This is a genomic window from Microbacterium sp. GXF6406, from assembly GCF_054798215.1.
On the sequence record NZ_JBSJZH010000015.1, the window covers coordinates 1 to 55,176 of the forward strand.

Below are 55,176 nucleotides of genomic sequence, written 5' to 3' on the forward strand. Positions count from 1 at the left end.
AGCTTCGGCAGTGGTCACCCCAGCGACGTGACCGCCGTCAATATCTGCTTGCTTGACCCACATCCGCACGGACTCGATCCCGTATCCGAGCTGCAACGCCACACGCTGCACCGTCCCGTGATCGGTCCCGAGCTCTGCACGCAACGTCCGCACCATCCGGACCGCAGCAGCTTTCTCCTCTGTCGAATACCGACGCGTCGTCGGCTTCCCTGATGTCTGCTCTTTCGGCATAACCCCATCCTCGTTTCCAAGGTCAGGAGTCTCCAACAAAACCAGAGCGCTTCACGTCGACCTGCTGCTCATCGATGAGCTCGGTTACATGGAACTCGACCGCCGCGGAGCAGAACTCCTCTTCCAAGTCCTCACCGAACGCGAGGAGAAGAACTCGGTTGCAATCGCGTCCAACGAGTCCTTCAGTGGTTGGACGAAGACGTTCACCGACCCCCGGCTCTGCGCCGCGATCGTTGACCGGCTCACCTTCAACGGCCACATCATCGAGACCGGCACCGACTCCTACCGCCTCGCCCACACCCGCACCACGACATCCACATGACCGGCTGCTTGCATCTGAGTCCAGCCAAATAACCGCTGCCGGATACCATCCGGTCACGAACACAGGAAACGGAGGGAGAGTCGCATTCGCCTCTCCCTCCGTTTAGTGCTTGCCGATCACTCAGCGGAGCGAGTGTACCGGGTCATCAGCGGCGACCCAGCAGGCGAAGGTCCAGCCCGCGATTGCGACCGTGCCCCGCAGAGTACCGCCAGCCTTCGCCCCACTAGGAATAGATGCCCTTGTGAGTGAGTTTGAATAGCTGGCGTTGCCGACAGCGCCGAAATCGAAGTTCGAACCTGTGTCAAAGGGGCCCCATGTCACATCAACCGATCGAGTGACAATCGCGCCGACAGTGGAATGCATGCCGTACGAAATTCGAAGCCTTCCCCCCGAGTTTCGGTCGACATAGATCGACGAGACACCGCAGTCGCTGACAGTCTGCCCCAACGTCGCCATACCCGCTGGGTCGCCGAGGGCACCGCAGAGATTCAAGTTCTCCTTGATCGCGCGCTCCCGGTCAGCTTCACTGAACGTGCTGCAATCGATCGTCATCGGCTGCGTGATCACTTGAGTCGATGACGCGCCAACGACAAGATTCTCACCGTCCGCTGTGCTGGCGTACGCAGAGGTCGGGAGACAAACCGCCAAGGTAAGGACGGCTGCCGCGGCGAGTCCCAAGGTCTTCTTGTGGATCTTCATTTGTTTCTCCTATCGGTGGAACGGCATGCCTCGCGGCGAGGCCAACCGTTACGCAAACACTTTGGGCATGGTTGGAGCGCTTACAGTGCCTTCCAGCTCTCGACCAAGGGCGAGATGTCATCGACATTTCGGATGGCGATCTGTTCTGGCAGGTGATCGATCGATCGTGCCGCAAGGATGACGCTTGTATCGCCGTCCTCGAACTCTGCAAAGACATGCTGCGTGTCCACCATCACTAGTCCACGTTCTTGGACGCCCGATCGGCCTTCGAAGTTGACCTTCAAGTCCGTGGTCTGAAGCGTTGGTCGATCGAGGCGAAGTCGCGAGCGAAGGCTGCCTACCTCTCGCAACGACGAGGCTGCGATCGTGACCTTCGGGATCTCAGCCTGTCCCATCCCGCCAGAGGGGTCCCAATGCCCGGTCCAGACATACGAGATCTCACCGGCTGGCAATGGAAAGTCGAGAATGCCCGGCACCAAGGACGTGTTCGACAGCGTGTAGACCCGTGCATCGGCCGCGTACATCATCGCCTCGAACTCATCGCGTTGAGCGAGGAGCTCCGCTTGAGACAGCGTCTGAATCTTCTTCATTTCGCACCAATTCTTCTTGGAACTCGTCAGGCCACCGATGCCTGCTGAAACTCAGAGTATTAGTACCTATCCATCTTGTATGTCCCCATTTTGGTGGACATTGACCGCCGCCGCACACCGAATCAGCAGCCCCTGGGCCAGATCAGAGCGACACCCCTGGGCCACTTCGACTTGACATAGTCAATCACGACCGTCGGCTACGGAGACTACTCACCGGTGACCGCACTGGGTCGCGTCCTCGCCGTGGGACTCATGGTCGGCGGCATGGTCATCATCGGAGTCGTGACGGCGACGCTCATCTCGGACCTGAATGAACGCATCCGCGCGGCCGCGCACGTGCCTGAGATCCTGGATGATGAGAGGCGTCCGTCCGGCGACTGATCAGGCGAAGGAGCCGTAGACGCGCAGCGTGTTCTGCGCCACCTGCGCGGCCAGCTCATCCACGTCGATTCCGAGCTCCGCAGCCATGAACCGCAGGGTGATCGGGATCAGATAGGGCGCATTCGGACGACCCCGCAGCGGCATCGGGGTGAGGAACGGGGCATCCGTCTCCACGAGGAGGCGATCCCTCGGCGTCACCCGCAGGGCGTCGCGCAGATTCTGCGCATTCTTGAACGTCACGTTGCCCGCGAACGAGAGGTAGTAGCCGGCGTCCGCGCACACGCGGGCCATCGCGTCGTCACCCGAGAAGCAGTGGAAGACGGTCTTCTCCGGGGCCCCGACGCGCGCCAGGGTCTCGAGCACCGCATCATGCGCATCGCGGTCGTGGATCTGCATCGCGATGCCGTGCTTCTTCGCCAGAGCGATGTGCGCCTCGAAGGAGGTGAACTGGGGGTCCCGGCGGTGTTCCTCGGTGCGGAAGAAGTCCAGCCCGGTCTCGCCGATCGCGCGGGTGCGCGGGTGCGCGGCGAGCTCATCGATCACGGAGATCGCCTCGTCGAGCATTCCCTCCTCGGCATACACCGGCGCATCGTTCGGGTGGATCGCGACAGCGGCGAGCACACGATCATCGCTCTCGGCCGCGGCGACAGCCCAGCGCGAGGACTCGATGTCACCGGATGCCTGCACCACACCGGCGACGCCGACCTCAGCCGCACGATCGAGATGATCCGAAAGGCTCAGCGCCTCGTCGCCGTCACCGATCTCCAGATGCGCGTGATTGTCGTACACCGGCACCGCGAGCGGCTCCGGGGCTGCCGGATAGCTGAGGTCCTTGCGCCCCTTCGTCTCGCGCGACGTCACGTACGTCTCAGCCATGCCGAGCGTCCGATCAGGCCTGCTCGACGCGCGGGAACAGCGGCGCCAGAGCCCGCACACGCGTGCCGGTCTGGAGCGCGCCCCACGAACCGGCCTCGCGCAGCGGCTGCGCCTGCAGCTCGCCGAGAGAGTCCTCGGCGCCGAGCGCCGACCAGAGCTTCTCGGTCGAGATCGGCATCACCGGCGACAGCAGCACGGCCAGCGCACGCAGGCCCTCGGCGCACGTGTAGAGCACCGTGCCCAGGCGTGCGCGCTTGTCCTCGTCGCGGGCCAGCGCCCACGGCTCGTTCTCGGTGATGTAGCCGTTCAGAGCGTCGACGATCGTCCAGATCGAGTGGATCGCCTGATCGATGTGGAACTCCTCGATCGCAGCATCCGCCTGCGATGCGGCATCCGCGACGACCTTCTGTATCGCGAGATCCGCCTCGGTGTATTCACCGGCTTCGGGGATCACTCCGTCGAAGTACTTCTCGATCATCGCGATCGTGCGCGAGGCGAGGTTTCCGAAGCCGTTCGCGAGCTCGGCCTGGTAGCGCGCAGACAGGTCTTCCCAGCTGAACGAGCCGTCCTGCCCGAACGCGATCGCGGAGAGGAAGTAGAACCGGTAGGCGTCCGAGCCGAACACATCGGTGATCTCGGTCGGGGCTATGCCGGTGAGCTTCGACTTCGACATCTTCTCGCCGCCGACGAGCAGCCAGCCGTGCGCGAAGACGCCCTTCGGGACATCGAGTCCCGCGGCCATGAGCAGCGCGGGCCAGATGACGGCGTGGAAGCGCAGGATGTCCTTGCCGACCACGTGGTAGGCGGGCCAGCGGCGAGCGAAGTTCTCGTCATCGCTGCCGTAACCGATGCCCGTGGCGTAGTTCAGCAGTGCATCGACCCACACGTAGATGACGTGCGACTCGTCCCAGGGCAGCGGAATGCCCCAGTCGAAGGTCGAGCGCGAGATCGAGAGATCCTTCAAACCCTGGCTGACGAACGAGACGACCTCGTTGCGCGCCGAGTCGGGGCGGACGAAATCGGGCTCGGTCTTGTACAGCTCGAGCAGGCGGTCCTGGAACTCGCTCAGCTTGAAGAAGTAGTTCTTCTCCTGCAGCAGCTCCAGCGGCTTCGAGTGGATGGCGCAGACCTTCAGGCCCTCGAACGGCCCGGTGCCCTCGACGATCTCGCTATCGGGCTTGAACTCCTCACAACCTACGCAGTACAGCGCCTCATACTCGCCGGCGTAGATGTACCCCGAGTCGTACAGTCGCTGGAAGAACACCTGAACGTTCTTCTCGTGGCGCTCCTGCGTCGTGCGGATGAAGTCGTCGTTCGCGACGTCGAGCGTCTCGAGAAGCGGGAACCAGCTCTCGGAGACGAGCTTGTCGACCCACTCCTGCGGGGTGACGCCGTTCGCAGCCGCGGCGCGCAGCATCTTCTGGCCGTGCTCATCGGTGCCCGTCAGCATCCAGGTGTCGTCACCGGACTGACGGTGCCAGCGGGCGAGCGTGTCGACCGCCACCGACGTGTACCCGTGACCGATGTGCGGAACATCGGAGGGGTAGTAGATGGGCGTGGTGATGTAGAAGGAGTCGCCTGCGGGCATAGGACGATTCTAGGCCGGAAAGCCGGGACGGTTACGCTGTGCGACCGCCGAGCCTGCCCAGCTGCACACGGGTCGTGGCTCCCGTCTTGCCGTAGAGCGCTCCGACATGCGTCTTCACCGTGGTGATGCCGACGTGCAGCCGATCGGCGATCTGCTGGTTCGTCAGTCCCTCGGCGAGCAGCGCCAGCACTTCTCTCTCGCGCGGAGTGAGGTCGAGGCCCTCTCCCGGGGCCTTCCCCAGCCGTTCGGGGAGACGATTCACCTGTGCGATCAGCGCCCCCGCTATCGCCGGATCGATGACGTGCCGCTCCGCGGCCACATGACGAACGGATTGGATCAGCTCGACGCCGCGGGTCGTCTTGAGCAGATAGCCGTGAGCACCGGCGGCGAGCGCCGCGGCGATCAGGTCGTCGGAGTCGAAGGTGGTCAGCACGAGCACGCGCGTGCGGGTCTGGCCCGTGATGCGCTCCGTCGCCCAGATGCCATCCGTCCCCGGCATCCGCAGGTCGACGAGGGCGACATCGGGTTCCTCGCTCACGCAGAGGGCGACCCCCTCGAAGCCGTTCTCCGCCTCACCGATGATCTCGATGCCCTCATCCGTTCCGAGGATCGCCGCGACCCCACGACGAACCGCCTCGTGGTCGTCGATGAGGACGACGCGGATCGGATCAGACATGCGCTGCCTCCCGAATCAGCGTCATGCGTGCACGCCAACGGCTCTCATCGATGGGTTCGGAAGCCAGCGTCGCCTGGATGCTGTCGAGCAGCAGCGCCGCCCCGGGGATGCCGATTCCCGAGCCGAGCACCGAATCTCGTGCCGCGATCGAGTTCTCGATCTCCACGATCACCTCATCCATCTCCGTCGTCGTACGCAGCACGATATCTCCCCGGCCGTGTTTGACGGCGTTCGTGAGCAGCTCCTGGACGGCGCGCATCGCAATGCCCGCCGATCGGGGCAGGGCTTCCAGAGCCGCATCGAGATCCGCGCCCTCCGGGATGAGCGCGCGTCCCGTCGGCACCCGAGCGGCGAGATCGCCCAGGGCGGGCGGTGCGGTCTCCTCCGCCAGGTCATCGACCGTCGTGAGCACGGCGATGAGGCGACGCAGCTGCCGATGCGCCTCGTCCGTCCCCGCGGCGGCGCGAGCAAGACCCGCTTCCACGTCGTCGCCGATGTCGAGCAACCGGGTCGCCTCGATGTTGAGGCCGGCCACCGCGATCTGATTGGCGACGAGGTCGTGCAGATCGTGCGCGATCCTCTGCCGCAGCAGACGCGTGGCCCGCCGGTGCTCGGAGTCCATCTCCGCGCGCGTGCGCTGCCGTTCGCTGCGCACGTTCCACCCCCAGAGGGCGCCGATCAGGACGATCAGCGCCCACTGCAGAGAAATCGTGACGACCCGCACGGAGACTCCGGGCAGGACGATGAGTACGACGGCCGTGATCGCGATGACGGCGGCGATCACGGCGAGCAGCAGCCGCACGCTCCGGTCGCTGCTGTACCGGAACGCGCAGTACACGAAGTCGGCGAACAGGAGCACGACTCCGATGCTGCTTCCCAGCAGAAGATCCGCAGCGGCCAGCGGCGCGGCGAGCGCCACCACCAGAACCGGGCGCGACGATCGCAGCAGCGCCAGCGCCGACATCAGCAACAGCAGCACGAGGAAGCCGCTCTCCGCGCTCCACAGCCCGGTGGCCGGAATCGCCAGTCCCGTCGCCCACATCCCGTACCCGCCGAATTGCAGCAGCACGAAGCCAATCACCAGGTAGACGGCCGCGAGGATCGCATCCCGTGTGCGGGGGCGCGCGTTCACCTGGGCGATGAGCGAGGTGAGGTGCGACCGCAGCATGTGCTCATCCTGCCCGAGGACGGAGCATCCGTCCTCCTCCGAACGGAGGAGACGACTCCGACCGGCGGGAGGATCCGCGTGCGGCGCCCACGCGCGAGCGTGGGATGCATGAACATCGTCGTCGCCATCCTCATCTGCGAGATCGGCTTCTGGGTCGTCCTCTTCGGCGGGCTCGCCGCCCGATACCTGCTGCGGCTCAAGCGCCTGTCGACGGTCCTGCTCGTGTGCGTACCGCTGCTCGACATCGCCCTGCTGGCTCTGATCACGTGGGATCTCACGATCGCCGGTTCGACGGCCGACTTCACGCACGGGCTCGGCGCGGTCTATCTCGGCTTCACCGTGGCGTTCGGCCATCGCATCATCCACCGCGTCGACGGATGGTTCGCGCACCGCTTCGCCGACGGTCCCGCGCCGGAGGTTCTTCCTGCGCGCGGACGCGCGCGCATCGTTCACGAGTGGAGGGACTGGGGACGCATGGTGCTGTGCGCCGTGATCGCGACCATCGTTCTCGGCGGCATCACGTGGATCGTGGGCGATTCCGCGCGAACGGAAGAGCTGCTCAGCTGGATCGCACGCGTGTGGCTGGTGACGGTGATCTGGCTCGTCGGCTGGCCGATCTGGGTCACCGTGGCATCGGCGCTGCAGCCTTCACGGCGATCACCGAGCCATGGGCGCGGGAGCTGAGCTCGCCCGCGACGCGCTCGCGCCGTTCGCTGCGGACGACCTCGGCACCGGCATCCGCCAGCAGTTGCGAAAGCGATTCGGCGCTCCAGAAGTATGCGGGGGCGACGGCGTGCGCGAAGGACTCGTGAGGCGGACCGTCGAAATAGCCGATCAGGATGCTGCCGCCGGGGCGCAGAACGCGGATCAGCTCGTCGAGCATCTCCGTTAATTCCTCCGGCCGCGCATGGATCAGGGAGTACCAGGCCAGAACGCCGCCGAACTCGTCGTCCGCATACGGCATCTCACGGATCGTTCCCACTTCGAAACGGATGCTCGGATGCCGCTCCTGCGCGGAGGCGACGAACTCGGCGGACAGATCGATGCCGCAAGCCTCGTGATGACCATCGTTCAGAAACGCCGTCCAGTGCCCCGGGCCGGATCCGGCATCCAACAGCCGCCCCTCGGTCGCGTCGCGCCATTCGCCGATCAGGGCGCGATCCGCGGCGTCCACCTGCGCGATGTCGCCGAGGACCTCGATGTATTCCGCGGCGCGGGTGTCGTATGCGGAGGCAACAGCGAAATCGGTCATTTCTGACGCGCGGCGAGGGCCTGCTGGTAGAGGTCGCGCGAGCTGAGTCCGGTCGCGGCCGCCACCTCGGCGCACGCCTCCTTCAGCCGCATGCCGCCTGAGACGAGCGCCTGCACCTGGGCACCGGCGTCCTCTGCCGACACGGCGCGGGCCGGGGCACCCGAGACAACCACGACAATCTCGCCCTTGACGCCGTTCTCGGCCCAGGCGACGAGTTCGGAGGCCGTGCCGCGGCGCACCTCCTCATAGAGCTTCGTGAGCTCACGGCAGACGGCGATGCGGCGGTCATCGCCGAAAGCCGCTCCCATATCGGCGAGGGCGGATGCTATGCGGGCGGGCGACTCGAAGAACACCATCGTGCGGGGTTCTGCGGCGAGCGCGTTCAGCGTCGAGCGGCGTTCGGAGGGTTTGCGCGGCAGGAACCCTTCGAAGGTGAAGCGGTCGGTGGGCATCCCCGAGATGGCGAGAGCCATGAGCACGGCGCTCGGCCCGGGGATCGCGGTGACCGTGACGCCGGCCTCGACCGCTGCGGCGACCACGCCGTATCCGGGATCGCTGACCGCCGGCATCCCTGCGTCGCTGACGACGATGACGTCCTGCTCTGCGGCGAGCGCGACGAGCTCTGCGGCCTTGTGCTTCTCGTTGTGGTCGTGCAGCGCGACCAGGCGCGGACGGTTCTCGATCTGAAGCGCCTTCAGCAGGTGCGCGGTGGTGCGGGTGTCTTCCGCAGCGACGACCTCGGCGTTCTCGAGCACCTCGATGAGGCGGCGAGACGCATCGCCGAGGTTTCCGATCGGGGTGGCGGCGAGGATGATCACCTGTTCAGCTTAGGCGGCTCGAACGGCGATCGATCTAGGCTGGAGCCGTGACCGCGCCCCTGCTGCCGCCGCCTGCGGAATCGTTGACCCGCTGGGAGCGGCTGCGCGATCGCGTGCTCGGCGACGTCGAGTGGAACCGCACGCTCCGCTGGCTCGCGCCTCTCGTCATCACGGCACTCGCCGCCGTGCTGCGGTTGGCGAACCTCGCCCATCCGCGGGTACTCGCCTTCGATGAGACCTATTACGCGAAGGACGCCTGGGCGCTCTGGGCGCTCGGATACGAGGGAGCTTGGGCCGACGGCGCCGATCTCGCCTTCATCACCGGCGACATGAGCGCTCTCAGCGACACCGGCAGCTATGTCGTGCATCCGCCGCTGGGCAAATGGATCATCGCGCTCGGCATGGGACTCTTCGGTGCGGGAGACAGCGCCGCCTGGCGTCTGCCGGTCGCTCTCCTCGGCACCGCGACCGTGCTGCTCGTCTACCTCGTCACCCGTGTCATGACCCGTTCGATCACCGCTGCATCGATCGCCGGGCTCCTGCTCGCCATCGATGGGCTGAGCATCGTCATGAGCCGGATCGGGCTGCTCGACGGCATCCTCACCTTCTTCGTGCTGCTCGGATTCCTGTTCGTCCTGCTGGATCAACGGCGCAGCATCCCGCTCGTCGAGAGCATGCTCCGCGACACGCAGGAGCCGCTGTGGGGTCCGGTGATCGTCCGGCGCCCCTGGCTGATCGCCGCAGGCGTCGCCCTCGGCGCGGCCAGCGCCGTGAAATGGTCGGGCCTGTATGTGCTCGCAGGCTTCGGCCTGTACGTCGTCATAACAGATGCTCTCGCCCGGCGCCGTGCCGGCGTCGCCTACTGGCCCATGGATGCTGTCGCCCGACAGGGCGTGGTCTCCTTCCTGCTGATGGTCCCCGCCGCGGCGCTCACCTATCTCGTGACGTGGAGCGGCTGGCTCGTCACGGCAGGCGGCTACGACCGCCAGTCCGATGCGAACCCGCTGGTCGCCCTGTGGATGTATCACCGGTCGATGTACGGCTTCCACGTCGGGCTGAGCACAGGGCACCCCTATGCGAGCGCGGCCTGGCAGTGGCCCCTGCTGCTGCGTCCGACCGCCGTGTGGACCGGGGATGACGGCTCCTGCGGCACCGACCACTGCATCTCGGTGATCTCCACGATCCCGAACCCGCTGATCTGGTACGCCGGTGTCGCGGCCGCCCTCTACCTGCTCTACCGGATCGTGCGCTCTCTCATCGAGCGTCGGCCGGTGCCGCCGCTCTTCGTCCTCCCGCTGCTGGGGCTCGCGGTGACCTATGTGCCGTGGCTGTTCTACCCGACGCGCACGATCTTCCAGTTCTACACGGTCGTGATGATGCCGTTCCTCGTGCTCGCCCTGGTCCTCGCCCTGCGGGAGATGGCCGGCAGACGCTCGGCCCCGTTGCATCGCCGGCAGGTCGGGCAGCGCGCCGTGGCGATCTTCCTCATCGCCGCCGTGCTCATCTCGGCGTTCTTCTACCCGGTGTGGACGGGCATGAACGTGCCGTACCAGTTCTGGCTCGCCCACAACTGGTTGCCGGGGTGGATCTGACCCGCTCCCGTGTTGCGCGTAGCGGAGCTTGTTGCAGGTGGCGGAGCTTTTCGCAGCATACGTCCGCTGTGCGCAACATCGTCCGCGAGGCGCAACGCAGTGCCTCTACCCCGAGGGGATGACCATCGAGATCCGCCCCGTGCCACGCGGCCACGATTGCCCGCTCAGCGCTCGGCGATGACCTCAGCGGGATCGCCCACCGGCAGGCGGCACACGAAACCGCGGCAGTCGAACACCGCGTCGCCCGACGACGACCGCCCCGCGAACAGCTCGAATCCGGCTTCCGCGAACGCCTGCGCCTGCGCAGGTGTGACGATCGCGATGATGTCGGCGTCGACAGTGCGTGCGGCACGGGCGAGCGCCCCGCGCGGATCGGTCACGACGGCGACCAGCTGGCGCGGCGCCTGGGCGAGGCCCGCCGCGACGGCGAGGAGCGATCCGTGGCCGAACGGATGCCGCAGTGCGGATGCCCCGTGCCGTCGCACGTGTTCCTCCGCGACCTCCCGATACCGCTCCCCCGCACCGAGCCACCAGGCTGTCAGCGATACCCGGGCGATGGCCGCGGCATTCGAGGGCAGGTCGCCGTCGGTTTGATCCGGCGCTGCGACGACTCCATGCGCGGCGAGCACCGGATCCTCGGCAGCCCCCTCCTCGACCAGATCGTCGAGCAGGCCCCGCGCGGTCGCCGCCCATGAGGACTCCCCCGTCGCGAGGGCCACCGCAAACAGCCCATCGGCGAACAGCGCGATATCAGCCGCGGTCGCGACGGCATCGGATGCCGCACCATCCAGCGACGAGCGCACCAACACTCCATCGCGGCGATTCACGCGCAGCACGTAATCGGCGGCAGACGCCGCGGCATCCGTCCACTCGTGACTGTCGAGAGCGACCCCGGCGCGAGCGAGCGCGCCGATCGCGAGCCCGTTCCACCCCGTGATCACCTTGCCGTCGACGGCGGGCGGTTCGAGACCGTCGCGCGAGTCGGCCAGGTAGTAGCCGCCCTCGACGCGCTGCCCCTCGACGACCGATTCCGAATCCTGTGCGGCGTGGAACCCGCCGCCGTCACGACGCAACGTCGTCAACAGGAAGCCGGCGACACCCCGCGCCACCACGGGCGACCCCGCCCGCAGCGCCACATTGAGGAGTTGCGCGTTGTCGGTTAGCATGCGCTCATAGTGCGGCACGGTCCAGTCGCGCATCGTCGCATAACGGAAGAATCCGCCATCGCGATCGCGCAACGCGGATGCCGCCATCGCCGTCAGCGCACGCTCGGCGGCACCCGCCGCCTCCGGCGCCCGGGCACGGATCACCGGATGCTGGAGGAAATCGAGCGTCGTCGCCACGGGGAACTTCGGCGCACCGCCGAACCCGCCGTACAGGGCATCCTCGCGCTCGACGATCTTCTCCGCCGCTGCGACGAGATCCGCCTCCGACGGCAGGTCAGAGGTCGAGACGGCCCCCGCCTGCACGAGGGCCGTGGCGACGGCATCCGCCTGCTCCACCGCCATCTCGCGTCGCTGGGCCCACGCATCCTGCACCGCCGCGAGCACGTCACCGAACCCGGGCATCCCTCCTCGCGCCACCGGCGGCCAGTACGTCCCGGCGTGGAAGGTGCGCCCGGTCGGCGTCGCGAAGACCGTCAGCGGCCAGCCGAGATTCTGCGTGAACGCGGATGCCGCGGCCATGTACGCGCCGTCAACGGACGGATGCTCCTCACGGTCGACCTTCACCGCCACGAAGTTCTCATTGATGAGCGCGGCGGTCTCGGGCGAGGCGAACGATTCCCGGGCCATGACGTGGCACCAGTGGCAGGTGGAGTATCCGATCGAGATGAGCAGCGGCACATCACGGCGCTGCGCCTCGGCGAAGGCCTCCGGTCCCCACGGATACCAGTCGACCGGGTTATCGGCATGCGCGCGCAGATAGGGGCTGAGGGTCTCGGCGAGGCGGTTGCTCATGCCCTCACGCTACGCGGGCGCTGGTGTACGTGCCCGGATCAGATGAGGACGTTGTTCGTCGCGGCATAGCTCATGAGCGGCAAGGCGCGGTCCGCGGCGAGCGCGATCCGGGCCTCGAGCACCTCGGAGGTGATCGTGTACCCGTCGAAGTCGGTGTTGCTCGCGTAGACGCCCAGCGGCAGCGTCAGCGCCTGGAAGAAGGAGAACAGAGGACGCAGCTGGTGCTCGATCATCAGCGCGTGGCGCTCACCCCCGCCGGTCGCCGCCAGCAGGACGGGTTTTCCGACGAGTTCGTACTGCCCGACGAAGTCGAACAGGTGTTTGAAGAGCCCGGTGAAGGACGCCCGGTAGACGGGACTTCCGACGATCAGCAGATCGGCCTGCTCGATCGCCACGAGCTGCTCCTCGACGTGCACCGGCAGAGCGTCGCGGGTCAGCGCACCGGCGAGCGACGGCCCGACCTCGGTGAGCTCGATGAGCTGCACCTCCGCGTCGACACGATCGGCGATGGCCGTGGCGATAGCACGCAGCAGAGCGGTCGTCTTGCTGGGTTCGTGCAGCGAACCGGAGACGGCGACGATGCGGAAGGGAGCGGTCATGCCATAGACGCTAGCGACGAGAACGCCCCGTGTCGCCTATTGCGACACGGGGCGTCATCGAATGAAACGCCGCGTCTCAGTTGAGGTCGTTCGGGTGCGTGCCGACACGGCCCGACCCGTCGAGCGGGTCGAGGGCGTCGATCGCGGCGACCTCGGCGTCGGTGAGCGAGACGCCGAACACGTCGAAGTTCTCGATCATGCGCTCCTTGCGCACCGACTTCGGGAAGACGATGTTGCCCTTGTGCAGGTGCCAGGCGATGACGATCTGCGCGGGCGTCTTGCCGTGCGCGGCGGCCGCTTCGGCGACGGCGGGCGTGCCGAACAGGTCGTACTTGCCCTGGCCGAGCGGGCCCCAGGACTCGATGCGGACCCCGTGATCCGCAGCCCACGCGACGACGTCGCGCTGCTGATAGGCGGGGTGCAGCTCGATCTGGTTCACGGACGGCGTGACGCCGGTCTCGGCGACGACGCGCTCCAGGTGCGGCACGAGGAAGTTCGAGACGCCGATGCTGCGGGTCAGTCCCTGCTCGCGCAGCTCGATGAGCTTCGAGAACGCGTGCACGTAGTTGTCCTTGGCGGGGGTCGGCCAGTGCACGAGGTAGAGGTCTACCTGTTCGATGGCCAGCTTCTCGAGGCTCTCGGCGATCGCCGCGTTCGGCTCGTCGCCGTCGTGGCGGTCGTTCCACAGCTTCGTGGTGATGAACAGTTCGTCGCGCGGGATGCCGCTCTTGGCGATCGCGGCGCCGACGCCGGCCTCGTTGCCGTAGATCGCGGCGGTGTCGATGTGGCGGTGCCCGATCTCGAGCGCTTCGGTCACGGCGCGTTCGGCGTCTTCGGAGGGAACGAGGAATACCCCGTACCCGAGCTGGGGAATGGAGACACCGTCATTGAGAGTCACTGTGGGAATGGTCATGCATTCACCCTAGATCCTGTGATGACAGCTTCGTGATCGAGAGTCATCCAACACGACCCGCCATCGTGTCGGCGCACCACCCGACGAGACGCTCCAGCGGCCCGCGGCGCAGGAAGATCGCCCACAGCGTGGCGAGCACGAGCAGGGCGAGTGCCGAGATGCCCCAGACCGCGTTGCTGTGGAGACTGCCCGAGGGACCGGCGAAGACGAAGAACGACATCACATGCAGGCTGTATGCCGTCAGAGGCATCGATCCGAGTGCGGCGACGGGCAGGAGCACCCAGCGCAGCGGACGGCTCAGCAGCAGGCACAGGCCGATGACGATGAGCGCGAATCCGCCGGAGCCGAGGACCTCTGCGGTGCCTCCGGAGTGCGCATCGGCGGTGACGAGCGCGGACAGCATCGCGCCTCCGAGATCGTTCTCGGCCAGCATCCCGGGATAGTTGCCCCACCCGTCGATGAAGAAGCCATCATCAAAGGCCTCGTCGATGGATGCTCCGTCCTCGAAGTATTGGTGGTCGCCGGCCGGGTAGCAGGAGATGTAGCCGTCACCGTAGTCGTCGCACACGAGACCCTCGAGGTCCATGTCCTCCGCGGGCACGCCCATCGGGAAGTCCGAGTCGTCGATCCAGGAGCTGCTGGAGGAGGAGGGCGAGTCGTCTTCATAGGCATCACCGAGGGATGCTGCGGCGAGCGCCGCGGTGCCGTAGCCGATCACCGCGAGGACGACGCCGATGATGAGGATGCGGATGGCGGAGCACAGGCGCTCGGGGTTGGTCCGGCCGACAGCCATGCCGCCGAGCACGAGGGCGAGCCAGACGGTGATCGGGTAGGTGCCGAAGAGAACAAGGTCCAGGCCCGGTCCCATCGGGTACAGCAGGAGAGTCTGCACGAGCGCCAGCAGGGGCGGCGCGACGACCGCGAGCGCGCCGGAGGCGAGGAGCAGCCGGCGCACCGACCAGCCGAGGAACGGGATCACGGCGATGTAGAGCAGCCCGTAGACGGTGAGGATCACTGCGATGGGGGTGTTCAGCAGCTCCAGGCACAGGCCGATGAGGAAGATGGCGGCGCCCCGTCCGAGCAGGCGCAGTCGTATCTGCGGCATTTGCTCGGGTGCGGGCGGGACCGAGCGGCCGGTCATGAGCGCGATGGAGACGCCGGCGAGGACGGCGAACAGGATCGATGAGCGGCCGTGCACGAGGCCGCCCCACGTGCTGACGTCGAAGGGCACGACGCCGCCGGCCTCGCCGACGTGCGCGCCGATCATGCCGAGGATCGCGAGGGCACGGGCGACATCGAGCCCCATGATGCGCGGAGGCCGGCCGAACGTCGCCCACCAGTTCTTCCACGGACGGACGGGGGTCGGCGCCGATTCGGCGACAGGGGTGCTGCTCACCCGTCAATCATAGGGATCAGCATCCGTCGCCGACGCGTCGTACGATGAAGGGCTATGTCTTCTCCCGTCATCTCCTATCCCCCGGAGCTGCCCGTCAGCGCGGCCCGGGACGAGATCGCCGCCGCCATCCGCGACAACCAGGTCGTCATCGTCGCCGGCGCCACGGGGTCGGGCAAGACGACGCAGCTGCCGAAGATCTGCCTCGAGCTCGGCCGCGAATCGATCGCGCACACCCAGCCGCGCCGTCTCGCCGCCCGCACGATCGCGGAGCGCGTCGCCGAGGAGATGCAGGTGCCCCTCGGCGACCTCGTCGGATACAAGGTGCGCTTCACCGATCAGGTGTCGGATGCGACGAAGGTCGCCCTGATGACCGACGGCATCCTGCTCAACGAGATCCACCGCGACCGGCTGCTGCGCCGCTACGACACGATCATCATCGACGAGGCGCATGAGCGCTCGCTCAACGTCGACTTCCTGCTCGGCTACCTCACCCGCATCCTCCCCGAGCGGCCGGATCTGAAAGTCATCATCACCTCGGCGACGATCGACCCGGAGAGCTTCGCGAAGCACTTCGCGGATGCCGCCGGCGAGCCCGCGCCCATCATCGAGGTCTCCGGCCGCACCTTCCCCGTCGAGATCCGCTACCGCGGCCATGACGAGGAGGACGAGAGCACCGACGACATCGATGAGGTCTCGGCCATCGTCGCCGCGCTGAAGGAACTCGACCGCGAGGACCGCGGCGACGTGCTCGTGTTCCTGCCCGGTGAGGCCGAGATCCGGGATGCCGCGGATGCCGTGCGCAGCGCCTACACGTCATCTGCCGCACCCGTCGAGGTGCTGCCCCTTTACGGCCGGCTCTCCGCAGCCGAGCAGCACCGGGTCTTCGAGCGCAGCACGGTCGCAGGCCTGCGCCGCCGCGTCGTTCTCGCCACGAACGTCGCCGAGACGAGCCTCACGGTGCCCGGCATCAAGTACGTCATCGACACCGGCACGGCGCGCATCTCGCGCTACAGCAGTCGCTCGAAGGTGCAGCGGCTGCCGATCGAGCCGGTGTCGCAGGCATCCGCCAATCAGCGCTCCGGGCGCGCCGGCCGCACGAGCGACGGCATCGCGATCCGCCTGTACTCCGAGGACGACTTCGACAAGCGCCCGGAGTTCACCGAGCCCGAGATCCTGCGCACCTCGCTCGCATCCGTCGTGCTGCAGATGCTCTCGCTCGGCTTCGGCGACATCACCGCGTTCCCGTTCCTCACACCGCCGGACTCCCGCGGTGTGAAGGCCGCCTTCGACCTGCTCGTCGAGCTCGGCGCCGTCGACCTGTCGCGCGAGACGCCGAGGCTGACGAAGACCGGCCGCGACATCTCGCGCATGCCGATCGACCCGCGATTCGCCCGGATGCTGCTGGAGGCCGGCCGCACCGGCGTCGGCGACGAGGTGCTCGCGATCGTGTCGGGCATGAGCATCCAGGACGTGCGCGAGCGGCCCTCGCAGGACGCCCCGCAGGGAGTTCGCGATTCGGCGGAGCGCGCGCATGCGCGGTTCACCGACCCTGCCAGCGACTTCCTCGCACTGCTGAAGCTCTGGGACTACCTGCGCGAGCAGCAGCGCGAGCTCGGCTCGAGCGCGTTCCGGCGCATGTGCCGCAGCGAGCACCTGAACTATGTGCGCGTGCGCGAGTGGTTCGACGTGCACCGCCAGCTGCGCACGCTCGTGCCGAAGGGGGCGCAGCGCGGCGCAGCGCAGCGGCCGTCCCGTGAGCGCAGCGAGCGGAGTGAGAAGAAAGAGCTCCAGGGCCACCCGCAGGGCGACGCGATCCACCGCGCGCTCCTCTCCGGCCTGCTCTCGCAGATCGGCATCCTCGACGAGCGCAACGTCCCGAGCGCCAACAAGGACAAGGGCAAGAAGGACAAGCGCCGCATCGCCGAGTACCGCGGCGCACGCGGCATCCGCTTCTCGATCTTCCCCGGCTCCGGGCTGCGCAAGCAGTCCCCTCGGGCCGTGATGGCCGCCGAGATCGTCGAGACGTCGCGCACCTTCGCGCGCACGGTCGCGGCGATCGATCCGGCGTGGGCCGAGTCGCTCGCCGGCGATCTCGCGAAGCGGCAGGTCTCCGAGCCGCACTGGTCGAAGGATGCCGGCGCCGCCGTCGCCTACGAGAAGGTGACGCTGTTCGGGGTGGAGATCATCCCGCGCCGGCGCATCCAGTTCGCCCGTATCGACCGCGCGGCATCCCGCGAGCTGTTCGTGCGCCACGCGCTCGTCGAGGGCGAATGGGATCCCACCCGCATCGATAAGCGCGTCAGCGCGTTCTGGCGCAGCAACCATGAGCTGCGCAAGCGCCTCGAGAAGCTCGAGGAGCGCGAACGGCGCCGCGACATCCTCGCCGGCGACGAAGCCGTCTTCCAGTTCTACGACGAGCGCATCCCCGCCGAGGTCTTCGATGTGCGCTCCTTCGAGGCGTGGTGGCGCGACGCTCTGCAGTCGACGCCGAAGCTCCTCGTCATGCGCGAGAGCGACCTCATCGACGATGACGACCGCGCCGACCAGCGAGAGTTCCCCACCCGTTGGCATCAGGGCGACCAGGTGCTGGGGCTCGCCTACCGGTTCGAGCCCGGCGCCCCCGATGACGGGGTGAGCGTCGTCGTGCCGCTCGCGCTGCTCGCTCAGATCGAGGACCGCGGCTTCGACTGGCAGGTGCCGGGCCTGCGCGCCGAGCTCGTCACGGCTCTGCTGCGGGCGCTGCCGAAGGCGATTCGACGGCACGTCGTTCCCGCCGCCGACTGGGCGGAGAAGTTCGGCGACGCGCTCGCCGAACAAGGACCGGAGAACCACGTCGGCCTCCCGGATCGCTCCCTGAAGGAGGCGCTGGCGAAACTCATCCAGCCCCTCGCGAACCAGCCGATGAGCGCCGCCGATTTCGAGGACGACCGCGTCCCGGGCCACCTGCGCATGAACTTCCGAGCGGTCGATGAGCGCGGCCGCGTCGTCGGCAATGCCCGCGACCTCGCTCAGCTGCAGCAGGAGCTCGCCGACCGGGCGCGCACGAGCGTTGCCCGCTCCATCGCGCGCACGAGCACGGCTGCGCCCACGCCGGGCGCGCGTACGGTCTCGGCGCAGAACGCCGTCGCCGCGGCATCCGCCCGTGGTCCGATCGAACAGGACGGCCTGACCGACTGGACCTTCGGAGACCTCCCCGAGCTCCTCGACACGAAGGTCGCCGGCGGCGTCGTGCGCGGCTACCCCGCGATCGTCGACCGCGGCAAGACCGTCTCGGTGCGCGTGGAGGCGACGGCGGATGCTGCGGCCGCCGCCAGCAGCGACGGCATCCTGCGCCTGATCCTGCTCAACGTCCCCTCCCCCGCCTCCTACGTCCAGGGGCACCTGACCGCTCCGGAGAAGCTGGCCCTCGCCGCCTCGCCCTATCCGAGCGCGGCCGCCCTCATCGAGGATGCGCGCGCCGCCGTGGCCCGGGCGACGCTCGACCGCGCCGGGGGTGCGGCATCCATCCGCTCCCGTGAGGCGTTCGAACGAGCGCGCGACGCCGTCAACGCGACGCTCGTCGACGATCTCTTCCAGGCCGTCTCGCTCGTCGCCCGCATCCTCACCGTCTCCCGTGATGTGGAGCGCGGCATCAAGGCGAAGAACTCGCTCTCCCTTCTCGGGCCGCTCGGCGATATCCGTGCGCATCTGAGCGGTCTGCTGCATCCCGGGTTCATCTCCGCAGCCGGCGTCGAGCGTCTCGCCCACTTCCCCCGCTACCTCGGCGGCATGCTCGAGCGGCTGAAGACGCTGTCGAACGAACCGGGCAAGGACCGCACCCGCATGACCGAGTACGAGCGCGTCGCCCAGGCCTTCACCGATGCGGGCGGGACCATCCCGCTGGAGCAGGACGCCTCCCCAACGCTCGTCGAGGTGCGCTGGATGCTGGAGGAATTCCGCGTCAGCGTATTCGCACAGCGTCTCGGCACCGCCCAGCCCGTCTCCCCGCAGCGCATCCTGAAGGCGCTGCGCGAGCCCTGAGCCGCGTCATCCCCCGTCATCCGGATTCGCATTCCCAGGTGCGATCAGGAGAAAATAGCAGCAATCCTCATCTTCTCCCCGAAAGGGGCATCTGGTATCCCCATGATCACCATCGAGAACGTCAGCCGATCATTCGGTGGCACGCGGGCTCTCGACGACGTCTCGCTCGAGATCCCGCGCGGCCAGATCTTCGGCGTCGTCGGTCAGTCCGGCGCCGGCAAGTCGACGCTGCTGCGCACCGTGAACGCCCTGGAGCGGCCCGATTCCGGCCGCGTCGTCGTCGACGGCGTGCCCGTCTCGCACCTGCACGGCAATGAACTGCGCACCGCGCGTCACGGCATCGGAATGGTGTTCCAGCACTTCAACCTCATCGGCAACCGCACCATCGTGCAGAATGTCGAATTCGCTCTCGAGGCGATCGGGAACCCGCGCGGCGACCGCACCCGCCAGGCCCGCGAGATGCTCGACCTCGTCGGCCTCTCGGCCCGCGCCGATGCGTACCCCGCTCAGCTCTCGGGCGGACAGCGCCAACGCGTCGGCATCGCCCGCGCCCTCGCCTCCCGGCCCCGCGTGCTCCTATCTGATGAGGCGACCAGCGCCCTCGATCCCGAGACGACCCAGCAGATCCTTGCTCTGCTACGCCGCCTGTCGGGGGAGCTCGGGCTCACGATCATGCTGATCACCCACGAGATGACGGTCGTCAAGCAGATCTGCGACTCCGCGGCTCTCCTCGAGCACGGCCGTGTGATCGAGAACGGTGCGCTCACCGATCTGATCCGCACTCCGGGAAGCCGCCTCGCCCGCGACCTGTTCCCGCTGGGAGAGGTCCCCGACATCCCGGGATCCGCCATCATCGATCTGACGTTCGCCGGCGAAGAGGCCCACAAGCCGACCATCACGCTGCTCGCCCGTGCCCTCGACCTGGACGTGTCGATCCTCGGGGCGACGATCGAGAACATCGCCGGCGCGCAGGCCGGCCGCACTCGTCTAGCCCTGCCGGGAGACGCCGCAGTCCTCGCGCGCGCTCAGGCCTTCCTCGCCGAGCACAGCGTCGCCGTCGAGGTGGTGAAGGCAGCATGATCGACTACTCCGCCCCCACTTTCTGGTCCGACCTGTTCGACGTGATGCTCACGGGAACCCTCGCAACGCTCTGGATGACCGGTGTCGCGATCCTGTTCACGATCATCATCGGCCTGCCGCTGGGCATCGTTCTCGTCGGAACGGAGAAGGGCCGCTTCCTCGCGACCCCGTTCGGTTCCGCCGCGGCCGGCGTCATCATCAACCGGGTGCTCGGGTTCATCGTGAACCTCGGCCGGTCGGTGCCGTTCATCGTGCTGATGATCGCGCTGATCCCCCTGACCCGGATGCTGCTGGGCTCGTTCATCGGAACGGGACCCGCCATCTTCCCGCTGACGATCATCGCGATCCCCTTCTTCGCCCGTGTCGTCGAGATCGCCGTCAAGGAGGTCGACTCGGGCCTGCTCGAAGCCGCCGACTCCCTCGGCGCCACCCGCTGGCAGCTCGTGCGGCGCGTGATCCTGCCCGAGACGGGTCCGGCGATCGTCCTCGGCATCGCGACGACCATCACCTCGATCATCAACTTCTCGGCCATGGTCGGCGTCGTCGGCGGCGGAGGACTCGGAAACGTCGCCCTCACCTACGGCTTCCAGCGCTACAGCTGGCTGCACATCGTCGCCGTCGTCATCGTGCTGTTCATCATCGTGCTTCTCGTGCAGTGGGCCTGCAACGCCATCGCCCGCCGGCTCGACCACGCGAACCGCGCAGCCCACGCCGCCGAGGCGATCGACGCCGGCGCCTGACCCCGAAGCATCCATACATCGAACCCAGGAGCATCATCATGTCCTTCTCCTCCCTCACCCGCGGCATCGCGATCGCCGCCGCCGGTGTCCTCGCCCTCAGCCTGACCGCCTGCGCCGGCTCCTCCGACGCTCCGGCTGCGGACGGCTCCGACGGCCTCGGAACGCTGAAGGTCGGCGCGCTGCCCGTCCCCGCCGGCGACATGCTCAAGTGGGTCTCCGAGAACCTCGCCGAGGAGAAGGGCCTGACGATCCAGTGGCAGGAGTTCACCGACTACAACACGCCCAACCCGGCGCTGTCGGACGGCTCGGTCGATGCGAACCTGTTCCAGAACTCGACGTTCCTCGAGACCTACAACCAACAGACCGGCGACGACCTGATCTCGGTCGGCGAGATGTACCTGCCCGCCGCCGCCTTCTACAGCAACAAGGTCGACAGCCTCGATGAGCTGGAGGACGGCGCGACCGTCGCGATCCCCAACGACCCGACCAATGAGGGACGCGCTCTCGAGCTGCTCGCCGCCGAGGGGATCATCGAGATCTCCGAGGGCGCCGACACGATCAGCGGCATCACCGAGAACCCGAAGAACCTGAAGTTCATCGAGATCGAGAACGCGACGCTCGCCCTCGCGCTTCCCGACAACGACGCGGCGTTCGTCACGGCATCCTTCGCGATCCCGGCGGGCCTCTCCGACGACCAGGCGATCCTCATCGAGGGCACAGACAGCGCGTACTACAACATCCTCGCCACCCGTGCCGACCTGAAGGACGACCCGCGCATCACGGCTCTCATCGAGATGCTGACCGATGAGCGCACCCAGGAGTACATCCTCGAGACGTGGAAGGGCCTGATCGTCCCGGTCGGCTGATCCCTCTCCCCGATGCCCCCGTCACCGTTTCGGTGCGGGGGCATCGTCGTACCGGTAGCCTGGCCGCATGGCTCGCGCGATCGTCTACACAGAACTCGGAACCCCTGATGTCCTCCGCCTCGTCGACATCCCCGACCCGGTCGCGGGCGCGGGCGAGGTCGTCGTTCAAATCGAAGCAGCCGGGGTTAACCCGCTCGATGCGAAGCTGCGCCGCGGCCTGCGGCCCGGGCCGCCCATCACTGTGCCGCGTCGTGTCGGATTCGACGGAGCGGGTGTCATCGAGTCGCTCGGCGCGGATGTCACCGCGTTCCGGGTCGGCGACCGCGTGGCCGTCCGCGACACCGTCGGCACCTACGCGACGCACCTGACGGTGCCCGTCGAGAAGCTCGACGCCCTGCCGGATGCAGTGACCACCGCCGAGGGCGCGGCCCTCGGCATCCCGATCGGGACCGCCTACCAGTGCGTGAAATCACTCGGTGTGGGCTCCGACGACACGCTTCTCGTGCATGCGGGTTCCGGCGCCGTCGGACAAGCGGCGATCCAGTTCGCCGTCGCCGCGGGTGCGACGGTCATCGCCACCGCGAGCCCGGCACGCCATGATCTCGTGCGCGAGCTCGGCGCGATCCCCGTCGCCTACGGGGACGGTCTCGCCGACCGCGTGCGCGCGGCGGTCGATGGTGATGTCACCGTGGCCCTGGACTGCATCGGCACGGATGAGGCGATCGAGGTGTCGAAGCTGCTCGTCTCCGATCCCTCTCGCATCGCGACGATCGTGCGCGGACCGGATGCGGCGGATCTCGGCATCCGCGCCTTCAGCGGCGGGTCGCCCGATCCCCTCACCGCCGAGCAGGTCGCCTGGCGGGCCGAGGCAGTCGGCATCGCGATCAGCGGGCTCGCGACCGGCGACTTCCAGGTGGAGCTCGCCGCCGAGCTGCCGCTCGCCGACGCCGCCGAGGCCCACCGCACGATAGAAGCTCACGCCGCCGGCGGCAAGATCACGCTGATCCCGTAAGCGCCGCGCGGTCCGCTCAGGCGGCCGCCCGCTCCTCATCGCGCAGGCGCGCGCCCTCGCGCAGCAGGGGCACGAGCTCCTCGCCCCAGTGGTGCACATCGCCGAGCGGGTCGAAGCCGCGGATGAGGAAGCGCGTGACGCCGAGGTCGTAGTACTTCAGCAGTGCCTCCGCGACCTGCTGCGGGGTGCCCACGGGAGCGGTCGAATTGCCCGATGGCCCCACGAGCCGCGTGATGCCGGTCCAGAGCCGCTCATCGTGCACATCGCTGCGCCGGGCGAGCTGCTGCAGGCGCTCGGAGGAGACGGCGTCCCGCTCGCGGCGGGTCGGAGCGGCGAACGCCAGGGTGTTCCCGGTCTTCTTCGCGGCGAGCAGCCGCTCGGCCTCCGCGTAGATGCGATCGGCCTTCGTCCAGGCTGCCTCCTCCGTCTCCGCGACGATCGGCCGGGTCGAGAGGCTGAACTCGATCGTGCGCCCTTCCTTCGCCGCAGCGGCGCGGATGGTGCGGATGTGCTCGGCGATGTCGGCGAGCGGCTCCCCGAACAGCATGTAGACGTCCGCCCCCTTCGCACCGACATCGATGGCGCCGTCGGAGAGACCGCCGAAGAAGATCGGGATCCCCGCATCGGTCGCGGGTTTCACCCCGGAGTAGGCCCCCTCGACGCGGTAGAAGTCCCCGTGGTGGTCGAAGGGCTCCTCCGAGACGAGGGTCCTGCGCAGCACGTCGATGAACTCGCCCGTGCGCCGATAACGATCGGCCTTCTCGCTGAAGTCGCCGTCGCGGCGCTGATCGGCTTCGCTGCCGCCCGAGATGTGGTGGATCGCGACCCGGCCGCCACCGGTGAGGTGGTCCAGTGTCGCGAGCTTGCGGGCGACGATCGTCGGGGCGACGAAGCCCGGACGGTGCGCGATGAGGACCTTGAGGTTCTCGGTCGCGTGCAGAGCGGCGGATGCGACGGCGAAGCCATCCGGCGAGCTCGCGCTGTATCCGATGAGGATCCGGTCGAATCCGGCGTCCTCGTGAGCGCGGGAGAATTCGCGCACATAGGCTGCGTCGACGACCGGTCCGGTGAGCTCCTTCACCTCGGACCCCGGGGTCGTCGCGATCATTCCGAGGATTTCGATGGGCATGTGCTGCTCACAGCGTGTTCGGTACCCACCTACAGAACGGCGGCGCGCTGCAAGCCCGTTCGCAGGCTGAAAGGGCCGTCTGCGCCTTACGTCTTGAAGGTTGGCGTTCCCGGGGGCTGTGCCTGCCGTCGCGTGCATGCTCGGACGGTAGCACGGGTGCAGTCGGTGCCGCTGGCTCTCAGCCGTCCACTGCGGACCTGGCAGCGTGCACCCGTACCCGGCCAGCCGGTGGGGCGCACCCGGGACGCCAGCGGGGGCCCGCTGCTGGCCGTGCAACACGCGCAACACGCCGGGACGCGGGACCAATTTTTATCCCTCTCGACCTGGGCTTACTCTCGCCACGGACGAAATCCCGAAAGTGCGAGAGCGCGTGCGGTGTGGCAGCATAGTGCACATGTCGTCGAACGTCAAGCTAACCTGCCGGGGCACCGCGCAGTACGTGCACCCTGTGCGTACCGTGGCTCAGTTCCGGTGGGATGACGGCTGGGGTCGGGTGCACAACCGGGAGAAGCGTGATTCGGTCGTGCTTCTGCCGGACGGTGAACTGAGCATGGTGCACCACCTATGGTGCAGCGATCCCAGGTGCCAGCGCTCGCAGGGTGGAACCATCCCGACTGAGCTACTCTACTCCTTGCTCGACTATGCTCGTGAACACGGCGGAACTGAAGTTCCGCTCGGCTAACGCCACGTAGTACCAACAACTGAACATCAGTCCTCACGCCACTCGTGCAGTAACTAGAAGTGGCTGGGTGCTTAGACCGAGGTTCCTCATCACGAGAGGAATCTCCTGTCGGGCGCGCTCTGCGCCAAGCACCCCTCAGGACGGTGTTCCATGGCTACCCACAAGCCACTCACCCCGCATCAGGCCGTTGGTCCTGTTGCTTACTACGCCAGGATCGGTGATGCCGAAGGCGAGCGCGAAGCGCGCCGCAACCTGGCCGAAGCGAAGATCACCGCTGTAATCAACAAGGCGCTTGCTGCTTCGCCGAAACTCTCAAATCAGCAGATTCATCGAATCACGTCGCTACTGCGCTCTGGCGGTGCGCTGTGAGTCGCCGCAATCCGCTCCACGATGACCCCCGCGTGTCCACGCACGGCGAGGGCACCTACGGCGTGCGGTTCGTGCAGTTCGTCGTGTCGGGTGCGCCTGGTGGGCACAGCGTCGTGGAGACCGTCAACCTGTTCCCCACGCGCAAGGAGCGCGACACTTACGCCCGCAAACTGCGCAAGGAGCGAAAGGGCAGCCGTAAGACCCGGCCTGTGATCGAGACCTTCGAGGTCGAACTAGCCGAGCTGCGCTGGTTTGCTCCTGTGTACCAGCAGGCAGTCCTCATCGACGACGAGCAGGCTGCGCACCGCTACGGCATGGTTCGCATCTTCGACACCAATCCGCCTGTGTACGACGTGCGCTTCGCCAAGGACGAAGAGGAACTGCGCTGGATGCTGGCTGCCCAGTGGGAGGACGGCGAACGACGCACCCCACACCCTGGCGAGCCGAACGCGCCCTTCGACGTGTACTACTTCGCCCCGGATGAGCTGCCGCACTTTGTCGGCGTGGTCGAGCTGGACGACGAAGACGGCGAGGCCGACGCATGACGGTCAAGGTCGGCTCTGCGCTGCGGCTGGCCCGTGCGGGCTGGCGGGTGCTGCCGCTGAACGGCAAGAAGCCCTTCATCACCGACTGGGTGAACCGGGCCACGACCGACGAGGACACGATTCGCGACTGGTGGGCCGAGCAGGACTACAACGTGGGCGCGGTGATCCCGCACAACCACGTCGTGATCGACATCGACCCGCACAACGGCGGCAGCTTGGCAGCCCTTGAAGACCTCGCCGGGGTGGAGATGCCGCCCACGCTGTCCATCCTGTCGGGCCGGGGCGACGGCTCGGTGCACCTGCACTACCTCCGCCCGTTCCCGAAGGTGACCAAGCTGCGCATGCCAGCCGGTATCGACGTCCTCGGCGCGGGGCGTCAGGTGGTCATGCCGCCGAGCCTGCATCCCGATACGAAGAAGCGCTACCGCTGGGGCGACGAACTGCCCGTGGCCCGGCTGCCACTCGAAGTCGTCGCGCTGATCAAGCCGAAGCAGCACAAGCCCCGTCGGCCGGGCCAGGGCAAGAACGTGAGCGGGCTGATCTCTTGGCTGCGCCGTCAGCCGAAGGGGGAGCGGCATGACGCGCTGGTGTTCTGTGCGCTCGTGCTGCGCGACAACAACGCCCCCGAGCGGCACGTCCGCAAGGTCGTCGATGCAGCCGTGGATATCGGCTTCGACGCAGAAGAAGCCCGCCGAGTAATCGAGTCGTTTAGAGAGGCATCAGCATGACCACCACCGCCACCAGGCCGAAGCGCCGCACCGTGCGTGCAGCCGCCGAGGTCAGCCCGAAGCCCCGGACACCGGCTGCCGCGGATCAGGACGGCACGCTGTCGCCCGAGGACGACGCCAAGGTGAACCGATACAGCGCACGACAGGCACTCAAGGATGAGACCGCTGAACAGGTGCTGCGGATGGAAGCCCGCGCCAAGGCCGAAGAGGCGCTGGCCCGCAAGCGGGGACTCATCGGCCCGTGGGAGCCGGTGGACCTTACCGACGTGGTTCAGGGCATCAAGGATGGCACCCTGCCGCCCATCGTCCCGGAGATGCTGCGCATGGAACCGAGCGGCAGGCTCCTGCTGTACGCGGGGCGCGTGAACGGCATTCATGGGCACAGCAACGCGGGAAAGTCATGGACGGCGCTGCTGGCGTGCAAGCAAGCGCTCGACGCGGGCGAGACCGTGTTCTACATCGACTACGAGGACGACGAGCGCGGCATTGTGGAACGCCTGCTGCTGGTGTACCGGGTGCTCCCGAAGGTCGTGAAGGAGCGGTTCATCTACCTGCGCCCGAAGACGCGGTTCGACCAGAAGAGCGTCGGGCGGATGTTGGAGCGGTGGCAGCCGTCGCTGGTCGTGATCGATGCGATGGGCGGCTCGCTGTCGATGGAGGGCCTCAACTTCATGGATGACAACGACATCATCAAGTGGACGTTCTTGGTGTCGGGGTTCATCGCCGGTCACGGAGCTGCCGTGCTGCTGCTGGATCATCTCCCGAAGGACACGCCTCCCGGCACGCTTTGGCCGACCGGCAGTCAGCGCAAGCGCGCGGCCATCACGGGAGCTCAGTACCTGCAGGAACGGGTCATCGCGTTCAGCCGAGGTAAGTCGGGTTACGCGAAGATCGTCGCCGCGAAAGACCGGCACGGTAATGCGTCCGAGGCCGAGGTCGTCGCTCACCTGAAGGTGGACAGCGTCCATAGGCGAGTCAAGGGGCGCGCAGAACCCCAGCTCGTGACGCGCGTCAGTCTGGTGGATGCGCCGTCGCAAGAGATGGTCGATGCGATCAAGTTCAAGAGCACTGCGAAGGCATTGTGCAAGGCGCTCGAAGACGCTGGTGCGCTCGCCGGGGCCGACGACAAGGCGCTCACGCAGACGCCTCTCCAGACAGCCGTAAAGGGCGACAAGCGCTACAAGGTGCAGGTCATCGGTCAGCTGGTGCAGGCGGGCTTCATCCATGCGGACAAGCGCGGGAAGGTCGCCGACAACGCGCCCACGTACCACACGCTCATCAAGCCGTGGGACGACAACTGGACGCCCGAAGAACTCGAGCTGGTGGATCCGTCATGAACGCGCTGCAAGCCCTCGCGTGGGTTGTGGGTTGGCGTGGGTTGGCAACTCACTCGCTGGTGGTGGGTTGTGGGTTGCCGCCCTAAGGCAAACCCACAAACCCACCCAGCACCAGGGGGCAAATAGGGGTCTCCGTGGGTTGGGAGCACGGGCGACGGCGAACGACCGAGAAGGAGGCCGGCGATGAACAGACAGCAGCGTCGAGCAGCAGCCAAGGGCGCGGGGGTCGATGCGCGAGTGGTGCAGTACGCGAAGTCGTACAAGTGCCCCGACTGCGACTCGGACACCGGCGAGGTCACGCGCGATCGGTTCGGGGTGCATCACGCCACGATCCTGCACGACCCGACGTGTCCCCGGCTGAACGGCATTACGCCCTAGCAACCTCAGCGGCTGTGTGGCCGATCCCAGCTTCACACAGGAGGACCAGGGGCCATGCATCACGCACGACCAAGGGCACAGCGCCCTGCCACGGAACGAGCCATCTGGCCGGATGCCCTACGGCTGGCAGCACCAACACATGAATTCACGAATTGAAAGGAACAACATCATGCCAATCAAGAACTTCAAGCCCATCCCTGCTGGCGACTGGATCATCCACGTTGTGAACGCCAGTCGTGAAGAGAACGGCGCTGTGACCTACGGGCACGAGGCGCACACAGTCGTCGGCTGGGGCACCGAAAACGGCTGCACCCTTCCCTTCTACTGGGACAAGCTCGTGCTGAGTTCCGTGGACGAAATCGAGTGGTACGGCACGGACGCTGAGGGCGCACCCTACGGGACGGAGTGGGTGGTGCTCCCCCGAGGCACGTACCCCGACAGGGACGCACTCCTCAAAGGTGCGAAGTATCACCTGAAGTGCGCCGAAGCTGAGGCCAGGGAAGCTGCCAAGAAGGTGCGCAGGGCGCAGTCATGAACGAGGACATCCAGCGGCTGCACGGAACCTTCGCTGAGCTGGAACAGGTCACCGTGACCGAGGACGAGCGTGGCGTGCCCGCCTACATCAAGGTCGACCGGGACATGGTCGGCGTGGCGGTGAGCGCCCGCCTGCTCGCGCCCCGCACGGCTCCTGCAGAGCCACCAGCGGCCCCACGGTGCCCAACTACCCCGGCTGCACCGGCCCAGGTCCGCAGAGCAGGCCAGACGGACAGCCAGGACGAGACCCTGCCCAGCCCCACGCGGGCCATGCACCACCAGGAAGGAATCACACTGTGAGCACTACGACAGGCACCGACGCCGACAACCCCTTCGTGCAGGTGATCGCGACCGACGGTGACGACCGCTGGCCCACCCTGAGCGACGACTGGGCCGACCTGCTGGCCGTGCTCAGCGAGGGGACGTACACGATGGCCGAGCTGATCGCTACCACGGGCATCCCGCGTCGCACCGTCAAGGGGCTGCTGTACCACGGCAGGCGAGCGGGCCGCGTGTGGCGGGGCAACACCCAGCGCCGGGAAGAGGTCGCGCCGGACTTGTGGACCGTCTACAGCGTGCTCGGGTTCAGGGCGCTGCCGTGACTGCTGAAGACCTTGCCTGGCAGGCACTCAGCGATGCGCTGGACGAGGTGACGCCGCGTTGCACGGACAACCCCCTGTTCACGGCTGACCGGCTCACGAACGAGGAACAGGAGGCATGCGGTCACATGTGCGCGAGCTGCCCAGTGTTCGACCTCTGCGATGCCTACGCCAAGGCAGCCGGGGTGAAGGCGGGCTTCTGGGCAGGGCGTCAGCGGTCAGCCAAGCGCAACCGGGCAGACGAGGTCACACCACCAGGGGGCAGCGATGCAGATCACTGACGAAATGGTGGAGCGCGCTTGCGAGGCGTTCGGCGGGATCAGGTCACCCGACTGGGAAGCCGCCGACGACTGGGAGAAGGAACAGGTGCGTGAGCACATGCGTAAGGCGCTTGCCGCCGCGCTCACTTCGCAAGCTATCGCCACGCTCCAGGCGGAGGCCTGGGACATCGGCTTCCGTACCGGCCAGAACGGCGTCCGCCTGGCACGGCGCTAACCATCAAAGACCACCGCGCCGGACGGTATCCGGCAACCATCACCGAACAGAAGGAACACATCATGGCTATCAAGCACACCCCGCTCAGCGCACAGAACGAGCTCACCGGCAAGGTCGAGGGCTTTCATGCGCGGGCCAACGCGACCAGGGAGGCGTACTACGCCAAGCGGGAGGAGATCCTCCGCGACGACCGCCTCAGCGACACTGCCAAGGTGGCCGACCTGGCCGAACTGACCACGGCCACGAACACCCAGCTTCAGTCCATCAAGGGCGAGCAGCAGGCATACGTCAGCGGCCTGATCGCCACCCTGACGAAGGAGCTGTACGGGAACCAGCCGACCGACGCCAACTCGATCATGCTGCGCCGTGACGCCAGGGAGCGCGCACGCAAGATCGAGACCCAGCGTGAAGCGCTGGAAGCACTCCGTGACGCCGTGAACAGCGGTGACGAGAGCATGGCGCACGCCATCGGCACCCGTGGCCGGGACAACGTCTGGCTCAACGTGGCCGACGCCTGGAAGGAAGCCTTCCCGTCGACCGCTGGCGTGGCCGAGGCGCTGCACTACGTCGAGGGCTACACGTCCGACGGCGCGTACAACCTGGCAAACAGCATGGCCTACGCCAGCCCCGCCGAGTAAGGGTGCCGAACATGCGAACGCACAAGAGCATCGGCCAGCGGAACGCCGAGCGCGCTGAGCGCAAGGCCAAGGCACTCGCAGACCGTGCAGCCGACGCCCCGGCGCGGGCAGAGCGTGAGGCTGCTGCTGCCGAAGTTCTGCGCAAGCGCGGCACCGAACTCTGACGCCGCAATGACTGGGTGAGGGGTACTTTCCTACCTTTCAGCCCCTCACCCTCGCTGGGGAGTAGTGCCCCCAGCGGCCAGCGCCCCTGCTGATCTCTTCTCTCCGTCGGCGGGGGCGCTGCGCACCAGACCTGCACCCCCTTTCGTGACAGTCCCCGTGGTTGGTGGAGTCGCGGAAGGGGGTGCAGCCACGTTCAGCAATCCGCTCAAGGATGAGCAACTTAGGTTCGCAATTTGCCTACTGCCACCCCCAGGGGCTAACGTGCCTCCATCGAACAAATCTACGAATGTTCGCCACCGCAAGGAGTCCACACCATGACCATCGCAATTGACTCGTACTTCGGCACCGAGCAGCCCTACGCCCTGTCCACCAAGGACCCGGATGCCCACTGGACCGACACCGTCGTCAGCCAGGGGCACGCCGACTACTGCGCCACCTACGGGCACGCCACGTTCGCGGTCGCCAGCACCGGCAAGCTGTCTGAGCGGTGTGGCCGGTGCAGCGAGCTGCTGGCGGATGCCACCCCCACGGCTACCGTGGACACCGAGCCTGACGCAACCACACCGCGCACGGTTCTCATCGGGGTCAACGACAATCAGGGCTACGCGCCCGACCAGATCAGCACGCACATCACGCTCGGGGCCGTGCTGCAGTCCATCCAGGACGCCATCGATGAGTTCGGTGAGGATGCCAAGGTCGTGCTGAACAACGGCCAGCGCCACGGGGCCAGCTACGGCGCGTTCGTCCGGGCCTACGGCAACGCGCTAGAGATCACCGACGCTGAGCAGGACGAGGAGGCGGGCTGGTGAGCGCCTACCCCGACGCCCTTGCCGGTGCCCTCGCATGCCTGGCCGACAACGCCGTGCCCGAGCTTGTGCATGCGGCTGAGCGCGCGGTGCAGCAGGGTACTCACACCTGGATGCCCGACCCTGCCGTGCCTGGCGTGTGGGGGCTGGCCCTGCCCGGTGGCTATGTGGACGCACCCCGTGCCGACGTCGTGGTGTACTGCGCCGAGGGGGACTTCACGGCCAGTGACGCCTTCACGATGGAGGCCATGCGATGAACCTTGACGCCTACTGGGCTGCCTACGATGCGACCCTTGCCCGCGTGCGGCAGGAGCAGCCCGACACCTTCGCCAAGCTGAAGACCATCCTTGACGCCTTCGAGCCGCCGAGCAGCGGGGACGCGTTCTTCCCTGGTGGTGCTGACGACACCCTGGGTGATGCCCTGCGCGATGCGGGCTGGGCTATCAACTGGCGCGAGGGCGACTACCTGTGGGACGCACGGCACCCGCGCACCGGGGCACGGCTGGAGCACGTTGAAGGCGACGTGTTCGACCGCACCAAGGGGGCCACGCGATGACCGTCATGATCGGCTATCTTCGGGTGTCCACGGTGGAGCAGGCCAGCAGCGGCCTGGGGCTTGCCGCCCAGCGCGACACCATCCAGCGCTATGCCGACGCGCACGGCTGGGAGGTCGAGTGGTACGTGGACGCGGGTATCAGCGCCAAGTCGCTAGACCGGCCCCAGCTCACGGCTGCACTGGATCGCCTGGCTGCCAGCCGCAAGCGCCGGGACGTTGACGGCCTGATTGTGGCGAAGCTGGATCGCCTGAGCCGTAGCGTGCGGGACTTCGCTGAACTGCTGGTGCTGGCCCGTGCCCGCAAGTGGTCGCTCGTGGCGATCGACCTCGGTGTGGACACCGGCACCCCGACCGGCGAGCTGGTGGCTAACGTGATGATGGCCGTGGCCCAGTTCGAGCGCCAGGTGATCAGTGAGCGCACCAAGGCAGCCATGCAGGCAGCCAAGCGCCGGGGCGTGACGTATGGTCGCCCGTCTGCGCTGCCCAAGGCCACGGCTGATCGGCTGCTGGCGCTGCGCAAGCGTCACACCCTGGCTGCCACGGCCGATCTGCTGAATGCTGAGGGGTACATCACCGCCAGCGGCAAGCCGTGGACGCTGAACGCCGTGGTCAAGACCCAGCGCCGCATCCTGGCTGCTGCGTAACCTTCGCCACCACCGAGACCCCTGGGCCAGCACGCGCCTGGGGGTCTCTGGCGTCCCTGGGGGTGCCTACCACCCCACGCCAGCCACGCAAGGACGCCAGCGGACGCGAGACGGACGCCCGGGACGAGATGCAGCCGGTGCCTACGGCAGCGCCGGGGCATGCAGCACCGTCCAGCCGTGGCGGGTGTGGCCCCTGGGGTTGCCTGTGGGCCAGGTTGAATGCCCCGCGCCGACCCTGCTGACAGGTGCAACACGCTCGGATTTCGAGTGCCATTTGCGAACCGATCTCCCGGTGAGGCAGGGTTCAATGCATTCGAACAACTGTACGAATGTCACACCAACCAAGGAGGCCGTCATGGCTAGCAAGAACACCACCGTCGAGACCGTTGAGGCTGCCCAGTTCGATGAGGCTGAGCCCATCGTCTACGCGGCGATCACCCGCATGATGGAGGCCCACGGCATCACGGTGCAACACGCCCGGTACAAGGCCATGCGCGCCATCGCGTTCCAGGCGTTCGTCAACGCGATTGAGGACGGCAGCTTCGATGCCCTGGTGGACGAAGCGATCGACAACGCGGGCAACCTGCCGCGCGGCTGGGAACTGGCCAACATCAAGAAGGCCACCGCGCCCACCAGCCAGAGCAACGTTCAGAAGGCGGCTGCCACTCGTAAGCCCCGCGCCACCAAGGGCAGCACCGTCGCCACCGCCGAGGGCGTCGTGATCGCTGAGCAGCGCCACGTGGACGCTCCGGCTGCCAAGCGCACCCGCAAGCCTGCTGCCAAGCCTGCACCGGCAGCCAAGGCATGAGGCCTCGCCGTGCTCGATCCAGCTTTCAACGGCCTCGACCTGCTGCTGTTCGTGGCGTTCGGCGCGCTGGTGTGGAAGCTGGTTCGGCGGTGAGCTGGCGTAGGGCGATCATCGGCATGGCTGGCGCGGGGCTGACGGTGTGCCTGCTGGGGGCTGCCGTGCTGCCTCCGCTGCTGACCCCGACCGCGCCCGCTCGGTTGGAGGCAGTCGCCGCGCCCGTGGCCAGCCCCACGCCGCTGCCCAGCCTCACCCCGGCTGCCGAGCTTGCCATCACGCGTACCACGGACACCATCTGGGCCAGCCAGTCGGGAGACAGCCTGCCCATCACCTACACGACGCCGCGAGTGATGCAGGCGGGCACGGTGTACGTCCAGCTGACCGGCGTGCGCATCCGCGAGGACGAGGCCAGCCAGGGTCGCCAGGTGGTCAGGTTCGAGCTGGTGGACGCGCTCACCAGGGACGTGCTGGGCGCGGCTGACACCACCAGGGTTGACGGTGTGGACGGCGACGCTGCTGTGCTGGCCACCCTGACCGCGCCGCACGCCACCTACCTTCGGGTCAGTGCGGAAGTCCGGGGCGAAAGCACCTGTGACGGCTGCGAGGCTGGCGGCTACACCTATGAAGCCCCGATCTGGCACACGTGGAAGGCGCTGCTGCAATACGACAAGGCAGGCTGACCGGCCTGCTGCTCTCCCCCTCACGATGACCCCTGGCCCCGGCCGCCGACTCATAGTCGCGCCAACTTCTATCACATTGGGCAGCCGTTGTCTGTAGGTCAAAAATCCTATAGACAGAACTTGGATCGGATGCAACAATACGTTGGAGGGGGGTTCCTCGACCGAGGTTTCTCTGCGCAAGAGGATTGGAATTTATGATGAAGGTCAAGAGAAAGACATTACTGGGGGCATGTGCGCTCCTTCTGTCTGGTGCGCTGGTCGCTTCAGGCGTTACGGCGGCCAACGCACAGGAAGGCGACCCTGTCGCGAATGCGATCGAGCAGGCGCCGCTAAGCGCGCAGGTTATCAATGATCAGCACGAGTCGACCTCGCTTGAGCTGAGCACTGGTGAAGGAGCGCTCGCCGCTAAGAACCAGAACAATCAGGACGCGAGCATTTCGTACGACCTTGACTCGGGCCTTTCGCTCAAGATCACAGCCCAGGACAATAAGAGTTCGAGTGGCGCTGACACCACAGCGCAGGTGCTTTCGGATGAGAGCGCGCGGCTCCTAACAGTCTTCACCGACCCGAACGCGAGTCTTGTTTCCAAGTACTCAACAGAGATCCCGGAAGGTTGGACTGCTCAGAAGCGTTCGGATGGAGGCTACGACATCGTGCCCGGCGCCATTCTCCGCGACGGCCTAGAGAAGAATGGCATCAGCGGGGATTTTGTCTTGGCTACAATTGACGCTCCATGGGCAGTCGATGCCAATGGAGCAGAAGTTGAAACCTCCTTCCAGCTCGTGGGCAATCAGCTCCAGCAGCGTGTGCAGCCGGACACGAACACCGTCTTCCCCGTCACCGCAGATCCCCGCGTAGTGGGCCACGGCTACTACTTCTCCATCTACTACAACAAGTCTGAAACGCGCAGCATGCGAGACACCGGCGCGGTTGTGGGGTTCATCCTTGCCGCTGGCGCAGCGATTGCAGCTCTGCCAGGAGGAGTGGCCGTCACGGCCGTGCTGTACACGGTCGGTGCGGGCGCGGTGGCGGCGATTGCCACCGTGGCTGGCAACGCGTCTGGTGAGGGTCGTTGCCTAAAGCTGGATGTTCCTTCATTCATCCCCACGAGTGTGAAGTGTTAGGCTTTCCCGCATGCTTTGGATGATGATGTCCGCGATGTTCTTCCTGGTGGTGTTCTTCGCCATCGTGAGCAGGGCGCGTAAGAAGCGTCCGAGAAACCGGCAAACATCGAACGATTGAAGTTATCCCGAAGCGCCCTCGCCGAGGGGAGCTTTGCCAGTGAGCGCCCGTTCTCCCATATTGGGAGCGCGGGCGTTCTGCGGCAAGCCCCGAAGCTAGCTCGGATCGGTGGGGATTTCCCGCCACACGAAATCAAGGCGCTCGGCGTCGAACGTGTTGCCCCTGCGCGTGGCAGGCCGCACCAGCACGGCCTCTAGCAAGCCCTCGATGACGGCCCTACGATGGTCTACGCTCATGCGATCCCATCCGGCGCGATCCACCTTGGCCAGCTCGGGCGCTGCACCGGCTGCCTCGATGCGTCGGCGCTGGCTGCGTAGCTCGTCCCGCTCGGCCTCCAGTGCGGACACGGCAGGGAACACAACCTCGGCTGACAGCTCGCGCGCCGTGAAGGATGCCATGAGCTGCGCTATGGACGCTTCAACCTCGGCCAGTCGGTCGGCATCGGGGAACTCGGGCTTGGGTGCTTCCAGGTCAACTGTCGCCAGCTTGGCCAGCGTCAGGCGGGTGACAATGTCGTCCACGGGGGCCACGCTCGCCGCCACGACGTGTCCGTTGCCTGAGCAGCCGTAGGTCGGATACTTGGCCGCGTTGCCGTACATCACCGCGCCGCACACGCCACAGCGCAGAGTGCCCGTCAGCAGGTAGTGCCGTGCGTTCTTGTGGGGCACGCGCGAGCGAGTGTCCTCGGCGCTGAGTGCAGCCACCAGGGCGTCATGCGTGGCCTGATCCAGCATCGGCTCCCACTGACCGCGCACCGGCTGCCCGTCGCGACCGATAGCGATCTGCCCCTGGTGGATGCGCCACCCAGCCAGCCGGGGTGACTTGAGCATGCGAGCCAGTACGTGCCCTTGCCACGGCCTGCCCGTGCTAGTGGTGACCCCGGCCTCGTTCCAGCGCCGCGCGATCGCATATGCGCCAACCCCGCCGATGATGTCCGTAGCGGCCTCACGGATCAGCTTGGACTCCTGCGGGTGCAGCTCACGCCCACCGGACAGCCAGCCGAAGGGTCGCGTCCCCGCTACCGGCTTACCCTCCTGCGCGCTCGCCAGATGCTTTCGTGCCACGCGCTCGGCGGTGCGTTCAACCTCGGCAGCGTCCACAGACGCCTTGATGCGCGCCACCATGCGCCCGTCAGCCGTGGACAAGTCGTCATTGCCCGACACCACCGTCATGATGCGCACGGCGTGCTGCTCGTACAGGGTGATGAGCTCTTCCAGTTCCAGCGGTCGACGCGTCAGGCGGCTGTTCGAGTACGACACGATCACGCCGAACTCACCTGCACGGGCACGACGCAACATGTCGGCGTACTGCGGGCGCACCTTCTTACGGGATCGCGTGCTGGCCCCAATGTCGTTGTCGCTGAAGACCGCTACGACGTTCAGGCCATCACGCTGGGCAAGGTCGCGGCAGTCCTGTTCCTGTCGCGCGACACCGAGCGCTTCGCCTTCCGCGTCAAGGGAGATGCGGGTGTAGATAGCTGCATTGGCCACATCAAAACCTTACACATGGTTACTGCACACGCTGGTCCTCCAGTGTCAGGGGCGGTTCGCCGTGGGTGTGCGGATCAGGGGGACGGACTCGATGAGCCGCCGGGTATAGGGATGCTCGGGTGCGGTGACCACGCGACGGGTCGGGCCGTCCTCGACGATGGTGCCCCGGTTGAGGACGACGAGCCGATCGCTCATCGCGGCGAGAGAACCGATGTCGTGGGAGATCACGAGCATCGCGATATCGCTCCCCCGGCGATCGCGCAGCGCGATGAGGGCCTGGACGACCCGGTCGCGGCTCGCCGCGTCCAGAGCGCTCACGGGTTCGTCGAGGACGAGGAGTCGCGGCTGAACCACGAGGGCGCGGGCGATCGCGGCGCGCTGCCGTTGCCCTCCGGACAGGCCCGCGGGCAGCCGGGAGATGAGATCGTCGTCGAGGCCGACCGCGTCGAGCGCCTCCGCCAGGCGGCGCTCCGCCTCCCCCGCGGGGATTCGCGCGATGCGCAGGCCCTCGGCGATCGAGTCGACGACGCGCACACCGGGATCGAGGGAGCGCAGTGGATCCTGGAAGACGTACTGGACGGCGCCCGAGCGGCGCCACGCCCGCAGCGCCCGCCCGCGGAGCCGGGTGACGTCGACGCCCGCCACGCGGATGCTGCCCGCGGAGGTGACCGCAGTGCGCAGCACGGTTCGTGCAATGGTCGTCTTGCCGGATCCGGATTCGCCGACGACACCGACCACCTCGCCGGCGCGGACGCGCAGCGAGACGCCGTCGAGGATGCGGGCGCCATCGTATTCCACCCGGATCCCGTCGAGTTCGAGAGCATTCATCCCAGATACCTCTCCAGACCGTAGGCCGCGTGCGCGGCGAGAAGTTCGCGGGTGTACGGGTGGCCGGGGGCGCGGAGCACGCGGTTCACCGCCCCCGCCTCGACGACGCGGCCGTCGCGGAACACCTGCACCCGGTCGCAGACCTGGGCGACGACCGCGAGGTCGTGCGAGACGAGCACGAGCGCGAGTGAACGCTCCGCGCGCAATCGGGCGAGCAGCTCGAGGATCTCGGCCTGCACCGTGACGTCCAGTGCCGTGGTCGCCTCATCGGCGATGAGGACCGCGGGATCGGCGGCGAGCGCCATCGCGATCAGGACGCGCTGGAGCATCCCGCCCGAGAGCTGCGCAACCCGCTGCCGGAAGACGAGGTCGACCCGGCGGATGCCGAGGTCGTCGAGGAGCTCCCGGGCCTTCTCCCGTGCCTGTCGCGCGGGGACGCCGGCGGTGACGCGCAGGGTCTCCTGAAGTTGGGCCCCGATCGGGATCGCGGGGTGCAGATAGGAGGCGGGGTCCTGGAACACGGCGGCGATGCGAGTGCCGCGCACCGTGCGCCAGAGTCGCTCCGGGGCGTGGGTGAGGTCGTCGCCACCGATACGGACGGATCCGCCGGTCACCCTCAGCCCTTCGGGGAGGATCCCGAGCAGGGCCCGGCAGGTGAGGGTCTTGCCGCTGCCGGACTCCCCCACGATGCCGAGAGATTCGCCGGGGTGGACGACCACGGAGACGCCGTGGACGAGTTCGACGCCCTCGCCCGTCGCGATGCGCAGATCCTCGACGGATGCCGCGACGGGACGGATCGTGGATGCCTCGTCGAACGACGGCGCAGGACCGGGCCCCGCGGGAGGCGCGACAGGGTGCGTCGCCGCCGGCGCCGTGCGGACCGGCGCGGTGCGCACTCGGGTGTCAGACATGGGTCTTCTCCGGGGTTCGGGGTCGACGCGGCACCGCATCCGCTCCGAGAGCGTCGCGGGCGGCGTCGGCGAGCAGGTTGAGGGAGGCGACAGTGAGGATGATCGCGAGAGCGGGCGCGAGCGGGCCGAGCGGGCGCCGGCTGAGATAGCCGAGGTCGCTCGCGAGCATCCCTCCCCATGTCGGATCGGGCGGTTGCACGCCGATGCCGAGGAAGGTGAGGGAAGCGACCGTGAGCAGGGCGCTTCCCAGCGCGGAGATGCCCGCGACGACGAGGTTCGGAGCGACCTGACGCGAGACGTGCCGGGTGAGCACCCACCAGGCGGAAGCACCGAGCAGTGCCGATGCCTCGACGTAGGGCGATTCGCGCACCCGTAATGTCGCGGCGCGGGCCACGCGGAAGAATCCGGGCGCGATCAGGATGCCGATCGCGAGAGTCGCCTGGATGAGGCCATTGCCCAGCAGAGCGGCGAACACGATCGCGAAGAGGATGAACGGCAGGGACAGCAGCGCGTCGACGGCGCGAAGTGCCAGCCATTCGCCGACCCGCGGCGCGAATGCGCTCAGCGCACCGGGGACGGCACCGACGAGGAGACCGATGAGTGCGGCGCCGACGGCGCTGAGCAGAGATGCCGGTGCCCCGGCGAAGAGCCGCGACAGCACGTCCCGCCCGAGGTAGTCGGTTCCGAACAGGTGCGCGGGCGTCGGGTTCTGCAGGGCGATCGCGGTGTTCTGCGCGAGCGGGTCGTACGGCGCGAGCGCAGGGCCGGCGACCGCGAGCACGAGCACGCCGAGCAGCAGCAGGAGCGAGATCCGCAGCGTCCATCCGGAGTCCCACAGGCGGGAGAGGGCGTTCATGCGGCGCTCCGAACGGTCCCGCTGGTACGGGAGATGACGATGTTGATGCTCACGCCGATGATGACGACCATCGCGATCGTGACGAGGAGCACGCCCTGGACCACGGGGATGTCCCCCTGCAGCGCCGAGCGGTTCGCGAGCTGCCCGAGTCCGGGCATCCCGAAGATCATCTCGGTGATCACGGCTCCGCCGATGAGTCGCGGGGTCTGGACCGCGAGCACCGCGAGCGCGGGCGCCGCGGCGATCGGCAGCGCGTGCCGCCAGATGATCCGCGACGGCCCCAGGCCGTGCACCCGTGCGCCGGTGATGAAGTTCTCCCGCAGCGTGCCGACGAGCGATGTGCGCAGCTGCCGGGCGATGTCCGCGCTGGCGTCGAGGCTGAGCGCGAGCGACGGCAGCACGAGGCAGCTCAGCCATCCGATGATGCTCTGCTGCGGCGGGACGTATCCGGCCACCGGGAAGATCGGGATCGCGTAGGCGAAGAGCAGGATCAGGGCGATCGCCGCGACGAAGGCGGGAACGGTGGCGGAGACCGTGCTCAGCAGGGTGACTGCCCGGTCGATGATGCTGCCGCGGTTGACGGCGGCGAGCACCCCGCCGGCGAAACCGAAGACGAGTGCGAGCAGGATCGCCCCGCCGGCGATCGACAGGCTCACGGGGAATGCCTGCGCGATGCTCTGGGACACGGGGATCGTGGTGAACCAGCTGTTGCCGAGGTCGCCGGTCAGCGCGCCGGCGATCCAATCGAGGTAGCGCAGGAGAAACGGCCGGTCGAGTCCGAAGACCGCGTTGAGACGATCGACGTCCTCCTGCGTGGCGACCTCTCCCAGCGCGACGGCCGCCGGGTTCGATCCGCTTGCGGCGCCCAGGGCGAACGTCGCGAACGTCGCGAGGACGAACACGGTGACCGCGGTGCCGAGCGATGTGAGGACGAGGCGGACGACCGGCCATGCGCGTCGGGCGACCCGCGTTTCCTCCTCCTCCGGCGCCGGGGGCGCCACGGTCACGGTGGTCATCCGATCAGCCCTCCACCTTCACGTCTTCCCAGCGCTGCACGTCGAGCCAGTGCTGGATGCCGGTGATGCGGTCATCGTGGATGAGGATGCGCGGCCAGCTGAACAGGAAGGTGTTCGGCTGCAGCTCGACGCCGATCGCGACGGCATCCTGCAGGCGCTGCGCGTACTCGGGGTCATCGGTCGGGGTGGCCCGAGCGATGTCGATCGCCTCGGTGAGCGCGTCCGGCGTCTGGCGCCCCAGGTTCATCAGTCCCTCAGGGCCGTAGAGCACCTCGAGCGCCTGCAACGGCGACTGGCGTCCCGAGTAGCTGTCGAGAACCAGCGGGTAGGTGCGCTGCACGTAGTTCTGCGATGCCGCGGAGGCGGACTGCACGTTCAACGTCACACGGATGCCGGCCTCGGCCCACTGCGCCTGCAGCAGCTCGGCGAGCGCCGTGTCGTCCTCGGCGAGCATGAGCGAGATGTCGATGCCGTCGGGATGGCCGGCCTCGGAGAGAAGCGCCTTCGCCGCCGGGATGTCGTGGGGGTAGAGGTCGTCGAGGTCCTCGTTGTACGCGACGTACCCGTCGGGGAACGGCTGCCAGTTCGGTGTGCCGTGCCCGAAGTAGATCGCATCGACGAGCGCTTGACGATCGGTCGCGTGGCTGATGGCCTGCAGCACCCGCTGGTCGTCGAAGGGCGCGACCGTGGAGTCGACGTCGAGGGCCCGCACGGTCAATGCCTTGATCTCTTCGACGTCCAGGCCGGCGTTCTCCGCCGCCTGCGCCTGCGAGGCCGGGATGATCGAGACGTCCCACTGCCCGGATGTGATGCCGGCGACTGCCGTGGTGTCATCCGCGACGGGCACGACGTCGAGCTCGTCGATGAAGATGCGATCGGCGTCCCAGTACTCGTCGTTCTTCTCGAGGGCGGCGTGCGCGTTGGGCACGTACTCGGTCAGGGCGAACGGCCCGGCGCCCGCGGGCTGGGTGGCCAGCGACTCGACGTCATCGAAGGCGGCGGGGTTCACGATGAAACCGGTCTTGCCGGCGAAGAGGTAGGGCACCTGGTAGTCGGTCTGGTCGAGGTGGACGGTGACGGTGTGCGCATCGATCTCCTCGACCTCGGTGACGATGCGCAGCTGACCGGCGAGCGTGGAGTTCTCCTGGTTCTGACCGCGCTCGATGTTCAAACGCACGGATTCGGACGTCACGGGAGATCCGTCGCTGAAGGTCGCATCCTCGCGCAGGTGGAAGGTCACCGCGGTTCCCTCCTCGTTGTACTCCCAGGTCTCGGCGAGCCCCGGAACCGGCTCGCCCGCGGGATCGAGTTGCGTGAGGCCGTCGTAGACGAGGGCGAGGGCGTGCGTGTCCCACCCGGCGATCGACGTCACGGGATCCCAGCTCGTCGGCAGGCGCCACCCCCAGGTGAGCGATGTGCCGGTGTCGCTGCCGGTCGAGCCCGATGATGCCGTCGCGCAACCGGTGAGAGCGAGGGCGGCGACGGTCAGCGCGGCGAACGGTGCGAGGCGGTTTCGTGGAGTCATGGATGCGAACGTAGGGCCGCTGCAGACCCGCGCAACAGGGATGACGATGCGGGACGACACGGATCGAAACAGTTCGACACATCGGTGACTCGGGCCGCCCTCGCCCCAGAACATGGACCGCATGAGCACCGATTTCTCCCCCTCCGCCCTCTGGCCGGCCGAGCGCGTGCGCGGCACGATCGCCCTCGTCACGGGACGCGGCGAGCGCGCCCCCGTCTACGAGCGCTTCGGCCGGCGCCTGAGCGCCGATGGGTACTCGGTCGCCGTCTTCGAGGGCGATGCGGAGGCCGCGGCATCCTGGCTCGGCATCGTCGAGGGCGGCGTGCGCGTGCTCGCCGGCTCCGATGCCGGTGCGTCGTCGGTGCTGCGGGTGCTCGCGCAGGGTGCGACGGCGGATGCTGCGATCATCGCGGGCCTCGTCGTCGATCTCGCCGACGCACCCGATGATGCTCAGCGCACGGCCTGCCCGCTGCATCTCGGGGTTCTGGCCACCGACGCCGCCCGATCGTCGCACAGCGTCTCCGATTCCCTGCCGGATGCTGCGGACCTGGCCGCGATCGGTGTGCCGGTGATCGCGTTCCAGGGCGGCGCCGATCCGGTTTCTCCGTTCGAGGAGGCGGTCGAGGCACTGCGCGCGGTCCCCGATCTCACTCTCCACGAGACGGTCGACGGTCTGCACGATGCCCTCAACGACGCCTCGCACCGCAGTGTGGCGGCGACCATCGTGCTGTGGCTGGAGCGGTTGCGCACGGGCGATCCGCGCGCACTGATCGTGCAGCCGGTCCCGGTCGGTGCACGGTCGCCGGAGTTCACGGCGTGAGTGCGTTCTCCACCGCTCAGGTGCAGACCGGCTATGACGCCGCCGTCCCGCAGAACAGCGCGGTGCCTCCGATCCACCAGACCGCCGCATACGAATTCGCCTCACTCGCCGATGCGGCCGATGTCTTCGCGCTTCGCACCCCGGGGAATCTCTACAGCCGCAGCGCGAGTCCCACGCAGCTCATCCTGGAGGAGCGCGTCGCCGCTCTCGAGGGCGGTGCATCGGCCGCCGCTGTCGCCTCCGGACAGGCCGCGGTCGCCCTGACGCTGCTGGCCCTCGTCGGTCGCGGCGGGCATGTCGTCGCCGCCGAGCAGCTCTACGGAGGAACGGTCGATCTGCTGCAGGACACGCTCGCGGATCTCCGCATCCCGGTCACCTTCGTCGATCAGGACGACACGGATGCCTGGCGCCAGGCGATCCGCCCCGAGACGCGCGTCCTGTTCGCCGAATCCGTCGCGAACCCCATCGCGCAGGTTCTCGATTTCCGCGCCATCGCCGACATCGCGCAGGGAGCGGGCATTCCCCTCGTGATCGACAACACGGTCGGCACGCCCTATCTCGTGCGCCCTGTCGAGCACGGCGCAGACTTCGTGGTGCACTCCGCGACGAAGTTCCTCGCCGGACACGGGTCCTCGCTCGGCGGCGTGGTCGTGGATCTCGGCACGTTCGACTTCGGCGCGGAGCCCGAGAAGTGGCCGCAGTTCACCCGCCCCTATCCGCGTTTCGGCGATCTTGTGCTGCAGGAGCGCTTCGGCATCGGCCGGGCGTTCGTCCCGCTGTTCAAGACCAAGTACGTGCATGATCTCGGACCTTCCCTGTCGCCGTTCAACGCGTGGCAGATCCTGCAGGGCATCGAGACGCTCGATCTTCGCGTCGCCCGCCAATCGGCGACGGCGTTGATCCTCGCGGAACACCTCGCGCAGCATCCGAAGATCGCCGCCGTCCATCACCCGGGTTTGGCGGACAACCCCTGGCACGGCCTCGCCCAGCGCTATCTGCCGCACGGCGCCCCTTCGGTGTTCTCCGTCGATCTCGTCGGCGCAGAAGAGGCCTTCCCGCACCCGCGCGTGGCGACCGTCATCGACGCTCTCGAGGTGTTCCGGCTCGTCGCGAACATCGGCGATGCACGCAGCCTCGTCAACCACCCGGCATCCATGACGCACTCGCACCTGAGCGCCGAGCAGCGCGCCGCCGCCGGGATCTCCCTCAACACCATTCGGCTCAGCGCGGGGCTGGAAGATCCCGCCGACCTGATCGCCGACCTCGACCGCGCTCTCGCGCACGCCTGACCTCTGGAGAATCATGGGCATCAATCTCGGATACTGGACCCCCGTCTACGGTGGTTTCCTGCGCAACGTCACGGATGAGGGGCGGATGGCCGCGACCTGGGAGCATATCCGCGAGGTCTCGGTGAAGGCCGACCGGCTCGGATTCCACACCACGCTCGTCCCCGAGCTGTACCTCAACGACCGCAAGGGCGTGGAGGCTCCGAGCCTGGAGGCCTGGTCGCTGTCCGCCGCGATCCTTGCCGTCACCGATCACCTGCGCGTGATGACCGCCGTCCGCCCGGGCTTCCACCTTCCCGCGGTGCTCGCCAAGACCGTCTCCACGCTCGACACGATCGCCCCGGGACGCATCGCCCTCAATGTCGTCGCCGCCTGGTGGGCGGAGGAGGCTCGCCAGTTCGGCGGCGACTTCCCCGCGCACGATGCCCGCTACGACCAGGCGCGCGAGTTCGTCGAGGTGCTCGAGGGCCTCTGGTCATCGACCCCGTTCTCCTACGCCGGCGAGCACTACCGACTCGAAGGCACGATCGTCGAGCCCAAGCCCTCCGCCGCGCCGATCGTCTTCGCCGGAGGCGAGAGCGATGCCGGCCGCGAGGCGATCGCGAATTTCGCCGGCGCCTACGTCATGCACGGCGGCACCCTCGACGAAGCCCGCCGCAACGTCGCCGACATGAACGCTCGCTCCGAACGCATCCACGGCCGTCCCATCGCCGAGTTCGGGATGCCGGCCTACGTCATCGTCCGAGACACCGAGGCCGAGGCGCTGCGCGAGCTGGAGCGCATCACGACCGTCGATCAGAACTCTCCCGGCTACGCATCGTTCGAGCAGTTCCGCGCGAACTCGCACCTCTCGCTCGAGGTCAGCCGCCGCGAATACTCCGTCGGAACCCGCGGTCTGCGCCCCAACCTCGTCGGAACCGCCGAGCAGGTCGCCGAGCGGATCGCCGAATACGCGGATGCCGGAATCGATCTGCTGCTCATCCAGGCGTCGCCCCTGGATGAGGAGCTCGATCGCATCGCCGAGCAGGTCTTCCCGCTCGTCCCGCAGGAGGCGCTGTCATCTGCTCTACGCTGAGATCATGACTGGTCTTCGGTGGGGAATCCTGGCAACGGGCGGCATCGCCCATGCATTCGCGTCCGATCTGCGCACCGCGGGTCTGGACCTCGTTGCGGTCGGCTCACGGTCGCAGGCATCCGCCGATGCCTTCGCCGAGAAGTTCGGCATCGCTCGCGCCCACGGCTCATACGAGTCGCTGGTCGCGGACCCCGATGTCGATATCGTCTACGTCGCGACGCCGCATCCGATGCACCACGCCGATGCCCGACTCGCCCTCGAGAACGGCAAGCACGTCCTCGTCGAGAAGGCCTTCACCGTCAACCGTGCCGAGGCCGACGACCTCCAGCGCCTCGCCGCCGAGCGCGGCCTCATGGCGATGGAGGCCATGTGGACACGGTACCTGCCGCACATGGTCCGCATCCGTGAGATCCTCGCCGCCGGTGCTCTCGGTGAGATCCGCGCGGTGATGGCCGATCACACGCAGCTGCTGCCTTCCGACCCCGCGCACCGTCTCAACGCGCTGGAGCTCGGCGGCGGGGCCCTGCTCGACCTCGGCATCTACCCCCTGTCGTTCGTCTGGGATGTGCTCGGCGCCCCCGTGAGCGTGCAGGCCAGCGCCCGTCTGATCGAGACGGGTGCCGACGCCGAGATCGCGACCGTCATGACGCACGCCGGCGGCGCGGTCTCCACGACGCTGTCCTCCTCGCGCGCCGCAGGCCCCAACACCGCGACGATCATCGGAACCGAGGCGCGCATCGAGATCGATCGCGTCTGGTACTGCCCGACGGGCTTCCGCCTCGTCGGTCCCGATGGCGAGGTCCGCGAGAGCTATGAATCGCACGTCGAGGGCCGCGGCATGCAGTACCAGGCCTTCGCCGCCGAGGGAGCGGTGCTCCATGGCGACCCGGCCGGCGGATCGCTCGCCCTGCCCATCTCCGAGAGCGTCGCGATCATGGGTCTGCTCGACGAGATCCGCACCCAGATCGGGGTCCGCTACCCCTCCGAGGTGTCGAGCGATGACTGACAACGCCGACGCCCGCGTGGCGGTCTACCTCGACTTCGACAACATCGTCATCAGCTGGTACGACCGCGTGCACGGCCGCAACGCATACAGCAAGGACCGCCAGCGCATCAGCGAGAACCCCGACGACCCCGAGATCGCCGAGAGGCTCGCGCAGGCGGTGATCGGGGTCGGCGCGATCATCGATTACGCCGCGTCCTTCGGCACGCTCGTGCTCACCCGCGCCTACGCCGATTGGTCCTCGCCCGTCAACGCCGACTACCGCTCGCAGCTCGTGGCCCGCGCCATCGATCTCGTGCAGTTGTTCCCCGCGGCGGCGTACGCGAAGAACGGCGCCGACATCCGCCTCGCGGTGGATGCCGTGGAAGACATGTTCCGCCTGCCCGATCTCACGCACGTGGTGATCGTCGCCGGCGACAGCGACTACGTCCCCCTCGCCCAGCGCTGCAAGCGCCTCGGGCGCTACGTGATCGGCGTGGGCGTCGCCGGCTCCACGGCGAAGTCCCTCGCCGCGGCGGTCGATGAGTTCACCTCCTACGACTCGCTCCCCGGCATCCGTCGCCCCACCGTGCAGAAGCCCGCCGCGGCCAAGCCCGCAGCGAAGAAGACGGCGGACAAGCCCGCAGCGGCGGAAGCCGCGAAGAAGACGGATGCCGCGGCCCCCGCCGCGGCGAAGGCGAAGACCGCCGACGCGGCCAAGAAGGAGCCGGCGAAGAAGACGGCGGCCACGGGCGCCGCTGCGAAGAAGGCACCGGCGAAGGCCGCACCGACCAAGAAGGAGGAGGCGGGATCCTCCATCCCGAAGACGCCCGAGCAGACCGAAGCGACCGCCCTCCTGGAGCGCGCACTGGGGCTCGGCCATGAGAAGAGCGACGGCGACGACTGGCTGCACAGCTCGACGATCAAGAACCTCATGAAGCGCATGGACCCGGCGTTCAACGAGAAGCCCCTGGGGTACAAGTCCTTCTCCGACTTCCTGAAGTCGCGGGACAAACTGGCCGAGCTCAACACCGACGCGCAGACCCACATGGTGCGCCTGCGCAACCGCTGACATGCAGCATGTTCCCCGCTCGCCGTACGCGCGCGCCCTGGGCAGTCGCCTCGACGAGCTGCACCCCCGTCTGCGCTCCTACTTCTCGCCGTTGCCCGAGGGCTGCATCGGCGTCGGCGAGGGCGTCTTCCGGCGGGTCGGCACACCGCGGCGCTGGCTGTGGCGCTTCCTGAAGCCGCTGCATGATCGTGGTGTCGTCTATGCGGGCTGGCAGATGGCGGTTCCCTTCCGCATCACGAACCGGCTCGTCTCGACACGCCTGGTCGGCGAGCGCGATTTCCTCATCCCGGGACAGGAGTGGCGTATGAGCGACGCCGTCTCCCTGACGCCGCACGGGCGCATCGTGGATGAACTGGGTGAGCCCTCGATCGTCGCGGCGAGCTTCGATGTGGATGTGGACGACGGGGCGCTGATGCTCACGAGCCACCGCGTCGGCGTCCGGCTGGGGCGACGGCGCATCCGGGTCCCCCGAGCACTGTCCCCCGTCATCCGGCTGCGCGAGAGCTTCGATGATGCGAGCGATCGGCAGCGCGTGGCCGTCACGATCGACATGCCGCTGCTCGGCCGCATCTACGAATACAGCGGAGATTTCACCTACCGGATCGAGGAGGACGCATGACTGAGGGACGAATCGTCCTGGGCGGTTCCTCCGGTTTCATGGGACGCCACCTGCAGGAGAAGTATCGGGCCGCCGGGCGCGAGGTCGTCACGATCTCCCGGTCGGGGGCGGATCTCACCTGGCAGGACCAGGCCGGAATCGATGCGGCCGTCGATGGCGCCTCCCTCGTGATCGGGCTCGCGGGCAAGAGCGTCAACTGCCGCTACACCCCGGAGAACCGGGCCGAGATCTTCCGCTCCCGGCTGCAGACGACATCAGCTCTCAGCCGGGCGATCGCTGCGGCGCAGCATCCGCCCGCACTGTGGGTCAACTCCTCGACGGCGACGATCTACCGCCACGCCGAGGACCATCCCCAGACCGAGTCGACCGGCGAGATCGGCACGGGATTCTCCGTCGAGGTCGCGAAGGCCTGGGAAGAGGCCCTCTTCGCGGATGACCTGCCCCGCACCCGCCGCGTGGCGCTGCGCAGCACGATCGTCCTCGGAGACGGTGGCGTTCTCGGGCCCCTCCGAGGCCTCGCCCGGCTCGGGCTGGGCGGTGCTCAGCACGACGGATGGTGGCCCGTCTCCCGCGCCCGCCGCGAAGCGGGAACCGCTCACCTTCCCGGCGCGCGCCGCGGAGCCCAGAAGTTCAGCTGGGTTCATCTCGATGACGTCGTCCGGATCATCGACTTCCTCGAAGAGCACCCCGAGCTGGAGGGCCCGATCAACGCGGCGGCTCCCCATCCGGTCGACAACCGGTCGTTCATGGCCGCTGTGCGGCGCACGCTCGGCACACCTTTCGGCCCGCCGATGCCGCGCTGGATGCTGGAGATCGGTGCGATCGGGATCCACACCGAGACGGAGCTCATCTTGAAGAGCCGATGGGTGCTCCCCGAGACGCTCACCGACGCCGGCTTCGTCTTCTCATACCCGACCCTGGATGCGGCCCTCGCCGATTCCTTCGGCCGCCCCGGAACGACCGCTTAGTCGTTCGCCGATTCGCCTCGCTTGCGCTTGGCGATCTCCTCGCGCAAGCGCCACTCCTCGATCTCGCGGTCGAGGTCGGCGATCTGCTGCTCGGTCGTGCGGGTGTCGGCGGACGCGGCTTGCGTCGGCGCCGCCGTGCGCGCCGGACGCGCCTCCCGCCTCGGGACGCGCGGCAGGCGGATACCGCCCTCGCCGTACTCGCGGCCGACAGCGAACCACAGCACGCTGCCGATGAAGGGCAGGAGGATAACCAGCAGCAGCCAGACCATCTTCGGCAGGTGCTTGACCTGTGACTGGTCGCGGGTGATGAGATCGATCAGCGCCGCGATCGTCACGGCGAAGATGAGAATCGAGAGCAGCGGCATGACTTCAGAGTAGATCAGGGTCGCTAGATTGGGCTGATGACTTTCCTCGTCGAGCCCGCGCCCGTCACGCTCACCGGTTCCCTCGTGGAGCTGCGGCCGTTGTCGGCCGAGCATCACGACGGTCTCGTCGAAGCCGTTCAGGAGGAAGACCTCTGGCAGACGGCCTGGTACACCTCTGTTCCCGCCCCTGACAAGGTGCGCGATGAGATCGCCCGCCGGCTCGCTTTGAGCGAGAAGGGCGAGATAGTGCCGTTCACCGCGGTCGATGCATCCGGGCGGATCATCGGGATGACGAGCTTCTACGATCTCGATGGCCTCGTCCCCCGGTTGCACATCGGTTACACCTGGAACCGGCCCTCCGCGCACGGCACGGGGACCAACGCCGAGTCCAAGCTCCTGCTCATGCAGCATGCCTTCGAGACCCTCGGCGTGTACCGCGTGGGTTTGACGACGCAGTGGGTCAACCACCAGTCGCGCACGGCCATCGAAAGGCTCGGGGCGAAGCAGGACGGCGTGATGCGTGCGATCACCCGCTATCGAAACGGAGCGCTGCGCGACAGCGTCGAGTACTCGGTGCTCGAGCCCGAGTGGCCCGCCGTCCGCGCCACGATCGAAGGACGCCTCGCACGCCGACGCTGACGATGCCGCCCGGGGAACGTCCCGGGCGGCATCGTCGGGCGTATCGGGTCAGCCCTCGTAGGTGAGCCCGAATCCGTAGGGGAAGAGCGCGCCGTCGGCCGTCTCGTCGTACCCCGGAGTGTCGGGGTTCTGCTCGATCACAGCGGCGGCCGTGCCGGCCAGCGCGAAGGGCAGACGTCCCTGCGGGGCGAAGTCGCCGGAGACGATGTCCATGAGCGCCGTCGTGGAGTTTCCGAAGTTGGCCATCACGGCTCCGGCATCGCGCAGGCCACTGGCCTCGTCGAGGACGAAGGGCTGACGGAAGTAGATGTCGAGGATCGTGTTCTCCGCACCGACCTCATCCATCACCTTCTGCACGACGTCGAGGGCGGGGGTCACCTCCCAGGAATCGGCGCCGGACATTCCCGTGAAGTCGATCACGCTCGACTCCCACGGGAACGAGCCGCCGAAGCGCAGACCGGTATCCGTGCACTTCTCAGCGCCCGCGGCGACGCAGGCGTCGCCCGCCCCGTAGAGACTCGCCCCATCGAGGCCCGTGACGCCATCGATGACGCTGGGGTTGACGTGCACCGGGTTGAGGCCGGTCCCCGGGTCATCGCTCGCATAGGTATCGGTCCCCACGTTGCGCGCGGTCATCGAGACGAGGGCGACATCGGCATCGGCTGCCGTGCGCGACTCCTCCGGGTCGTTCCCGTCGATAAAGGCGAAACCGGATGCCTCGACCGCTGCCGCATCGACGTTGCCGAGCACGTAGATGGTCTCGTCCCCGCCCAGCGGCAGGAGCCCGTCGGAGTTCTGGAGGAGGACGGTCGACTTCCGCTGCAGGTCGATCGCCGTCTCCCGGTGCGCATCGCTGCCGATCGTGGCATCCGCCAGCTCTGCGTCGACATAGGGGTTCTCGAAGAGCCCCATGTCGAACATCGGCGCGAGCAACCGCTCCGCCGCGAGCGTCACGCGATCCTCGGTGATGAGTTCCTCATCGACGAGGTCCGTGATGGTGGCGACATCGTGGAAGCCGGAGAGCGTGTCGGTTCCGCTGTTGATGGCGGCAGCCACGCGCTCGGGCACGGTCGCTTCCTCCAGGCCCCGCGCGCGGTCGTTGATGATGCCGGTGTCGGAGTTCACGTAGCCCGTGAAGCCCATCTGATCGCGCAGCAGACCGTTGACGACCTGGTCGGAGAACGCCATGCCGACCTCGTCGTAGTCCACGCCCTCATAGGTGACGTCGACGGGCACGCCGTAGTACGGCATGATCGACGAGACACCCGCGTCGATCGCGGCCTCGAACGGCGCGAGGTGGTATCCGAAAGCGTCGCCCGGATAGACCTGTGCCTTACCGAACGAATAGTGCGGGTCCAGGCCCCGATCCTGCGGCCCACCGCCCGGGAAGTGCTTCATCGTCAGCGCAACCGAGGTATCGGGGCTCAGGGAGTTTCCATCCTCACCCACCTCGCCCTGCAGGGATTCGACGAGCTGGCGGGCGATGTTGGCGCCGAGATCGGCATCCTCGGTGAACGTCTCGTGCGTGCGGTACCAGCGGGGCTCGGTCGAGAGATCGGCCATGTAGCCGTACATGCCGCGCAGTCCGATCGAGGCCCATTCATCGCCCATGACCGTTGCGAACTCGTCGACGACCGTCATATCGCCGTCCGTCGCTTCACCGGTGGCGAGCGCCTGCTCTCCGAGGGCTGCGGCAGCGATGCCGGCTTCCTTCCGGAAGGCCGCGAACGCCCCGGCGGACTCGTTGATGCCCGCTCGCGCCTGCGGGTCGATGTGATTTCGCGCGTTGGACTTGTAGAGCACGGGGATCCCGAGACGGGTCGCCTCGCTCTGCTCCTGAACCTGATTCATGAACTCGGCGGCCTCGGACGGCGTGACGACCACATTCGTCGCGAAGCCGCCCTCACCCGCCTCGCAGGCTTCCCGCTCCCCCGCATCGACGACGTTGCGGAAGATGAACCGATGCATGAGCTGCTCGCCGATGTAGTCATCGGCGAGCTCCGGAACCGTGCCGAAGGTGTTCGAATCGACATCGCACGAGGCGTTGAGCGTGTCGATCAGCATGAGCCCGGCCTTCTCCTCGAGCGTCATCTGGCCGACGAGGTCGGCGACACGGTCCTCGACCGGGAGGCGCCAGTCCTCATAGCGATCGAGCTGATCGTTCGCGTTGAGGTCCTTGAACTCGGTGCCGTCGACGGTGATGATCTCCTTCACCCGCGACTCGAGGTCGGCCGCGTCGGGGGTGTCATCCGCGGCGGTGCATCCGGTGAGGACGAGACCGACGGGCAGAGCGAGCGCGACGAAAGCCGTCGCGCGTCTCCGGATTCCCGGGGAGGAAAAACGCATGGGAAGTTCTCCTTCGAACTGGGCAGCATACGGATCAGCATCCGAATGCCCTCAGCCTCAGGGAGCGTCATCACAGCAGCAAACGATTGCCGCCAGTTGCCCCTGTGCCCATCGACGGCCGAGCCCAGCCGGCACGAATGCGGCAACAGGCGACAAACGGATGCCACTGCTGCTCACCCCGTGCCGGTGTCCGGGCACACAAAAGCCCGCTGGGAGGCCGAAGCATCCCAGCGGGCTCGATGAAGCTCTGTCGTCAGTGCGCCGACGGGCCGCCGTCCCAGTTGTCGGCGCGACGCGTCGCGCTACCGCGTTCGCGCATGATCCATGCCATCGACAGGGTGACGGCCGTGAGGCCTGCGCAGAACATGAGCGCCTCGAAGCCCTCGATGTCGAATGCGTATCCCATCAGCAGGAGCCCGCCGAGGAACAGGACCAAGAAGATGATGAAGCTGAAGATCACGGCTGCCTCCTGTAGTGAATGCTCAGTCCAGGATACCCGGATGAGAAGCCCCGCGCCCGCCATGCCATGCTCGCGCGATATCGCCCGTATCGCGGCTGATCCCGGTTCCGATCACCATGCCGATCGCGATCGCGAACACTCCGCCGATCGTCTGCAGCAGGGCTCCCCCGCCACCGGACGCGCCGACCACCGTTTCGCTCAGGCCGATGAAGCCGAGCGTTCCCGGCACCATCATCCAGTAGGCGCAGGTGAGCATCACCGCGGGCTGCGGGGCACGGGCGATATGCGAGACGAGGTAGATCGTCGGCACGGCGATGAGCGCCCCCACGAGTCCGGACAGCGTGGCTCCGAGAAGCATGTGCCCCAGGAGCTGGCCCGCATAGGCGATGCTCAGCGCGAACAGGATCCACAGCAGTGACCCCTTCGGCGCGACGGAGTACAGGTAATAGCCCACGGCGACGAGCACGATCCCCACCCAGGGCGCCCACGCACCCAGCCGATCGCCGGAAGACGTGTGCGGGTGGGAGATCCCCGTGACCACGATGCCCAGATACAGCCCGAATGCGAGCAGGGCCAGAGTCGCGAATCCGTAGAGCAGACGGCTCGCCCCGGCGATGATCTGACCGTTCGTCAGCTCGACGGTGGCGATCGTGAGCGTGAGCCCGGGAAGCAGACTGGCGATCGCCGGCGTCACCAGGCTCAGCATGCTCTGGCTCGCCATCTCCGGGGCGACCAGGCCGGATCCGACCGTGACCGCGAAGGCCGCGATCACGGGAAGGACCAGCGCCAACGTGCTCACGCGCGACCCCAGCAGCACCAGCAGCCCCACGAGCAACCCCGACGCGGCATACAGCGGAAGAGCCGGCAGGGTGGGGCTCAGCACGAGCCCGAAACCGACGGTGAGCAGCACATGCCCCAGCAGAGAGGCCCAGAATCCGAATCGCGGTGGCGTGCGGGCGATCTCGCCGATCTCGGCGGCCACGTCACCCGGCGGCGTCATCTCGGCCGCAGCCCGGTGGATCAGCCTCTCGATCGCATCGACCTGGTCGAGGCGCAGCGGTTTCTGGTTCGCGTCGAAGACCGATGTCGTGACGGGCTCCGACCGCGGATCCTCGATCATCACCAGGGTCGGCAGCACGATGACGCGCAGCTCCGTGTTGCCGTAGGTCGCCGCCAGCGACTTCAGGGATGCCGCGACCTCGTTCGTCGGTTGGGAGCCCGCGAGCAGCATCCGCCCGAGAACTCCCAGCATTCCGACCAGCTGCGCATGCTGCTCACCGGTCGGAGCGGCGACATCGCTCGTCTTCAGGACGGCGAGCGCGCGTTGCACGCGTGTGCGCCGAAGATCCATTCCACTCCCCCTCGATATCGGCCGGACGGATCACATGAGCTTCGTCGACTGCAGCATCTTCTCCATCTTGCCGTTCACCCCGATCAGCGGCTTGCGCAGCAGCAGTCCCAGCAGGAGCATCGGCAGCACGAAGGCCAGCAACAGGAGCATCGAGATCCAGTAGTCGCCCTGGTAGATGCCCGCCAGCGCCGCGCGGAACGCATCGATCGAGTGGGTTCCCGGCAGGAACGGACTGACGTTCTGGAACCACTGCGGCAGGAGCGCGAGCGGATACGCGCCACCGGCACCCGCGACCTGGATCACCAGAAGGAACACCGCCAGCGCCTTACCGGCATCGCTGAACGAGACGACGAGCGTGTAGATGACGAACGTGAAGACGAGCGAGGTCACCCATCCGACGAGCATGAACAGGAACGGATGCACCGGCTCGAGCCCGACGATGAAGATGTTCCCGAGGAAGACCAGCGTGCTCTGCATGAGCCCCAGCACCGCGAAGAGGCCGTAGCGTCCGAGGAACTGCTGGTGCAGCTGCAGCTTCGGCTCCGTGTCGTCCTTCCGCTCCGCCGGAGCCACGCGCAGCGTGACGCACAGCAGCAGCGCTCCGACCCACAGCGACAGGGTGGAGTACAGCGGAGCCATGCCCGCGCCGAAGCTCACCACGGGGTACACCGGGATGCGGTCCAGACCGATCGGCTGCGACAGCGCGGTCGCCAGAACCGAAGGGTTCGATCCGATGATCTTGCTGATCTCGCCGAAGTCGCCCGAGTCAATCGCCTTCGAGAGGAGCCCGGCGACGCGGTCGGCCTCATCCGCGGCATCCCCCAGTGCGCTGGCCAGCTCTCCGTTCTCGGTCGCGGCGTTCGTGAGCATCTCCGTCACGCCGCTCGCGGTCGAGCCGAGTCCGGCGACGTCGGAGGCGATGCCGCCCAGGCCCGAACTCACCGCGGTGAGGGTCTGGGCCAGTTCGTCCAGGGTGGGCTTCACATCGTTTGTGAACACCGCACCCGCGTTGTCGAGCGCCGACTGCGCCCCGACGATCCGCTGATCGATGTCCGAGCGGAACTGCTGTACATCGGCGTTGCCCTGCACGACGGCATCCGCTTCCTGCTGAAGCCTCGCCTGCAGATCCCGCTCTTCCGCGAGTGCCGTATCGAGGCTCTCGAGCACGGCCTCGAAAGAGGGGATGTCCTCCTCCGGCAGGTTCGGCTGCACGTCCTCGACGAGACGCGCGCGCAGCTCCTCGTGCCGCTCGATGAGCGTGCCGAGATCATCGACCAGGACGCCGATCGAGTTCGTGGTGGTCGTCGCCCCGGCGTCGAGCCCGGAGAATACCCGGTCCACTGCCGAGGAGAACTCGCCCAGCTGCGTGGATCCTGCTTGGAACGCCGCGGCGAGCAGCTCGCTCGCCCGGATGATCGCCTGGTCCGCATCGGCTGCGGCCGTGAGCCCGTCCTGCAC

Annotated in this window: 60 protein-coding genes and 1 pseudogene (1 of these 61 only partly in view); 36 read left to right on the forward strand and 25 right to left on the reverse strand. The window is 67.5% G+C overall.

Going from position 1 to position 55,176, the window contains the following annotated elements:
* Nucleotides 1-231 (reverse strand): transposase (locus tag ACWAUG_RS09475; protein ID WP_460802250.1); only part of this gene is annotated, 231 nt, incomplete at its 3' end.
* 43 nt (nt 232-274) lie between these two features.
* Here ACWAUG_RS09475 and ACWAUG_RS09480 point away from each other — a divergent pair.
* A pseudogene (locus ACWAUG_RS09480) lies at nt 275-553 on the forward strand (ATP-binding protein); the annotation flags it as partial.
* Nucleotides 554-673: 120 nt separating this feature from the next.
* On the opposite strand, the gene ACWAUG_RS09485 reads toward ACWAUG_RS09480, so the two are convergent.
* Together ACWAUG_RS09485 and ACWAUG_RS09490 are read right to left on the reverse strand one after the other, a co-directional pair.
* Nucleotides 674-1,252, reverse strand: coding sequence for a hypothetical protein (locus tag ACWAUG_RS09485; RefSeq protein WP_460802251.1), 579 nt, complete (start codon nt 1,250-1,252; stop codon nt 674-676).
* Between the two features lie 80 nt (nt 1,253-1,332).
* Nucleotides 1,333-1,842 carry a hypothetical protein gene (locus ACWAUG_RS09490; protein WP_460802252.1) on the reverse strand — a complete coding sequence of 170 codons (510 nt, stop codon included), beginning with the start codon at nt 1,840-1,842 and terminating at the stop codon, nt 1,333-1,335.
* 183 nt (nt 1,843-2,025) lie between these two features.
* Between ACWAUG_RS09490 and ACWAUG_RS09495 the strand changes: the two genes are divergently transcribed.
* Nucleotides 2,026-2,223, forward strand: a complete 198-nt coding sequence (locus ACWAUG_RS09495) for a potassium channel family protein (RefSeq protein WP_460802305.1) — start codon at nt 2,026-2,028, stop codon at nt 2,221-2,223.
* On the opposite strand, the gene ACWAUG_RS09500 is transcribed toward ACWAUG_RS09495, so the two are convergent.
* Genes ACWAUG_RS09500 through ACWAUG_RS09515 form a run of 4 tightly spaced genes read right to left on the reverse strand, consistent with a single transcriptional unit; the run spans nt 2,224 to nt 6,531 of the window.
* Nucleotides 2,224-3,099 carry a TatD family hydrolase gene (locus tag ACWAUG_RS09500; protein WP_460802253.1) on the reverse strand — a complete coding sequence of 292 codons (876 nt, stop codon included), beginning with the start codon at nt 3,097-3,099 and terminating at the stop codon, nt 2,224-2,226.
* Between the two features lie 13 nt (nt 3,100-3,112).
* Nucleotides 3,113-4,687 carry a methionine--tRNA ligase gene (gene metG / locus ACWAUG_RS09505; protein ID WP_460802254.1) on the reverse strand — a complete coding sequence of 525 codons (1,575 nt, stop codon included), beginning with the start codon at nt 4,685-4,687 and terminating at the stop codon, nt 3,113-3,115.
* Between the two features lie 31 nt (nt 4,688-4,718).
* On the reverse strand, nt 4,719-5,363 hold the full coding sequence (locus ACWAUG_RS09510; RefSeq protein ID WP_298040993.1) for a response regulator: 645 nt from the start codon (nt 5,361-5,363) through the stop codon (nt 4,719-4,721).
* A complete protein-coding gene (locus ACWAUG_RS09515; RefSeq protein WP_460802255.1) occupies nt 5,356-6,531 on the reverse strand; it encodes a sensor histidine kinase in 1,176 nt (391 codons plus the stop codon). Before ACWAUG_RS09515 ends, ACWAUG_RS09510 begins: the two co-directional genes overlap by 8 nt.
* 108 nt (nt 6,532-6,639) lie before the next feature.
* Between ACWAUG_RS09515 and ACWAUG_RS09520 the strand changes: the two genes are divergently transcribed.
* Nucleotides 6,640-7,215: a hypothetical protein gene (locus ACWAUG_RS09520; protein ID WP_298040997.1), complete on the forward strand. Its 576-nt coding sequence runs from the start codon at nt 6,640-6,642 to the stop codon at nt 7,213-7,215.
* Here the strand turns inward: ACWAUG_RS09520 and ACWAUG_RS09525 are convergent.
* Together ACWAUG_RS09525 and rsmI are read right to left on the reverse strand one after the other, a co-directional pair.
* A complete protein-coding gene (locus ACWAUG_RS09525) occupies nt 7,154-7,783 on the reverse strand; it encodes a class I SAM-dependent methyltransferase (protein ID WP_460802256.1) in 630 nt (209 codons plus the stop codon). The two genes, ACWAUG_RS09520 and ACWAUG_RS09525, sit on opposite strands and share 62 nt — an antisense overlap.
* The gene (gene rsmI / locus ACWAUG_RS09530; RefSeq protein WP_298041001.1) at nt 7,780-8,601 is read right to left on the reverse strand and encodes a 16S rRNA (cytidine(1402)-2'-O)-methyltransferase; all 822 of its coding nucleotides are present in this window, start codon (nt 8,599-8,601) and stop codon (nt 7,780-7,782) included. The genes ACWAUG_RS09525 and rsmI overlap by 4 nt, the downstream gene beginning before the upstream one ends.
* Nucleotides 8,602-8,648: 47 nt before the next feature.
* On the opposite strand from rsmI, the gene ACWAUG_RS09535 reads away from it, so the two are divergent.
* Nucleotides 8,649-10,193: a dolichyl-phosphate-mannose--protein mannosyltransferase gene (locus ACWAUG_RS09535; RefSeq protein WP_460802257.1), complete on the forward strand. Its 1,545-nt coding sequence runs from the start codon at nt 8,649-8,651 to the stop codon at nt 10,191-10,193.
* Nucleotides 10,194-10,357: 164 nt separating this feature from the next.
* On the opposite strand, the gene ACWAUG_RS09540 is transcribed toward ACWAUG_RS09535, so the two are convergent.
* The 4 genes from ACWAUG_RS09540 to ACWAUG_RS09555 all read right to left on the reverse strand — a co-directional run bounded on the left by ACWAUG_RS09540 (nt 10,358) and on the right by ACWAUG_RS09555 (nt 15,059).
* A complete protein-coding gene (locus tag ACWAUG_RS09540; RefSeq protein ID WP_460802258.1) occupies nt 10,358-12,151 on the reverse strand; it encodes a thioredoxin domain-containing protein in 1,794 nt (597 codons plus the stop codon).
* Nucleotides 12,152-12,189: 38 nt separating this feature from the next.
* Nucleotides 12,190-12,750 (reverse strand): FMN reductase, encoded by a 561-nt coding sequence (gene msuE, locus ACWAUG_RS09545; RefSeq protein ID WP_298041009.1) that lies wholly within the window; start codon nt 12,748-12,750, stop codon nt 12,190-12,192.
* A 76-nt stretch (nt 12,751-12,826) separates the two neighbouring features.
* Nucleotides 12,827-13,663: an aldo/keto reductase gene (locus ACWAUG_RS09550; protein WP_298041011.1), complete on the reverse strand. Its 837-nt coding sequence runs from the start codon at nt 13,661-13,663 to the stop codon at nt 12,827-12,829.
* Between the two features lie 43 nt (nt 13,664-13,706).
* Entirely contained in the window at nt 13,707-15,059 is a 1,353-nt protein-coding gene (locus ACWAUG_RS09555) for a heparan-alpha-glucosaminide N-acetyltransferase domain-containing protein (protein ID WP_298041012.1), read from the reverse strand.
* A 54-nt stretch (nt 15,060-15,113) separates the two neighbouring features.
* On the opposite strand from ACWAUG_RS09555, the gene hrpA reads away from it, so the two are divergent.
* From hrpA to ACWAUG_RS09580, 5 genes are all read left to right on the forward strand, one after another.
* Nucleotides 15,114-19,079, forward strand: coding sequence for an ATP-dependent RNA helicase HrpA (gene hrpA / locus ACWAUG_RS09560; RefSeq protein ID WP_460802259.1), 3,966 nt, complete (start codon nt 15,114-15,116; stop codon nt 19,077-19,079).
* A gap of 102 nt (nt 19,080-19,181) precedes the next feature.
* Nucleotides 19,182-20,159: a methionine ABC transporter ATP-binding protein gene (locus ACWAUG_RS09565; protein WP_460802260.1), complete on the forward strand. Its 978-nt coding sequence runs from the start codon at nt 19,182-19,184 to the stop codon at nt 20,157-20,159.
* The gene (locus tag ACWAUG_RS09570) at nt 20,156-20,899 is read left to right on the forward strand and encodes a methionine ABC transporter permease (RefSeq protein WP_460802261.1); all 744 of its coding nucleotides are present in this window, start codon (nt 20,156-20,158) and stop codon (nt 20,897-20,899) included. The genes ACWAUG_RS09565 and ACWAUG_RS09570 overlap by 4 nt, the downstream gene beginning before the upstream one ends.
* Before the next feature lie 38 nt (nt 20,900-20,937).
* On the forward strand, nt 20,938-21,765 hold the full coding sequence (locus ACWAUG_RS09575) for a MetQ/NlpA family ABC transporter substrate-binding protein (RefSeq protein WP_460802263.1): 828 nt from the start codon (nt 20,938-20,940) through the stop codon (nt 21,763-21,765).
* A gap of 67 nt (nt 21,766-21,832) precedes the next feature.
* On the forward strand, nt 21,833-22,777 hold the full coding sequence (locus ACWAUG_RS09580) for a quinone oxidoreductase family protein (RefSeq protein ID WP_460802264.1): 945 nt from the start codon (nt 21,833-21,835) through the stop codon (nt 22,775-22,777).
* A gap of 16 nt (nt 22,778-22,793) precedes the next feature.
* On the opposite strand, the gene ACWAUG_RS09585 is transcribed toward ACWAUG_RS09580, so the two are convergent.
* Nucleotides 22,794-23,906 carry an LLM class flavin-dependent oxidoreductase gene (locus ACWAUG_RS09585; RefSeq protein ID WP_460802265.1) on the reverse strand — a complete coding sequence of 371 codons (1,113 nt, stop codon included), beginning with the start codon at nt 23,904-23,906 and terminating at the stop codon, nt 22,794-22,796.
* 832 nt (nt 23,907-24,738) lie between these two features.
* Between ACWAUG_RS09585 and ACWAUG_RS09590 the strand changes: the two genes are divergently transcribed.
* The 19 genes from ACWAUG_RS09590 (at nt 24,739) to ACWAUG_RS09680 (ending at nt 34,991) form a co-directional block, all read left to right on the forward strand.
* On the forward strand, nt 24,739-24,957 hold the full coding sequence (locus ACWAUG_RS09590; RefSeq protein WP_460802266.1) for a hypothetical protein: 219 nt from the start codon (nt 24,739-24,741) through the stop codon (nt 24,955-24,957).
* 32 nt (nt 24,958-24,989) lie between these two features.
* Nucleotides 24,990-25,502 (forward strand): hypothetical protein, encoded by a 513-nt coding sequence (locus ACWAUG_RS09595; RefSeq protein ID WP_460802267.1) that lies wholly within the window; start codon nt 24,990-24,992, stop codon nt 25,500-25,502.
* The gene (locus tag ACWAUG_RS09600) at nt 25,499-26,230 is read left to right on the forward strand and encodes a bifunctional DNA primase/polymerase (protein WP_460802268.1); all 732 of its coding nucleotides are present in this window, start codon (nt 25,499-25,501) and stop codon (nt 26,228-26,230) included. The genes ACWAUG_RS09595 and ACWAUG_RS09600 overlap by 4 nt, the downstream gene beginning before the upstream one ends.
* A complete protein-coding gene (locus ACWAUG_RS09605) occupies nt 26,227-27,567 on the forward strand; it encodes an AAA family ATPase (RefSeq protein ID WP_460802269.1) in 1,341 nt (446 codons plus the stop codon). The genes ACWAUG_RS09600 and ACWAUG_RS09605 overlap by 4 nt, the downstream gene beginning before the upstream one ends.
* Nucleotides 27,568-27,750: 183 nt before the next feature.
* Complete coding sequence (locus ACWAUG_RS09610) at nt 27,751-27,945, forward strand: hypothetical protein (RefSeq protein WP_460802270.1); 195 nt, start codon at nt 27,751-27,753, stop codon at nt 27,943-27,945.
* Nucleotides 27,946-28,114: 169 nt separating this feature from the next.
* Entirely contained in the window at nt 28,115-28,480 is a 366-nt protein-coding gene (locus ACWAUG_RS09615) for a hypothetical protein (protein ID WP_460802271.1), read from the forward strand.
* The gene (locus ACWAUG_RS09620) at nt 28,477-28,779 is read left to right on the forward strand and encodes a hypothetical protein (protein ID WP_460802272.1); all 303 of its coding nucleotides are present in this window, start codon (nt 28,477-28,479) and stop codon (nt 28,777-28,779) included. The genes ACWAUG_RS09615 and ACWAUG_RS09620 overlap by 4 nt, the downstream gene beginning before the upstream one ends.
* Nucleotides 28,776-29,081: a hypothetical protein gene (locus ACWAUG_RS09625; protein ID WP_460802273.1), complete on the forward strand. Its 306-nt coding sequence runs from the start codon at nt 28,776-28,778 to the stop codon at nt 29,079-29,081. Before ACWAUG_RS09620 ends, ACWAUG_RS09625 begins: the two co-directional genes overlap by 4 nt.
* Nucleotides 29,078-29,359, forward strand: coding sequence for a WhiB family transcriptional regulator (locus ACWAUG_RS09630; RefSeq protein WP_460802274.1), 282 nt, complete (start codon nt 29,078-29,080; stop codon nt 29,357-29,359). Before ACWAUG_RS09625 ends, ACWAUG_RS09630 begins: the two co-directional genes overlap by 4 nt.
* A complete protein-coding gene (locus ACWAUG_RS09635) occupies nt 29,346-29,573 on the forward strand; it encodes a hypothetical protein (protein ID WP_460802275.1) in 228 nt (75 codons plus the stop codon). The genes ACWAUG_RS09630 and ACWAUG_RS09635 overlap by 14 nt, the downstream gene beginning before the upstream one ends.
* Before the next feature lie 62 nt (nt 29,574-29,635).
* Nucleotides 29,636-30,211, forward strand: coding sequence for a hypothetical protein (locus tag ACWAUG_RS09640; protein ID WP_460802276.1), 576 nt, complete (start codon nt 29,636-29,638; stop codon nt 30,209-30,211).
* Between the two features lie 11 nt (nt 30,212-30,222).
* The gene (locus ACWAUG_RS09645) at nt 30,223-30,375 is read left to right on the forward strand and encodes a hypothetical protein (protein WP_460802277.1); all 153 of its coding nucleotides are present in this window, start codon (nt 30,223-30,225) and stop codon (nt 30,373-30,375) included.
* A gap of 315 nt (nt 30,376-30,690) precedes the next feature.
* The gene (locus ACWAUG_RS09650) at nt 30,691-31,185 is read left to right on the forward strand and encodes a hypothetical protein (protein WP_460802278.1); all 495 of its coding nucleotides are present in this window, start codon (nt 30,691-30,693) and stop codon (nt 31,183-31,185) included.
* A complete protein-coding gene (locus ACWAUG_RS09655) occupies nt 31,182-31,439 on the forward strand; it encodes a hypothetical protein (RefSeq protein WP_460802279.1) in 258 nt (85 codons plus the stop codon). Before ACWAUG_RS09650 ends, ACWAUG_RS09655 begins: the two co-directional genes overlap by 4 nt.
* On the forward strand, nt 31,436-31,738 hold the full coding sequence (locus ACWAUG_RS09660) for a hypothetical protein (protein WP_460802280.1): 303 nt from the start codon (nt 31,436-31,438) through the stop codon (nt 31,736-31,738). The genes ACWAUG_RS09655 and ACWAUG_RS09660 overlap by 4 nt, the downstream gene beginning before the upstream one ends.
* On the forward strand, nt 31,735-32,382 hold the full coding sequence (locus tag ACWAUG_RS09665) for a recombinase family protein (RefSeq protein ID WP_460802281.1): 648 nt from the start codon (nt 31,735-31,737) through the stop codon (nt 32,380-32,382). Before ACWAUG_RS09660 ends, ACWAUG_RS09665 begins: the two co-directional genes overlap by 4 nt.
* 355 nt (nt 32,383-32,737) lie before the next feature.
* Nucleotides 32,738-33,190: a hypothetical protein gene (locus tag ACWAUG_RS09670; RefSeq protein ID WP_460802282.1), complete on the forward strand. Its 453-nt coding sequence runs from the start codon at nt 32,738-32,740 to the stop codon at nt 33,188-33,190.
* A 116-nt stretch (nt 33,191-33,306) separates the two neighbouring features.
* Complete coding sequence (locus tag ACWAUG_RS09675; RefSeq protein ID WP_460802283.1) at nt 33,307-33,867, forward strand: hypothetical protein; 561 nt, start codon at nt 33,307-33,309, stop codon at nt 33,865-33,867.
* A 194-nt stretch (nt 33,868-34,061) separates the two neighbouring features.
* Nucleotides 34,062-34,991: a hypothetical protein gene (locus ACWAUG_RS09680; protein WP_460802284.1), complete on the forward strand. Its 930-nt coding sequence runs from the start codon at nt 34,062-34,064 to the stop codon at nt 34,989-34,991.
* A gap of 213 nt (nt 34,992-35,204) precedes the next feature.
* Here the strand turns inward: ACWAUG_RS09680 and ACWAUG_RS09685 are convergent, their stop codons facing one another.
* The 6 genes from ACWAUG_RS09685 to ACWAUG_RS09710 are packed head-to-tail and all read right to left on the reverse strand — an operon-like array spanning nt 35,205 to nt 41,735.
* Nucleotides 35,205-36,599, reverse strand: a complete 1,395-nt coding sequence (locus ACWAUG_RS09685) for a recombinase family protein (RefSeq protein ID WP_460802286.1) — start codon at nt 36,597-36,599, stop codon at nt 35,205-35,207.
* Between the two features lie 45 nt (nt 36,600-36,644).
* A complete protein-coding gene (locus ACWAUG_RS09690) occupies nt 36,645-37,427 on the reverse strand; it encodes an ABC transporter ATP-binding protein (RefSeq protein ID WP_460802287.1) in 783 nt (260 codons plus the stop codon).
* Nucleotides 37,424-38,338, reverse strand: a complete 915-nt coding sequence (locus ACWAUG_RS09695) for an ABC transporter ATP-binding protein (protein ID WP_460802288.1) — start codon at nt 38,336-38,338, stop codon at nt 37,424-37,426. Before ACWAUG_RS09695 ends, ACWAUG_RS09690 begins: the two co-directional genes overlap by 4 nt.
* Nucleotides 38,331-39,194, reverse strand: a complete 864-nt coding sequence (locus tag ACWAUG_RS09700; protein ID WP_460802289.1) for an ABC transporter permease — start codon at nt 39,192-39,194, stop codon at nt 38,331-38,333. Before ACWAUG_RS09700 ends, ACWAUG_RS09695 begins: the two co-directional genes overlap by 8 nt.
* Nucleotides 39,191-40,210 (reverse strand): ABC transporter permease, encoded by a 1,020-nt coding sequence (locus ACWAUG_RS09705; RefSeq protein ID WP_298039905.1) that lies wholly within the window; start codon nt 40,208-40,210, stop codon nt 39,191-39,193. The genes ACWAUG_RS09700 and ACWAUG_RS09705 overlap by 4 nt, the downstream gene beginning before the upstream one ends.
* Before the next feature lie 4 nt (nt 40,211-40,214).
* On the reverse strand, nt 40,215-41,735 hold the full coding sequence (locus tag ACWAUG_RS09710) for an ABC transporter substrate-binding protein (RefSeq protein ID WP_460802290.1): 1,521 nt from the start codon (nt 41,733-41,735) through the stop codon (nt 40,215-40,217).
* A gap of 121 nt (nt 41,736-41,856) precedes the next feature.
* On the opposite strand from ACWAUG_RS09710, the gene ACWAUG_RS09715 reads away from it, so the two are divergent.
* From ACWAUG_RS09715 to ACWAUG_RS09745, 7 genes are read left to right on the forward strand one after another with little or no spacing between them, the layout of a single operon-like run.
* On the forward strand, nt 41,857-42,555 hold the full coding sequence (locus tag ACWAUG_RS09715; RefSeq protein WP_298039901.1) for an alpha/beta hydrolase: 699 nt from the start codon (nt 41,857-41,859) through the stop codon (nt 42,553-42,555).
* Complete coding sequence (locus ACWAUG_RS09720; protein WP_298039898.1) at nt 42,552-43,844, forward strand: O-acetylhomoserine aminocarboxypropyltransferase/cysteine synthase family protein; 1,293 nt, start codon at nt 42,552-42,554, stop codon at nt 43,842-43,844. Before ACWAUG_RS09715 ends, ACWAUG_RS09720 begins: the two co-directional genes overlap by 4 nt.
* 13 nt (nt 43,845-43,857) lie before the next feature.
* A complete protein-coding gene (locus ACWAUG_RS09725; RefSeq protein WP_298039896.1) occupies nt 43,858-44,916 on the forward strand; it encodes an LLM class flavin-dependent oxidoreductase in 1,059 nt (352 codons plus the stop codon).
* A 4-nt stretch (nt 44,917-44,920) separates the two neighbouring features.
* Complete coding sequence (locus tag ACWAUG_RS09730) at nt 44,921-45,922, forward strand: Gfo/Idh/MocA family protein (protein ID WP_298039894.1); 1,002 nt, start codon at nt 44,921-44,923, stop codon at nt 45,920-45,922.
* Complete coding sequence (locus ACWAUG_RS09735) at nt 45,915-46,970, forward strand: NYN domain-containing protein (RefSeq protein WP_460802291.1); 1,056 nt, start codon at nt 45,915-45,917, stop codon at nt 46,968-46,970. The genes ACWAUG_RS09730 and ACWAUG_RS09735 overlap by 8 nt, the downstream gene beginning before the upstream one ends.
* 1 nt (nt 46,971) lies before the next feature.
* Entirely contained in the window at nt 46,972-47,589 is a 618-nt protein-coding gene (locus ACWAUG_RS09740; RefSeq protein WP_298039886.1) for a DUF4166 domain-containing protein, read from the forward strand.
* Nucleotides 47,586-48,557 (forward strand): epimerase, encoded by a 972-nt coding sequence (locus tag ACWAUG_RS09745; RefSeq protein ID WP_298039884.1) that lies wholly within the window; start codon nt 47,586-47,588, stop codon nt 48,555-48,557. Before ACWAUG_RS09740 ends, ACWAUG_RS09745 begins: the two co-directional genes overlap by 4 nt.
* Here the strand turns inward: ACWAUG_RS09745 and ACWAUG_RS09750 are convergent.
* Complete coding sequence (locus ACWAUG_RS09750; RefSeq protein WP_460802292.1) at nt 48,554-48,922, reverse strand: PLD nuclease N-terminal domain-containing protein; 369 nt, start codon at nt 48,920-48,922, stop codon at nt 48,554-48,556. The two genes, ACWAUG_RS09745 and ACWAUG_RS09750, sit on opposite strands and share 4 nt — an antisense overlap.
* Before the next feature lie 36 nt (nt 48,923-48,958).
* On the opposite strand from ACWAUG_RS09750, the gene ACWAUG_RS09755 reads away from it, so the two are divergent.
* On the forward strand, nt 48,959-49,561 hold the full coding sequence (locus ACWAUG_RS09755; protein ID WP_298039878.1) for a GNAT family N-acetyltransferase: 603 nt from the start codon (nt 48,959-48,961) through the stop codon (nt 49,559-49,561).
* A 48-nt stretch (nt 49,562-49,609) separates the two neighbouring features.
* On the opposite strand, the gene ACWAUG_RS09760 is transcribed toward ACWAUG_RS09755, so the two are convergent.
* From ACWAUG_RS09760 to ACWAUG_RS09775, 4 genes are all read right to left on the reverse strand, one after another.
* A complete protein-coding gene (locus ACWAUG_RS09760) occupies nt 49,610-51,907 on the reverse strand; it encodes a glycoside hydrolase family 3 protein (protein ID WP_460802293.1) in 2,298 nt (765 codons plus the stop codon).
* 253 nt (nt 51,908-52,160) lie between these two features.
* Nucleotides 52,161-52,367, reverse strand: a complete 207-nt coding sequence (locus ACWAUG_RS09765; RefSeq protein ID WP_298039873.1) for a hypothetical protein — start codon at nt 52,365-52,367, stop codon at nt 52,161-52,163.
* A gap of 22 nt (nt 52,368-52,389) precedes the next feature.
* Complete coding sequence (locus ACWAUG_RS09770) at nt 52,390-53,718, reverse strand: threonine/serine exporter family protein (RefSeq protein WP_460802294.1); 1,329 nt, start codon at nt 53,716-53,718, stop codon at nt 52,390-52,392.
* A gap of 30 nt (nt 53,719-53,748) precedes the next feature.
* Nucleotides 53,749-55,176, reverse strand: partial view of a YhgE/Pip domain-containing protein gene (locus ACWAUG_RS09775; RefSeq protein ID WP_460802295.1) — the 3' portion only. Its footprint extends 747 nt past the window's final position; the window shows 1,428 of its 2,175 coding nt (coding positions 748-2,175); the start codon falls outside the window, past its right edge — the gene reads right to left on this strand; it ends in the stop codon at nt 53,749-53,751.

Coding starts and splice junctions, on each gene's coding strand:
- ACWAUG_RS09585 (WP_460802265.1), bottom strand. CDS start 23,906: ATGCCCATCGAAATCCTCGGAATGATCGCGACGACCCCGGGGTCCGAG.
- ACWAUG_RS09715 (WP_298039901.1), top strand. CDS start 41,857: ATGAGCACCGATTTCTCCCCCTCCGCCCTCTGGCCGGCCGAGCGCGTG.
- ACWAUG_RS09635 (WP_460802275.1), top strand. CDS start 29,346: ATGCAGATCACTGACGAAATGGTGGAGCGCGCTTGCGAGGCGTTCGGC.
- hrpA (WP_460802259.1), top strand. CDS start 15,114: ATGTCTTCTCCCGTCATCTCCTATCCCCCGGAGCTGCCCGTCAGCGCG.
- ACWAUG_RS09740 (WP_298039886.1), top strand. CDS start 46,972: ATGCAGCATGTTCCCCGCTCGCCGTACGCGCGCGCCCTGGGCAGTCGC.
- ACWAUG_RS09705 (WP_298039905.1), bottom strand. CDS start 40,210: ATGACCACCGTGACCGTGGCGCCCCCGGCGCCGGAGGAGGAGGAAACG.
- ACWAUG_RS09515 (WP_460802255.1), bottom strand. CDS start 6,531: ATGCTGCGGTCGCACCTCACCTCGCTCATCGCCCAGGTGAACGCGCGC.
- ACWAUG_RS09615 (WP_460802271.1), top strand. CDS start 28,115: ATGCCAATCAAGAACTTCAAGCCCATCCCTGCTGGCGACTGGATCATC.
- ACWAUG_RS09540 (WP_460802258.1), bottom strand. CDS start 12,151: ATGAGCAACCGCCTCGCCGAGACCCTCAGCCCCTATCTGCGCGCGCAT.
- ACWAUG_RS09640 (WP_460802276.1), top strand. CDS start 29,636: ATGGCTATCAAGCACACCCCGCTCAGCGCACAGAACGAGCTCACCGGC.
- ACWAUG_RS09710 (WP_460802290.1), bottom strand. CDS start 41,735: ATGACTCCACGAAACCGCCTCGCACCGTTCGCCGCGCTGACCGTCGCC.
- ACWAUG_RS09760 (WP_460802293.1), bottom strand. CDS start 51,907: ATGCGTTTTTCCTCCCCGGGAATCCGGAGACGCGCGACGGCTTTCGTC.
- msuE (WP_298041009.1), bottom strand. CDS start 12,750: ATGACCGCTCCCTTCCGCATCGTCGCCGTCTCCGGTTCGCTGCACGAA.
- ACWAUG_RS09570 (WP_460802261.1), top strand. CDS start 20,156: ATGATCGACTACTCCGCCCCCACTTTCTGGTCCGACCTGTTCGACGTG.
- metG (WP_460802254.1), bottom strand. CDS start 4,687: ATGCCCGCAGGCGACTCCTTCTACATCACCACGCCCATCTACTACCCC.
- ACWAUG_RS09660 (WP_460802280.1), top strand. CDS start 31,436: ATGAACCTTGACGCCTACTGGGCTGCCTACGATGCGACCCTTGCCCGC.
- ACWAUG_RS09695 (WP_460802288.1), bottom strand. CDS start 38,338: ATGTCTGACACCCGAGTGCGCACCGCGCCGGTCCGCACGGCGCCGGCG.
- ACWAUG_RS09610 (WP_460802270.1), top strand. CDS start 27,751: ATGAACAGACAGCAGCGTCGAGCAGCAGCCAAGGGCGCGGGGGTCGAT.
- ACWAUG_RS09770 (WP_460802294.1), bottom strand. CDS start 53,718: ATGGATCTTCGGCGCACACGCGTGCAACGCGCGCTCGCCGTCCTGAAG.
- ACWAUG_RS09485 (WP_460802251.1), bottom strand. CDS start 1,252: ATGAAGATCCACAAGAAGACCTTGGGACTCGCCGCGGCAGCCGTCCTT.
- ACWAUG_RS09510 (WP_298040993.1), bottom strand. CDS start 5,363: ATGTCTGATCCGATCCGCGTCGTCCTCATCGACGACCACGAGGCGGTT.
- ACWAUG_RS09745 (WP_298039884.1), top strand. CDS start 47,586: ATGACTGAGGGACGAATCGTCCTGGGCGGTTCCTCCGGTTTCATGGGA.
- ACWAUG_RS09675 (WP_460802283.1), top strand. CDS start 33,307: ATGGCTGGCGCGGGGCTGACGGTGTGCCTGCTGGGGGCTGCCGTGCTG.
- ACWAUG_RS09725 (WP_298039896.1), top strand. CDS start 43,858: ATGGGCATCAATCTCGGATACTGGACCCCCGTCTACGGTGGTTTCCTG.
- ACWAUG_RS09525 (WP_460802256.1), bottom strand. CDS start 7,783: ATGACCGATTTCGCTGTTGCCTCCGCATACGACACCCGCGCCGCGGAA.
- ACWAUG_RS09670 (WP_460802282.1), top strand. CDS start 32,738: ATGGCTAGCAAGAACACCACCGTCGAGACCGTTGAGGCTGCCCAGTTC.
- ACWAUG_RS09575 (WP_460802263.1), top strand. CDS start 20,938: ATGTCCTTCTCCTCCCTCACCCGCGGCATCGCGATCGCCGCCGCCGGT.
- ACWAUG_RS09680 (WP_460802284.1), top strand. CDS start 34,062: ATGATGAAGGTCAAGAGAAAGACATTACTGGGGGCATGTGCGCTCCTT.
- ACWAUG_RS09565 (WP_460802260.1), top strand. CDS start 19,182: ATGATCACCATCGAGAACGTCAGCCGATCATTCGGTGGCACGCGGGCT.
- ACWAUG_RS09580 (WP_460802264.1), top strand. CDS start 21,833: ATGGCTCGCGCGATCGTCTACACAGAACTCGGAACCCCTGATGTCCTC.
- ACWAUG_RS09690 (WP_460802287.1), bottom strand. CDS start 37,427: ATGAATGCTCTCGAACTCGACGGGATCCGGGTGGAATACGATGGCGCC.
- ACWAUG_RS09490 (WP_460802252.1), bottom strand. CDS start 1,842: ATGAAGAAGATTCAGACGCTGTCTCAAGCGGAGCTCCTCGCTCAACGC.
- ACWAUG_RS09645 (WP_460802277.1), top strand. CDS start 30,223: ATGCGAACGCACAAGAGCATCGGCCAGCGGAACGCCGAGCGCGCTGAG.
- ACWAUG_RS09700 (WP_460802289.1), bottom strand. CDS start 39,194: ATGAACGCCCTCTCCCGCCTGTGGGACTCCGGATGGACGCTGCGGATC.
- ACWAUG_RS09600 (WP_460802268.1), top strand. CDS start 25,499: ATGACGGTCAAGGTCGGCTCTGCGCTGCGGCTGGCCCGTGCGGGCTGG.
- ACWAUG_RS09650 (WP_460802278.1), top strand. CDS start 30,691: ATGACCATCGCAATTGACTCGTACTTCGGCACCGAGCAGCCCTACGCC.
- ACWAUG_RS09750 (WP_460802292.1), bottom strand. CDS start 48,922: ATGCCGCTGCTCTCGATTCTCATCTTCGCCGTGACGATCGCGGCGCTG.
- ACWAUG_RS09520 (WP_298040997.1), top strand. CDS start 6,640: ATGAACATCGTCGTCGCCATCCTCATCTGCGAGATCGGCTTCTGGGTC.
- ACWAUG_RS09550 (WP_298041011.1), bottom strand. CDS start 13,663: ATGACCATTCCCACAGTGACTCTCAATGACGGTGTCTCCATTCCCCAG.
- ACWAUG_RS09590 (WP_460802266.1), top strand. CDS start 24,739: ATGGCTACCCACAAGCCACTCACCCCGCATCAGGCCGTTGGTCCTGTT.
- ACWAUG_RS09605 (WP_460802269.1), top strand. CDS start 26,227: ATGACCACCACCGCCACCAGGCCGAAGCGCCGCACCGTGCGTGCAGCC.
- ACWAUG_RS09735 (WP_460802291.1), top strand. CDS start 45,915: ATGACTGACAACGCCGACGCCCGCGTGGCGGTCTACCTCGACTTCGAC.
- ACWAUG_RS09730 (WP_298039894.1), top strand. CDS start 44,921: ATGACTGGTCTTCGGTGGGGAATCCTGGCAACGGGCGGCATCGCCCAT.
- ACWAUG_RS09500 (WP_460802253.1), bottom strand. CDS start 3,099: ATGGCTGAGACGTACGTGACGTCGCGCGAGACGAAGGGGCGCAAGGAC.
- ACWAUG_RS09755 (WP_298039878.1), top strand. CDS start 48,959: ATGACTTTCCTCGTCGAGCCCGCGCCCGTCACGCTCACCGGTTCCCTC.
- ACWAUG_RS09665 (WP_460802281.1), top strand. CDS start 31,735: ATGACCGTCATGATCGGCTATCTTCGGGTGTCCACGGTGGAGCAGGCC.
- ACWAUG_RS09620 (WP_460802272.1), top strand. CDS start 28,477: ATGAACGAGGACATCCAGCGGCTGCACGGAACCTTCGCTGAGCTGGAA.